Annotated in this window: 48 protein-coding genes; 23 read left to right on the plus strand and 25 right to left on the minus strand. The window is 73.5% G+C overall.

Annotation, left to right across the window (positions count from 1 at the left end; all coding sequences use genetic code 11):
• Nucleotides 1-506: 506 nt before the first annotated feature.
• The gene (locus tag ACWC94_RS40030; RefSeq protein ID WP_450802440.1) at nt 507-1,664 is read right to left on the minus strand and encodes an FAD-dependent monooxygenase; all 1,158 of its coding nucleotides are present in this window, start codon (nt 1,662-1,664) and stop codon (nt 507-509) included.
• 130 nt (nt 1,665-1,794) lie between these two features.
• On the opposite strand from ACWC94_RS40030, the gene ACWC94_RS40035 reads away from it, so the two are divergent.
• Nucleotides 1,795-2,352: a TetR/AcrR family transcriptional regulator gene (locus tag ACWC94_RS40035; protein WP_450802442.1), complete on the plus strand. Its 558-nt coding sequence runs from the start codon at nt 1,795-1,797 to the stop codon at nt 2,350-2,352.
• Between the two features lie 30 nt (nt 2,353-2,382).
• On the opposite strand, the gene ACWC94_RS40040 is transcribed toward ACWC94_RS40035, so the two are convergent.
• On the minus strand, nt 2,383-3,552 hold the full coding sequence (locus tag ACWC94_RS40040; RefSeq protein WP_450802444.1) for an AI-2E family transporter: 1,170 nt from the start codon (nt 3,550-3,552) through the stop codon (nt 2,383-2,385).
• A gap of 223 nt (nt 3,553-3,775) precedes the next feature.
• Entirely contained in the window at nt 3,776-4,480 is a 705-nt protein-coding gene (locus tag ACWC94_RS40045; RefSeq protein WP_450802445.1) for a nitroreductase, read from the minus strand.
• A gap of 222 nt (nt 4,481-4,702) precedes the next feature.
• Here ACWC94_RS40045 and ACWC94_RS40050 point away from each other — a divergent pair, with 222 nt between their 5' ends.
• On the plus strand, nt 4,703-4,852 hold the full coding sequence (locus ACWC94_RS40050; RefSeq protein ID WP_450802447.1) for a hypothetical protein: 150 nt from the start codon (nt 4,703-4,705) through the stop codon (nt 4,850-4,852).
• Between the two features lie 9 nt (nt 4,853-4,861).
• Here the strand turns inward: ACWC94_RS40050 and ACWC94_RS40055 are convergent, their stop codons facing one another.
• Nucleotides 4,862-5,245: an ANTAR domain-containing protein gene (locus ACWC94_RS40055; protein WP_450802449.1), complete on the minus strand. Its 384-nt coding sequence runs from the start codon at nt 5,243-5,245 to the stop codon at nt 4,862-4,864.
• 238 nt (nt 5,246-5,483) lie between these two features.
• The gene (locus ACWC94_RS40060; protein ID WP_450802450.1) at nt 5,484-5,927 is read right to left on the minus strand and encodes a DUF2267 domain-containing protein; all 444 of its coding nucleotides are present in this window, start codon (nt 5,925-5,927) and stop codon (nt 5,484-5,486) included.
• A 233-nt stretch (nt 5,928-6,160) separates the two neighbouring features.
• Here ACWC94_RS40060 and ACWC94_RS40065 point away from each other — a divergent pair, with 233 nt between their 5' ends.
• Nucleotides 6,161-6,895: an MgtC/SapB family protein gene (locus ACWC94_RS40065; RefSeq protein ID WP_450802452.1), complete on the plus strand. Its 735-nt coding sequence runs from the start codon at nt 6,161-6,163 to the stop codon at nt 6,893-6,895.
• Between the two features lie 52 nt (nt 6,896-6,947).
• Here ACWC94_RS40065 and ACWC94_RS40070 read toward each other — a convergent pair whose 3' ends face one another.
• A complete protein-coding gene (locus tag ACWC94_RS40070) occupies nt 6,948-7,439 on the minus strand; it encodes a DUF1360 domain-containing protein (protein ID WP_450802453.1) in 492 nt (163 codons plus the stop codon).
• Between the two features lie 318 nt (nt 7,440-7,757).
• Here ACWC94_RS40070 and ACWC94_RS40075 point away from each other — a divergent pair, with 318 nt between their 5' ends.
• The 10 genes from ACWC94_RS40075 (at nt 7,758) to hypE (ending at nt 17,795) form a co-directional block, all read left to right on the plus strand.
• Nucleotides 7,758-8,288: a hypothetical protein gene (locus tag ACWC94_RS40075; protein WP_450802454.1), complete on the plus strand. Its 531-nt coding sequence runs from the start codon at nt 7,758-7,760 to the stop codon at nt 8,286-8,288.
• A 747-nt stretch (nt 8,289-9,035) separates the two neighbouring features.
• Nucleotides 9,036-9,386 carry a hypothetical protein gene (locus ACWC94_RS40080; RefSeq protein ID WP_450802456.1) on the plus strand — a complete coding sequence of 117 codons (351 nt, stop codon included), beginning with the start codon at nt 9,036-9,038 and terminating at the stop codon, nt 9,384-9,386.
• 52 nt (nt 9,387-9,438) lie between these two features.
• Nucleotides 9,439-9,807: a hypothetical protein gene (locus tag ACWC94_RS40085; RefSeq protein ID WP_450802457.1), complete on the plus strand. Its 369-nt coding sequence runs from the start codon at nt 9,439-9,441 to the stop codon at nt 9,805-9,807.
• A gap of 66 nt (nt 9,808-9,873) precedes the next feature.
• On the plus strand, nt 9,874-11,583 hold the full coding sequence (locus ACWC94_RS40090) for a hydrogenase maturation protein (protein WP_450802458.1): 1,710 nt from the start codon (nt 9,874-9,876) through the stop codon (nt 11,581-11,583).
• Entirely contained in the window at nt 11,580-12,146 is a 567-nt protein-coding gene (locus tag ACWC94_RS40095; RefSeq protein WP_450802460.1) for a hydrogenase maturation protease, read from the plus strand. Before ACWC94_RS40090 ends, ACWC94_RS40095 begins: the two co-directional genes overlap by 4 nt.
• A gap of 73 nt (nt 12,147-12,219) precedes the next feature.
• The gene (gene hypB, locus ACWC94_RS40100; RefSeq protein WP_450802461.1) at nt 12,220-12,942 is read left to right on the plus strand and encodes a hydrogenase nickel incorporation protein HypB; all 723 of its coding nucleotides are present in this window, start codon (nt 12,220-12,222) and stop codon (nt 12,940-12,942) included.
• Entirely contained in the window at nt 12,939-15,287 is a 2,349-nt protein-coding gene (hypF, locus tag ACWC94_RS40105; RefSeq protein WP_450802462.1) for a carbamoyltransferase HypF, read from the plus strand. Before hypB ends, hypF begins: the two co-directional genes overlap by 4 nt.
• A 3-nt stretch (nt 15,288-15,290) precedes the next feature.
• Nucleotides 15,291-15,581: a HypC/HybG/HupF family hydrogenase formation chaperone gene (locus ACWC94_RS40110; RefSeq protein WP_450802464.1), complete on the plus strand. Its 291-nt coding sequence runs from the start codon at nt 15,291-15,293 to the stop codon at nt 15,579-15,581.
• Nucleotides 15,578-16,729, plus strand: a complete 1,152-nt coding sequence (gene hypD / locus ACWC94_RS40115; protein WP_450802465.1) for a hydrogenase formation protein HypD — start codon at nt 15,578-15,580, stop codon at nt 16,727-16,729. Before ACWC94_RS40110 ends, hypD begins: the two co-directional genes overlap by 4 nt.
• Nucleotides 16,722-17,795: a hydrogenase expression/formation protein HypE gene (gene hypE / locus ACWC94_RS40120; protein ID WP_450802466.1), complete on the plus strand. Its 1,074-nt coding sequence runs from the start codon at nt 16,722-16,724 to the stop codon at nt 17,793-17,795. Before hypD ends, hypE begins: the two co-directional genes overlap by 8 nt.
• Nucleotides 17,796-17,832: 37 nt before the next feature.
• Here hypE and hypA read toward each other — a convergent pair whose 3' ends face one another.
• The 8 genes from hypA to ACWC94_RS40160 form a co-directional block, all read right to left on the minus strand.
• Nucleotides 17,833-18,174 carry a hydrogenase maturation nickel metallochaperone HypA gene (hypA, locus tag ACWC94_RS40125; protein ID WP_450802468.1) on the minus strand — a complete coding sequence of 114 codons (342 nt, stop codon included), beginning with the start codon at nt 18,172-18,174 and terminating at the stop codon, nt 17,833-17,835.
• Nucleotides 18,175-18,181: 7 nt separating this feature from the next.
• Nucleotides 18,182-18,370 carry a hypothetical protein gene (locus ACWC94_RS40130; RefSeq protein ID WP_450802469.1) on the minus strand — a complete coding sequence of 63 codons (189 nt, stop codon included), beginning with the start codon at nt 18,368-18,370 and terminating at the stop codon, nt 18,182-18,184.
• A 20-nt stretch (nt 18,371-18,390) separates the two neighbouring features.
• Entirely contained in the window at nt 18,391-18,597 is a 207-nt protein-coding gene (locus ACWC94_RS40135) for a hypothetical protein (protein WP_450802471.1), read from the minus strand.
• A 20-nt stretch (nt 18,598-18,617) separates the two neighbouring features.
• The gene (locus ACWC94_RS40140; protein ID WP_450802472.1) at nt 18,618-19,208 is read right to left on the minus strand and encodes a DUF5947 family protein; all 591 of its coding nucleotides are present in this window, start codon (nt 19,206-19,208) and stop codon (nt 18,618-18,620) included.
• Nucleotides 19,205-19,759, minus strand: coding sequence for a NifU family protein (locus tag ACWC94_RS40145; protein WP_450802473.1), 555 nt, complete (start codon nt 19,757-19,759; stop codon nt 19,205-19,207). Before ACWC94_RS40145 ends, ACWC94_RS40140 begins: the two co-directional genes overlap by 4 nt.
• Complete coding sequence (locus ACWC94_RS40150) at nt 19,752-21,545, minus strand: nickel-dependent hydrogenase large subunit (RefSeq protein WP_450802474.1); 1,794 nt, start codon at nt 21,543-21,545, stop codon at nt 19,752-19,754. The genes ACWC94_RS40145 and ACWC94_RS40150 overlap by 8 nt, the downstream gene beginning before the upstream one ends.
• 64 nt (nt 21,546-21,609) lie before the next feature.
• Nucleotides 21,610-22,698, minus strand: a complete 1,089-nt coding sequence (locus ACWC94_RS40155; RefSeq protein ID WP_450802476.1) for an NADH-quinone oxidoreductase subunit B family protein — start codon at nt 22,696-22,698, stop codon at nt 21,610-21,612.
• A gap of 102 nt (nt 22,699-22,800) precedes the next feature.
• A complete protein-coding gene (locus ACWC94_RS40160) occupies nt 22,801-24,345 on the minus strand; it encodes a hypothetical protein (RefSeq protein WP_450802478.1) in 1,545 nt (514 codons plus the stop codon).
• A 245-nt stretch (nt 24,346-24,590) separates the two neighbouring features.
• Here ACWC94_RS40160 and ACWC94_RS40165 point away from each other — a divergent pair, with 245 nt between their 5' ends.
• Nucleotides 24,591-24,794, plus strand: coding sequence for an antitoxin (locus ACWC94_RS40165; RefSeq protein ID WP_450802479.1), 204 nt, complete (start codon nt 24,591-24,593; stop codon nt 24,792-24,794).
• A gap of 34 nt (nt 24,795-24,828) precedes the next feature.
• On the opposite strand, the gene ACWC94_RS40170 is transcribed toward ACWC94_RS40165, so the two are convergent.
• Nucleotides 24,829-25,725 (minus strand): LysR family transcriptional regulator, encoded by an 897-nt coding sequence (locus tag ACWC94_RS40170; RefSeq protein ID WP_450802481.1) that lies wholly within the window; start codon nt 25,723-25,725, stop codon nt 24,829-24,831.
• A 123-nt stretch (nt 25,726-25,848) separates the two neighbouring features.
• On the opposite strand from ACWC94_RS40170, the gene ACWC94_RS40175 reads away from it, so the two are divergent.
• The gene (locus ACWC94_RS40175; RefSeq protein ID WP_450802482.1) at nt 25,849-26,199 is read left to right on the plus strand and encodes a DoxX family protein; all 351 of its coding nucleotides are present in this window, start codon (nt 25,849-25,851) and stop codon (nt 26,197-26,199) included.
• 37 nt (nt 26,200-26,236) lie between these two features.
• Here the strand turns inward: ACWC94_RS40175 and ACWC94_RS40180 are convergent, their stop codons facing one another.
• The 3 genes from ACWC94_RS40180 to ACWC94_RS40190 all read right to left on the minus strand — a co-directional run bounded on the left by ACWC94_RS40180 (nt 26,237) and on the right by ACWC94_RS40190 (nt 29,594).
• On the minus strand, nt 26,237-27,442 hold the full coding sequence (locus tag ACWC94_RS40180) for a PP2C family protein-serine/threonine phosphatase (protein WP_450802483.1): 1,206 nt from the start codon (nt 27,440-27,442) through the stop codon (nt 26,237-26,239).
• The gene (locus ACWC94_RS40185) at nt 27,439-28,536 is read right to left on the minus strand and encodes an FUSC family protein (protein ID WP_450802484.1); all 1,098 of its coding nucleotides are present in this window, start codon (nt 28,534-28,536) and stop codon (nt 27,439-27,441) included. Before ACWC94_RS40185 ends, ACWC94_RS40180 begins: the two co-directional genes overlap by 4 nt.
• Before the next feature lie 644 nt (nt 28,537-29,180).
• A complete protein-coding gene (locus ACWC94_RS40190; RefSeq protein ID WP_450802485.1) occupies nt 29,181-29,594 on the minus strand; it encodes an SRPBCC family protein in 414 nt (137 codons plus the stop codon).
• 248 nt (nt 29,595-29,842) lie between these two features.
• Here ACWC94_RS40190 and ACWC94_RS40195 point away from each other — a divergent pair, with 248 nt between their 5' ends.
• Nucleotides 29,843-31,648: an alkaline phosphatase family protein gene (locus ACWC94_RS40195; RefSeq protein WP_450802486.1), complete on the plus strand. Its 1,806-nt coding sequence runs from the start codon at nt 29,843-29,845 to the stop codon at nt 31,646-31,648.
• Nucleotides 31,649-31,933: 285 nt separating this feature from the next.
• Here ACWC94_RS40195 and ACWC94_RS40200 read toward each other — a convergent pair whose 3' ends face one another.
• Together ACWC94_RS40200 and ACWC94_RS40205 are read right to left on the minus strand one after the other, a co-directional pair.
• Nucleotides 31,934-32,650 (minus strand): response regulator, encoded by a 717-nt coding sequence (locus tag ACWC94_RS40200; protein WP_450802487.1) that lies wholly within the window; start codon nt 32,648-32,650, stop codon nt 31,934-31,936.
• Complete coding sequence (locus tag ACWC94_RS40205; protein ID WP_450802488.1) at nt 32,647-33,873, minus strand: sensor histidine kinase; 1,227 nt, start codon at nt 33,871-33,873, stop codon at nt 32,647-32,649. The genes ACWC94_RS40200 and ACWC94_RS40205 overlap by 4 nt, the downstream gene beginning before the upstream one ends.
• Nucleotides 33,874-34,010: 137 nt before the next feature.
• Between ACWC94_RS40205 and ACWC94_RS40210 the strand changes: the two genes are divergently transcribed.
• On the plus strand, nt 34,011-35,567 hold the full coding sequence (locus ACWC94_RS40210) for a nitrilase-related carbon-nitrogen hydrolase (RefSeq protein ID WP_450802490.1): 1,557 nt from the start codon (nt 34,011-34,013) through the stop codon (nt 35,565-35,567).
• Nucleotides 35,568-35,580: 13 nt separating this feature from the next.
• Here ACWC94_RS40210 and ACWC94_RS40215 read toward each other — a convergent pair whose 3' ends face one another.
• Nucleotides 35,581-36,393 (minus strand): serine hydrolase, encoded by an 813-nt coding sequence (locus tag ACWC94_RS40215; protein ID WP_450802491.1) that lies wholly within the window; start codon nt 36,391-36,393, stop codon nt 35,581-35,583.
• Nucleotides 36,394-36,614: 221 nt separating this feature from the next.
• Here ACWC94_RS40215 and ACWC94_RS40220 point away from each other — a divergent pair, with 221 nt between their 5' ends.
• On the plus strand, nt 36,615-37,655 hold the full coding sequence (locus ACWC94_RS40220) for a permease (RefSeq protein ID WP_450802492.1): 1,041 nt from the start codon (nt 36,615-36,617) through the stop codon (nt 37,653-37,655).
• A complete protein-coding gene (locus ACWC94_RS40225; protein WP_450802493.1) occupies nt 37,652-38,386 on the plus strand; it encodes a TIGR03943 family putative permease subunit in 735 nt (244 codons plus the stop codon). Before ACWC94_RS40220 ends, ACWC94_RS40225 begins: the two co-directional genes overlap by 4 nt.
• A gap of 45 nt (nt 38,387-38,431) precedes the next feature.
• Here ACWC94_RS40225 and ACWC94_RS40230 read toward each other — a convergent pair whose 3' ends face one another.
• Nucleotides 38,432-38,902: a pyridoxamine 5'-phosphate oxidase family protein gene (locus tag ACWC94_RS40230; RefSeq protein WP_450802495.1), complete on the minus strand. Its 471-nt coding sequence runs from the start codon at nt 38,900-38,902 to the stop codon at nt 38,432-38,434.
• 370 nt (nt 38,903-39,272) lie between these two features.
• Here ACWC94_RS40230 and ACWC94_RS40235 point away from each other — a divergent pair, with 370 nt between their 5' ends.
• Nucleotides 39,273-39,875 (plus strand): Rv1733c family protein, encoded by a 603-nt coding sequence (locus ACWC94_RS40235; protein ID WP_450802497.1) that lies wholly within the window; start codon nt 39,273-39,275, stop codon nt 39,873-39,875.
• Between the two features lie 347 nt (nt 39,876-40,222).
• Here ACWC94_RS40235 and ACWC94_RS40240 read toward each other — a convergent pair whose 3' ends face one another.
• From ACWC94_RS40240 to ACWC94_RS40250, 3 genes are all read right to left on the minus strand, one after another.
• Nucleotides 40,223-40,591 carry an STAS domain-containing protein gene (locus ACWC94_RS40240; RefSeq protein ID WP_450802498.1) on the minus strand — a complete coding sequence of 123 codons (369 nt, stop codon included), beginning with the start codon at nt 40,589-40,591 and terminating at the stop codon, nt 40,223-40,225.
• Nucleotides 40,592-40,712: 121 nt separating this feature from the next.
• Nucleotides 40,713-41,123 carry a hypothetical protein gene (locus tag ACWC94_RS40245; protein ID WP_450802500.1) on the minus strand — a complete coding sequence of 137 codons (411 nt, stop codon included), beginning with the start codon at nt 41,121-41,123 and terminating at the stop codon, nt 40,713-40,715.
• Between the two features lie 541 nt (nt 41,124-41,664).
• The gene (locus ACWC94_RS40250) at nt 41,665-41,931 is read right to left on the minus strand and encodes a GlsB/YeaQ/YmgE family stress response membrane protein (RefSeq protein WP_450802506.1); all 267 of its coding nucleotides are present in this window, start codon (nt 41,929-41,931) and stop codon (nt 41,665-41,667) included.
• Between the two features lie 242 nt (nt 41,932-42,173).
• On the opposite strand from ACWC94_RS40250, the gene ACWC94_RS40255 reads away from it, so the two are divergent.
• From ACWC94_RS40255 to ACWC94_RS40265, 3 genes are all read left to right on the plus strand, one after another.
• Nucleotides 42,174-43,280, plus strand: a complete 1,107-nt coding sequence (locus tag ACWC94_RS40255) for a TerD family protein (RefSeq protein ID WP_450802502.1) — start codon at nt 42,174-42,176, stop codon at nt 43,278-43,280.
• Nucleotides 43,281-43,371: 91 nt separating this feature from the next.
• Entirely contained in the window at nt 43,372-43,734 is a 363-nt protein-coding gene (locus ACWC94_RS40260; protein ID WP_450802503.1) for an ArsR/SmtB family transcription factor, read from the plus strand.
• A 277-nt stretch (nt 43,735-44,011) separates the two neighbouring features.
• Nucleotides 44,012-44,158, plus strand: a complete 147-nt coding sequence (locus tag ACWC94_RS40265; protein ID WP_450802505.1) for a hypothetical protein — start codon at nt 44,012-44,014, stop codon at nt 44,156-44,158.
• The last annotated feature ends 24 nt before the right edge of the window (nt 44,159-44,182 follow it).

The raw sequence follows: 44,182 nt of genomic DNA on the forward strand, positions 1-44,182 counted from the left end.
GGCGAGACCGGCCTTGTTCAGGGCGTTGATGAACTTGCCCCTGGGCGCCCAGGGGTCCGAGGGCGGCGGGCCGGTGGGGAGGGGCATCACGGTGGCCGAGGGGGAGCGGACCTACGGCTCGCTCTGATGGGTGTGGTCGAGGCGTGTGGCCGTGGCGTCGTCGTCCCGGGTCCACGGGCTGGTCATGGCGTGTCCGTACGGTGCCCGGCCGGCCCCGCCGGCCGCGGCCCGCGCACCGTGGTTGGCAGCCAGGGGGCCGAGGGCCCGGGGCGGGTGCGGACGGGCATCACGGTGGGCGAGCGGGAGCGGGTCTCCGGCCCGTCCTGGTGGGTGTGGTCGTGGTGTCGACGTCGTTCCGGGTCCACGGCTGGTCGTGGCGTGTCCGTACGGTGCCCGGCCGGCCCGGATCAGCACCGGCAGTCGCCGGTCAGGCGATCACTCGTGCGGTGGCCGGGGCCGGGCGGCGGACGGCGACGGGGGCGAGTGCCGAGTACCCGGGCGGCAGGTCACCCCAGGCCGGGCGGCGTCCAGTCGGCGTGTCGCAGGATCGCCCGCGTCGTCACCCGGGACGGGGCCAGCCGCAGCGCGGTGTTGCGCAGGGTCACGGCGAGCGGATGGGACAGCTGCTGCCCCATCCGGCCCGCCTGCCGGGCGGCGCGGGCGACCGCCTGGGAGCGGGGGCGGCGCTCGGCGTCGTAGCGGGCCAGTGCCGAGCCGACCGACGGCTCACCGGCGAGCGCGGCGGCCAGCGTGACCGCGTCCTCCAGCGCCTGACAGGCGCCCTGGCCGAGGTTCGGCGTCATGGCGTGCGCCGCGTCCCCGAGGAGCGCCACCCGGCCCGCGACGAACGACCGCAGGGGCGTGGCCAGCTCGTGGATGTCGTGGTGGAGCACGTCCTCGGGCCGGGTCGCGTCCAGGAGCGCGGGGATCGGGTCGTGCCAGCCGCCGAAGCGGCGGCGCAGCATGCCGAGCGGGTCGGCGTGGCGGACCCCGGCGGGGGTGGTGAGCACCGCGTGCCACTCGGCCAGACCGTCGGCGAAGGCGATGTGCCCGAACTCCGCACCCCCGCCCCAGGTCAGCTCGAAGTCACCGCTCAGCTCCAGCGGCCGGCCGGTGACGGCCCGCAGCACCGTCGAGCCGCCGTAGACCGGGCCGGGATGGCCGGGGAACAGCAGTCCGCGCAACCGGCTGCCCACCCCGTCGGCCGCGACGACCAGGTCGGCGTCCACAACGCCGTCCCCGACCGGCACCCCCACCCGGTCCGGGGCCGACCGGTCCAGCGCGGGCACGGTGACCCCGACGTGCAGGCACTCGGCCGGCAGGGCGGCGCGCAGCAGGCGGTGCAGGACCGCGCGCCGGATACCGACGATCGGCGCGCCCAGCGCGCGTTCCAGGGCGGCACCGTCCATCCGGGCCAGCCAGCGGCCCTCAGGGGTGCGGGTGCCGCCGCTGTACTGCGGTCGGGCCGCCGCGCGCACGGCCGCTCCGACGCCGAGCGCGTCCAGGGCGCGCAGACCGTTGGCGTGCAGCGAGATGCCCGCGCCCGCGTCGGCCAGGGTGGCGGCCCGCTCCACCACCCGTACGTCCCAGCCGATCCGGCGCAGCCCGATCGCCGCCGCCAGCCCGCCTATTCCGCCGCCGACCACCACCGCCGTGCCGCCCATGCCGGTCCCCCTTCGATCCCGCTCCACCAGGTCTTCTACAGCTGTGCTTCTACAGCTGTGCTTCTACAGCTGTAGAAGACCGTACAGCGCATGCCCTACAGCTGTAGAAGCGGGGGTGTAGAAAGAGAGGGTGTCCACAGAACGACGTACCGTCCTCGCCGACGCGGCCATCGCCGTGCTCGCCGACGCCGGGATGCGGGGGCTGACACATCGCGCCGTGGACCGGGCGGCGCAGCTGCCTCCCGGTACCACGTCCGCCTACTACCGCACCCGCCAAGCCCTGCTCACCGCACTGGTGCAGCGCCTGGTGGCACTCGACCAGGGCGAGCTGCAGGAGATCGGAGCCCGGGTGCCGGTTCCGCGCACCGCAGCTGACATGGTCGCCGGACTGGTGCGGTTCGCCGCGGCGCGGCTCACCGGGGAAGGACGCAGGCGTTCCCTGGCGCGCTACGCGTGCGCGGTCGAGAGCGCGCGTCATCCCGAACTGCGCGAGATCCTGGTGCCGCGCGAGAACCGGGCGCGGCAGGCGGCGTGCGACTTTCTCGCCGCGCAGGGCGTGGCGGATCCGGAGGAACGCACCGTGACGCTGCTGACCTGTGTGGACGGCCTGATCTTCGACCGGCTGGTGAACGGCGGAACCGTGTCCGAGGAGGAGATCGGCGGCCTGGTGGCGGCGGCCCTGCGCTGAGCGGTGCGGCGACGGCGCCGCTCCTCTCCTTCACGGCGGCACCGCGCGCAGTGCGCGCAGCACCGCCCACACGACCGAGACCATCGGCACGGCCACCACCGCACCGATCACCCCCGCGATGATGCTGCCGGCGATCACCGAGACCGCGACGACGAGCGGATGCAGCCGTACGGCCCAGCTCATCACCAGCGGATGCAGGACGTGCCCCTCCAGCTGGCCGATGACGACGATCAGCGCCAGCACGGCCAGCGCCGTGATCGGCCCGCGTCCGGCCAGCGCGACGACCGTGGCGACGGCGAGCGCGACGGGCGAGCCCACCAGCGGTACGAACGCGGCGAAGAACTCCAGCAACGTCAGCGGCAGCGCGAGCGGCACCCGCAGCACGAGCAGCGAGATACCGACGAGGACGGCGTTGGTGGCGGCCACGATGATGATGCCGCGCGTGTACCCGGCGAAGGCCCGCCACGCCGCGTGCCCCGCCCGGTCCCACGCGGGACGGGCGCCGCTCGGCAGCAGCTGGTCGCGGATCCAGCCCCACAGGCGCTCACCGGAGTGGATGAAGAACACCGAGGCGAACAGCGCCAGCGCGACCCCGGTGACCAGCTCGACCACCCGGCTCAGCCCGCTGACGGCCCGGCTGAGCAGGCTGGACCGGTGCGTCGCGAAGTAGTGCGTCACCTGGTTCTCCAGCTCGGACAGCCGGCCGGGACTCATCCGGAACGGCGGCCGCCGTAACCACTCCTCGATGCGGTGCACCCCGCCCCGGAACTCACCCGCCAGCCGGGTCGACTCGCCCGCCACCGCGTTCCCCACCAGGGCCAGCAGGCCCAGCAGGAGCAGCACACTGCCCACCAGCGCCACGGCGACGGCCAGCGGCCGCGGCAGGATCCGGCTGAGCAGGTCCGTCAGCGGGCGCAGGACGGAGGTGACGACCAGGGCGAGGAAGAGGGCGACGGCGATGAGCTGGAAGCTGCCGAGGATGATGAAGACGCCGTAGACGACGATCCCGACGAGGATGAGCCGCCAGGCGTAGGCCGCCCCGACCCGCAGCCACGGCACCGTCCGCTCGGCCACCGGCACCGGTTCGGGTCGCTGGACGGCCAGGATCCGCACCGAGTACGCCGGCCGGCTGCCCAGCACCCGCCTCCCGCGGCGGTGGCCGCCCGCTCCGGCCGCCCGCCGACGCCCATCACCCTCCACCGATTCCGGCTCCTCTCCGCCACCCTGATGACGGTCGGTCACATGTACAGCACCGTAAGCGCACGTCGCGGACCGAGCGCGCGGAACGCGCCCGCGCGCGGTGTCCACCGGATGGCGCGTTTCGGTGCTGCTCACGCCGCTCGCCGGCGGGGAGACGGCCGGGAACCGCCCATGTCTACGACGGGACACGTCTACGACGGGACACGTCTACGACGCGACACGTCTACGACGGGACACCTCGATCCGGGGCCGGGCCGTCGGCACCGTCGTCCAGGAAGGTGAGCGTCTCGCCGAGCGGTGCCCGGTCGATGCGGGCGTACCGGGCCGACGGATCCGCGAAGCCGATCGACACGCCCGCGAACAGGACCAGTTCCTCCGGAGGCGACACGACGTCCGCGACCGTCCGGTGGTACACCGACCACGCCATCTGCGGACAACTGTGCAGCCCTTCGGCGCGCAGCAGGAGCATCACCGTCTGCAGATACATCCCGAGGTCGGCCCACTGCGCGGCGCCCATGTCGCGGTCGAGGTAGCACAGCAGCAGACAAGGGGCGCCGAAACAGCGCCAGTTCTCGTCCACGGCCGCCCGGCGGGCCTCCGTGTCCCCGCGCCGGATGCCCAGGGCGGTGAAACGCTGGGCGGCCGCCGCCGACCGCCGCTCCCGGTAGGGGGACTTCGGCCGCGGCGGATACATCCGGTACTGCCGCTCGTCCCCGGGATCGCCCGCCGCGGCGCGTGCGCCCGCGCGCTTCTTCAGCTCGGCCAACGGCGCACCGGTGAGCACATAGGTGTGCCACGGCTGGAGATTGCCGCCCGAGGGGGAGCGGGCGGCGGCGGTCAGAACCCGTTCCAGTGCCGCACGCGGGACCGGTTCCCCGGTGAAGGCCCGCACCGCCCTCCGGCTGTCCACCGCCTTGTACACATCCACCCGCGTGACCTCCCGGCTCCCGTCGACTCCGTCCTCCGCCGTACTGACGGAGGCCGGCCGGCGGATGTGACCGGAGTGTGCGGGAGGGGCGGCACCAGGCGACCGAGCACCGTCGGCGACCGGCGCGGACGGCGGGCGGTCACAGGACTTTCACAACCGCCCGGGGTGGGACGGACCGGGAGGGGGCACCCGGCAGACGTCGTCGGCAGAGAGGGATCCGCAGTGATCACCATCGCCGTACTGCTGCTTCCGGTCCTCAGCATCCTGCTGTACGGACTCGACCAGGTCGAGGACCGGTGGATCCTGCGGCCTCCGGCCGCCCGCCACAGCAGGCACCGCCGACTTCGCCGTACGAAGGCGGGCCGTCGCTGATCCGGGCCGTCACTGATCCGTCGCCGGGTTCTCCGCCGCCGGCGCCTCGTGCAGGTCGGCGCACCGCCGGTAGCGGGCGATCGCCCTGCCGAGTTCGAGCCGCTCCGGTTCGGTGAGCGTTCCGCCCTGGGCGTACCGCAGGATGTGCTCGGCGACCGTCCGCAGCTTGGTGTTGGTGCGCTGGGAGACGTCCCGCAGCGCCCGCCAGGCCTCTTCCGGGGCGATCCGTCCGAGGACGACCACGGCTCCGATGGCCTGGTCGATCACCGCGTGCGAGGACACGGCGCGCCGCAGCTGCCGGTTCTCTGTCATCAGCCGGTCGTACTCGGCTGCCAGGTCGGTGGAGGAGAGCAGGGCCAGCGGCTGGTGCCGGGAGAGAGCGAAGAAGACCATGGAGCGCCTTTGCGGGGGTGGTGGGGGGCGTCACTGCTACGCCTGCCCCCGGTGGGCGCCGGCACACGGATCGAACGAGCGACGGGGCACACCGTCACGCCGCACGGGCCGTGCCGTGCGGCGGGCACGTCCCTCCGCCGCTGCCGGCCCGACCGGGCTCTGCCGCGCGGATCCTCCCGGTGTCCGGCCTCCGGCCTCGCGCGCCCCGCGCCACACAGGCGTTCCGGCTGTTCCGGCGTCAACCCTCCTGCCCCGCCGGGCCCTCGCTCTCGGTCGCCCGGCCCACCGGCAGCAGGTCACGGATGTCCGCGGGCAGGGCGCCGGCCATCCGCTCGGTCAGCTCCGGGGCGAGCGCCGCGTCGAGCACCTCCAGCACGGCGGCGGCCTCCCGCAGGGCCGTGTCCTCGTCGGTGCACGCCCGGTCGGCGATGCGTCCGGCGAAGACGGCCAGCCCGAACCGCTCGCCCGCCGCGCCGGAGTCGGCGGCGGTCGAGGTGTCGGCCGCCTCCCGCATCGCCGCCGCCATGTCGGGCGGCAGCTGTGCCGCGACGTGCCGGGCCAGCCCGGACGGCAGCCGTTCCGACAGCGTGCTGACGACGGCGTGCGCGGCCCGTTCGGCCGAACCCCGGTCCGGCAGCTGGGCCAGTGCCTGCACCTTTCCGATCATCTCGTCGTGCTGCATGAGGCCGGTTCCTTCCTCACGAAGTCCTGACGGTGTGGTACGTCCCTCGCCGCGGGTGAGGCACGAGCCTCGGCCCGTCCCGGTGCCCGGTCATGTCGAGTACCCGGTTGCCACGCCCGAGTACCCGGTCGCGGCCGGTATCCGCCCCGGTGGAGTCACGGTCCCGTCGCCGGGTAGGCGTCGGCGGCGGACCATCGAACGACCGGAGATCGGGAACGGGATGTGAGGTGTGCATGATAGGAGCGGTGGCGGCGCCGTTGTGGGACGTGCACAACGGCCAGGGGCTGCGGCAGCTCGGCGAGCTGGGGCTGGCGCTGCTGCTGTCCAGCCTGATCGGCTGGGAGCGGGCAGCCCAGCAGAAGAGCGCCGGACTGCGCACCCACACGCTGGTCGGCATCGCGAGCGCGCTGATGATGGAGGTGTCCCAGCACGGGTTCACGGCGGTGCTGGGGCTGGAGAACGTCTCCTTCGACCCCTCCCGCGTCGCCGCGCAGATCGTGTCCGGCATCGGTTTCATCGGCGGCGGCCTGATCTTCGTCCGACGGGACGCCGTACGGGGCCTGACGACGGCCGCCACCATCTGGCTGACCTGCGCGGTCGGCATGGCCTGCGGCGGCGGACTGCCCATCCTCGCGCTGGCGGTGACCGCCCTGCACTTCCTGGTGGTGCGGGGCTATCCGCTCGTCACGTCCCGGCTGATCCCCGGCACGGCCGCCGGCACCTTCGAGGCGCGCCTGACCTACCGGACCGGGGTCGCGCTGCTGCCACGCCTGATGGAGACCTGCACCCGGCGCGGCTTTCGCATCGTGCAGGTCAAGGTGGAACGGCTGCCCGGCCGCACGGACGACGCGGCCCGGGTGCTGCTCGAACTGGAGGGCACCGGGGACTCCTCAGGGCTGGCGTCGGAGTTCTTCCAGGACGAGGGGGTGCTCGACGTCGAGGTGAGTGCGGCGGCCGACGACGAATAGCGGGCACGGCCGTCGCGGCGCGGGAGTCGCCGGTTGCCGGGTCCGGCTCCGCTCAGCCCTGCTCCGTCCGCTGTGTCCACGTCCAGGCGTACTGCAGCCCGTCCGCGACCGTCAGCGCGCCGAGGCCCCCGCAGACCAGGCGGGTGAGCCGGGGATTCGCGGCGTACGAGCACACCAGGGTGCCGACGGCCCAGGCCGAGGTGCAGAACGGGCAGGACAGCAGGTCGCCCACGGCGCGCCGGATGCCGTGGCCCCGCGGTTCGTCGATGACCTCGTTCGCCTCGCCCTCGTCCGCGCGGCGGGTGAAGGGCGCCCGCAGAAAGCTCGTGATCCTGTCCCGGGCCAGCAGCCTGGACGCCTTGTACGCCCCCGCACCCATCAGTAGGACGTCCCACGGCGGCACCTCGTCGGGCAGTCGGACACCCCGGCGCCGGGCCAGCACCGCGAAGGTGCCGGCGCCCGCCGTGAAGACGGAGGCGAGGGCGGCGTACCCGGCGAGAGGGACGTCGCCCTGGTCGTCGTACCGCACGGCGTCCGTCGCCATGAGACCTCCCGTACCTCCCCGCACGTGGGCCCGACCAGCATCGGGCCCGCCTCGAGTTCCCCGGGCCCGGTCGGCGACACGCACGCAAAGGGCCCAGGGTTCGGCGAGACAGCGGGGCGACATGCCGGGTGGGCGCAGGTTCGCCGGGGCGATGGGTGTACGGGGTGGACCAGGGCGGGCGATGTCGCGATGCCCTGTGACGTGGGCAATGCCACATATGACCTGGTTCGCAACCCCCTCCCTGTCCCGACCGGTGCCGGGCTACCGTTGCGTCGAGCCCTTGTTTCCCCTTCCCCTCGCATCTCGGACGGCCCGGCTGTGCTCACTGACCTGTCCCCCCTCATCGCCGCGACGGCACGCTGGCTGACGGTCGCCTATCCGCCCAGCGGCGGCGCGCTCGCCTCCGCCCTGTGCGAGGCGCAGGCCCGGCAGGCCGTGACCGTCGCCGCGTGGCTGCGCTACCCGACGGAGATCGACGCGGGCCTGGTCACGATGGCAGGTCCCGGTGGAGCCGCGCGCCTCGACTGGATCACCGGTACCGAGCGGGTGGATGAGGACGGCCAGGCGGACGACTGGGCCTGGCGCACGTGGGTGGACGAGGTCGTCGCCAGCTGGGCGGCCGGCCTGCTCACCGATCCCGAGCTGGCCGGGCTGGCCGTCGCCGCGCTCGCCGACGGCGAGCACGCCTCGGGCGCACCGGTGGAGTTCCGGCGCCTGGTCGCGCCGGACGACGGTGACCGGCGCGCCGCCGCGCTGCTGCGCCACCCCGACCTCGTCGCTCCCGTGGCCGAGCTGCACCTCGACCAGCTCCTGGACCGGCTGGGTACGGGCGGCGCCCTCGCCGCCTGAGCCCCTGCTCCGCCGGACGGTTCCGGCGTCCTGCGCGCTCATGACTGCACTGCGCCTCGCCAGGTAGACCCTCGTTCGAACACCCCGCCAGGCCGAGCCGCAGCCGTGCCCGTACACCCAGCCCGCTGGTACGCCCAGCCCGCTGGTACGCCCGGCTGCGCCAGTCCGCCCCGTTCGGCCCCTGCCCCCCGTCCGGCCCCTGCCCCTGCCTCCCCCGCCTGGCCCTTTCCCTCGGCCCGGCCCGAAGGTCCAGCCAGCCCCGCCGGCCCAGCCCGGTTCGCAGGCTTCAGCGTGTCCTGCAGGCACAGCCCGTTCCGTGTGGCGAGTCCGCCCCGCAGGCCCAGGTCCCGCCCGCAGGCTCTGCCCCGTCCGCTCGCCCAGCTCGACCCGCCGTACCAGCCTGATCCGCTGGCCCAGCCCGGCCCGACCTGCAGGAGGGCTCAGGTCCCGCCCCACTGGCTCAGCCCCGTCCGCGTGCCCAGCTCGACCCGCCGTACCAGCCTGATCCGCTGGCCCAGCCCGGCCCGACCTGCAGGAGCAGCCTGATCCGCCGGCCCAGCCCGACCCGCCGTACCAGTGACCTGGTCCGCCCAGTCAACCCTGCCCACCCAGCTCACCCGCCCCGACCAGCCCGAACCGGCGCGTCGGCCCCCCGTGTCGTACGCCCCCGCAGGGGTACTGCGGAGCTGATCCGTGGGCCGTTCGTCGCGGCGGCCGGTTTCGAGTGACTGCAGGCGGGAGAGGGCGATGGGCGCGCGAGGCGACGAGACATCGGTGGCCGGTGGCGTCGGGGACGCGGTGGCCCGGCCGGCCGAGGACGCCGGTGAACCGGCCCGCAAGGAGACCGGCGCCGTCCGGGACGAGATCATGACCGCGCTGAAACGGCCGGGCGCGTGCGGGCTGCTGCTCGCCGGGGCCGGCACCTGCGGTGTCCTCGTGCTGCCGGCCGCCCGCACGACCCTGCTGCGAGTCCTCGCCCCGGCCCTGCCGGAGCGCCCGGCCTCGGGTGTACTCAACTGCGCGTACGCCGCCGGGGCCGTGGGCCCGGACCCGGGAGCGCCGCATCGGATACGGGCCGCGGCCGGGGCCGCCGCGTGACCGCGCGGCGGCCGGCGGGCCGGTTGCTCCGGCCGAGTGGGAAGGCCCGGTCATGACCTTCAAGAACCCCGTGCACCGCGGCGGGGCGGGCCGCGGCCGGTTCGAGCAGTTCGCGGAGTACGCCTCCAACTTCACCAGCTCGCCGGTGTTCTTCCTCTTCTGCCTGCTCCTCGTCGGCTTCTTCGTCGCCGCGCACGTCGCGCACCTGCGGCTCGAACTGCTCCTGCTGGCGGGCGAGTCGATGACCGCGGTCACCCTGCTGCTCCTGGCGCTGCTGAAGAACGCCGAGATGCGCGCCGAGCACGCGATCCAGCGCAAGCTCGACGCGATCGCCGGGGCCCTGCTGGAGGCCCACTCCGGCGACCGGAGCCAGGCCTTCGAGGATCTGCGCAATGCGATCCGTATGGAGGAAGAGACCTGACCGGGGGGGCCAAAACCGCGCGGCGGTTCTTCACGGCACCCCGGTCGGCGACGACGATGCGATGTCATGGACATTTTGCTCGTCGCCAGCGCGTTCAACAGCCTCTCCCAGCGTGTGTACGCCGAACTGTCGGACCTCGGGCACCACGTCGACGTCGTCCTCGCCGCACAGGGCGCCGACCCCGTCCGCACCGCCGTCCGCGAGCTGCGGCCGGAGCTGGTCATCGCGCCGATGCTCAGGACGGCCCTGCCCGAGGACGTGTGGCGGGAACACACCTGCCTGATCGTCCATCCCGGCCCGCCCGGCGACCGTGGCCCGTCCTCGCTGGACTGGGCCATCGCCGAGGGCGCGGCCCACTGGGGTGTGACGGTCCTGCAGGCCGAGGCGGCGATGGACGCGGGGGCGATCTGGGCGTCGGAGCCGTTCCCGGTGGCGCCCGTCGGCAAGAGCGACCTGTACCGCAACGAGGCCTCCGACGCCGCCGTCACCGCCGTCCTCACCGCCGTACGGCGCTACGCCGAAGGCTCCTACAAGCCCCGGCCGCAGACAGACGACTCGATCAGCGTGGTCTGGCGCGACGCCTTCCGGCAGGAGCGGCGCCGCATCGACTGGGAACGGGACGACACCGAGACGGTCCTGCGCAAGCTCCGCGGTGCCGACTCGCAGCCGGGCGTCCTGGACGAACTCCGCGGCCGTGAGGTGTTCCTGCACGGCGGGCACCCGGAGGACCAGCTGCGCGGCCGCCCCGGCGAACTCCTGGCCCAGCGGGCGGGCGCCGTCTGCCGGGCCACCCGCGACGGCGCCGTCTGGATCCCGGAGCTGCGCCCCCGCAGGAACTCCGGTGACCCCGCGCCCTTCCGCCGCCCGGCCGCCTCCGTGCTCGCCGCGTGGGAACCCACCCTCGAGCTGCCGGAGGCCGCCGCCCCGCTGGAACTGCCGCCCGGCCGGCGCACCTGGACCGACATCCGCTACCGGCAGCGCGGCGACGTCGGATTCCTCGGCTTCTCCTGCCCGGGCGGCGCCATGAGCACCGACCAGTGCCGCCGCCTGCTGACCGCCTACGAGCACGCGCTCTCCCGCCCCACCCGCGTCCTGGTGCTCGGCGGGGCCCGCGACTTCTTCTCCAACGGCATCCACCTGAACGTCATCGAGGCGGCCCCCGACCCGGCCCAGGAGTCGTGGACCAACCTGAACGCCATGGACGACCTGGTCGAGGCGGTGCTGCGCACCACCGACCGGCTGGTCGTGGCCGCCCTCGCCGGAAACGCGGCGGCCGGCGGCGCCATGCTCGCCCTCGCCGCCGACCAGGTGTGGTGCCGCACCGGCGTCGTCCTCAACCCGCACTACCGGCGGATGGGCCTGTACGGCTCGGAGTTCTGGACGTACACCCTGCCGCGCCGCGCCGGGGCGGAGCAGGCCCGGCGGCTCACCACCGAGGCACTGCCCGTCAGCGCCGCGTCCGCCGAGCGGCTCGGGCTCGTGGACCGGCTCGTACCGGCCGGCACCGGCGCCTTCCCGGCCGAGGTCGAGCGGCTGGCGGCCGAACTCGCCGCCGCCCCCGGCCTGGCCGAGCGGATCGCCGCCAAGACCGCCGCCCGTGCCGCGGACGAACGCGAGCGTCCCCTCGCGCAGTACCGCGAGGCCGAACTGGCCCGCATGCACGCGATCTTCTTCGACCCCCAGGCCCCCTACCACACCCTGCGCTCGGCCTTCGTACGCAAAACACCCACCGGTTCCCCCCGGCCCCTGACCGCGCCCGCCGGAGACGTCCGGTGACGCCGCGCCTGCTGGTGGCGGGCGTCGGCAACATCTTCCTCGCCGACGACGCCTTCGGCCCCGAGGTGATCCGCGCCCTCGGCGGGTGCCCGCTGCCGTCCGAGGCGCGGGTGCACGACTACGGCATCCGCGGGCTGGACCTCGCCTACGCCCTGCTGGGCGGATACGACGCCGCCGTTCTCGTCGACGCCGCGCGGCGCGGCCACCGCCCCGGCACCCTCTCGCTGATCGAGGCCGAACCACCCGACGGCACCGTCGTGCCCGAGGCCCACGGCATGGACCCGGCGAAGGTGCTGGCCCTGGCCGCGCACCTGGGCGACGAGCCCCTGCCCCGCGTTCTCGTCCTGGCCTGCGAGCCGCAGGTGCTGCCGGCCGGTGACGAGGACATCCTGCCGGGGCTCAGCACACCGGTCCGGGAAGCCGTCCCCCGAGCCGTCGACGCGCTGCACACACTGGTCCCGGCCCTGCTCGCCGACCCCGCCGCACCCGCACCCCCGTTGGGCCGCCCGATGGAATCCGGGCCCCCACGCCCGGCTGCGCTGCCCGGTACGACGGCCGGCTGAGCGGAAGATCGGTGGAGCCCGGGCCACAGGGACGCGGCCCGGGCCCCACCGCCGCATCCGAGGAGCAGCGCCCATGTGCCGGTCCGACGTCAAGCAGGCAGTCCTGGCGAAGAACGACGACCTGGCCGCGGATCTGCGCGGCGACCTCGCCCGGCAGGGCGTGACCGTCGTCAACCTGCTGTCCAGCCCGGGCAGCGGCAAGACCGAACTCCTCGGCCGGGTCCTGGCCCGCGCGGTGGAGCAGGGGGTGCCGGTGGCCGCGCTGACCGCGGACCTGGCCACCGAGAACGACGCCGTCCGGCTGGCCCGTGCCGGCGCCCCCGTCCAGCAGCTGCTCACCGACGGACTGTGCCACCTGGAGGCCCGTCAGGTCCGCGCCCGGCTGGACGGCTGGCTGCCGGCCGACACCTCGGTGCTCTTCGTGGAGAACGTCGGCAACCTCGTCTGCCCGGCCGCCTACGACCTCGGCGAGACCCTGCGGGTCGTGCTGATGGCGGTCACCGAGGGCGAGGACAAACCACTGAAGTACCCCACCGCCTTCGGCTCCGCCCATCTGGTCGTGATCACCAAGACGGACCTCGCCGAGCTGGCCGGGTTCGACGAGACCGCCTTCCGGACGAACGTGCACCGGGTCAACCCGGGCGTGGAGATCGTACGGTCCTGCGCCCGCACCGGCGCCGGAGTCGGCACCCTCCTGGAGCGCGCCCTCGCCGCCCGGGACGGCGTACCGCACCGGCCGCCCCTCGCCCCGCGTCCGCACGGCCACCACCACGCCCCGTCCGCTCCCGTCGCATGACCGCCCCCGCCGCCGGACCGGTACGGCGTGTCCTCACCGTGCGGGGCACCGTGCAGGGCGTCGGCTTCCGGCCGTATGTGCACCGCCTCGCCGCCGGGCTCGGTCTGGCCGGGTTCGTCGGCAACACCGGGGACGGCGTGCACATCGAGATCGAGGGGCCGGCCCCGGAGGTGGACCGCTTCTGCGTCCTGCTCGCCGAACAGCCGCCGCCGCTCGCCACCGTCACCGCCGTCGAGGACGCGGTCCTGCCCGCGACCGGCGACACCGGCGCCTTCGCCATCCGCTCCACCGAGCGGGCCGCCGGCCGCACCCAGCTCCCGCCCGACACCGCCACCTGCGCGGACTGCCTGCGGGAACTGGCCGATCCGGGCGACCGCCGGCACCGGCACCCGTTCGTCACCTGCACCCACTGCGGCCCGCGCTTCACCATCGCCACCGGGATGCCGTACGACCGCGTGGCCACGACCATGGCCGGCTTCCCGATGTGCCCCTCCTGCGCCCGCGAGTACGGCGACCCCGCCGACCGGCGCTTCCACGCCCAGCCGGTCGCCTGCCCCGACTGCGGTCCGCGGCTCACCCTGGTCCCGGCCGACGGTCTCGGGGTCCGCCCGGCCCGGGACGCGGACGCCCTGGCGGCGGCACGGGCGCTGCTGGCCGCCGGGCGGATCGTCGCCGTCAAGGGCCTCGGCGGCTACCACCTGGCCTGCGACGCCACCGACGCCCGCGCCGTCACCGCACTGCGCGACCGCAAGGAACGCGGCGGCAAGGCCTTCGCGGTGATGTGCGCCGACCTCGGCACCGCCGAGCGGCTCGCGGTCCTCTCCGCCGCCGAACGAGCCGCGCTGACCAGCGCCCGGCGCCCCATCGTCCTGCTCCGCAGGCGCACCCCGGCAGACGGCCTCCGCCTCGCCGACCAGGTCTGCCCGGGCAGCCCGCACGTGGGCGTCATGCTGCCCTACACCCCCCTCCACACCCTGCTGTTCGGGCTGCCCGGCGATCCACCCGGCCCCCGGGCGCTGGTCATGACGAGCGGCAACCGCTCCGGCGAACCCATCGTCACCGACGACGCCGAGGCACTGACCCGGCTCGCCGGACTGGCCGACGCCTGGCTCGCCCACGACCGGCCCATCGCCTGTCCCTGCGACGACTCCCTGCTGCGGGTCCGCCCGGACGGCACCGAACAGGTCCTCCGGCGCTCCCGCGGTTACGTTCCCCGCCCCGTGCGGCTCCCGGTTCCGGTACGGCCCGTCCTCGCGGTCGGCGGCGACCTGAAGAACGTCCTGTGCCTGGGCGAGGGTGACCACGCCTGGTTCGGGCCGCACATCGGTGACATGGGCGAACTGGCCACGCTGGAGGCCGCCGAGCGCGCCGAGCGGCACCTGGCCGGCCTCTCCGGCGTCAGCCCGGCCCTCGTCGCCGCCGACCGGCACCCCGGCTACCACTCGACCCGCCGGGCCCGCCGGCGCGCCGCCCAACTGCCGGACGCCTCCCTTCGGTTGGTCCAGCACCACCACGCCCACATCGCCTCGGCGATGGCCGAGCACGGCCTGGACGGTACGGCCCCGGTGATCGGCGTCGCCTTCGACGGCACCGGGTACGGCGACGACGGCACCGTATGGGGCGGCGAGATCCTGCTCGCCGACTACACCGGCTACCGGCGCTTCGCCCACCTCACCCCCGCACCGCTGCCCGGCGGGGACGCGGGCGTGGCCAACCCCTGCCGGCTGGCGCTCGCCCGGCTGTGGGCGGCAGGGCTGGCCTGGGAACCGGACCTGCCCAGTGTCCGGGCCTGCACGGACGTCGAACGCGCCGTACTGCGGCAGCAGTTGGACCGGCGGGTGGCGTGTGCGCCGACCTCCAGCATGGGCCGGCTGTTCGACGCGGTGTCGTCCCTGGTCGGAGTGTGTCACCGGGCGGGATACGAGGCGCAGGCCGCGATGGAGCTGGAGGCGGCGGCGACCGAGGCCCGGGACACGGACACGGTGGCCTACCCCTTCGGGCTCACCGGGCAGCGGGACATCGACCCGGCGCCCGTGCTGCGCGCACTCCTGGGGGACCGGCGGCGCGGCACCCCCGCACCCGTCCTCGCCGCCCGCTTCCACCGGGGTGTCGCGGCGGCCGTCGCCGGGATCTGTCACCGCGCCCGCGCCGAGACCGGCCTGGCCACGGTCGCCCTCACCGGAGGCGTCTTCGCCAACGGCCTGCTGGAACAGGAGTGCACCGCACGGCTGGCCGCGGCCGGCTTCACGGTCCTGCGGCACGGCGAAGTACCCGCGAACGACGGAGGGTTGGCGCTCGGTCAGCTCATGGTCGCGGGAACAGTGAACAACCACGAGACGGAGTGACCCATGTGTCTGGCAGTGCCCGGCAAGGTCGTGTCCATCGACCACAGCGCCGACCCCCTGACCGGGCTGATCGACTTCGGCGGGGTGCGCAAGCAGGCGTGCCTCGAGTACCTGCCCGACGTCCGGGTGGGGGAGTACGTCATCGTCCACGTCGGCTTCGCCCTGCAGCGGCTGGACGAGGAGTCGGCCCGGGCGTCCCTCGAGCTGTTCGAGCAACTGGGGCTGCTGGAGGAGGAGTTCGGGGACGCCTGGGAGCAGGCGGCCCGGCAGGAGAGCGGGAGTGAGGCCCGGTGAAGTACATCGACGAGTTCAACGACCCGGACCTGGCGCGCCGGCTGCTGGACGAGATCCACGCCACGGTCACCCGGCCCTGGGCGCTGATGGAGGTCTGCGGCGGCCAGACCCACTCCATCATCCGCCACGGCATCGACCAACTCCTGCCGGACAAGGTCGAGTTGATCCACGGACCCGGCTGCCCGGTGTGCGTGACGCCCCTCGACGTCATCGACAAGGCCCTGGAGATCGCCGCCCGCCCCGGGGTGATCTTCTGTTCCTTCGGGGACATGCTGCGCGTGCCCGGCACCGACCGCGACCTGTTCCAGGTCAAGGGCCAGGGCGGTGACGTCCGCGTGGTGTACTCCCCGCTGGACGCGCTCGACCTCGCCCGCAAGCACCCGGACCGCCAGGTCGTGTTCTTCGCCATCGGCTTCGAGACGACCGCGCCCGCCAACGCCATGGCCGTCCACCAGGCCCGCCGCCTCGGCCTGGACAACTTCAGCCTGCTGGTCTCCCACGTCCGGGTCCCACCCGCGATCGAGGCCATCATGGCGGCCCCGGAATGCCGGGTGCAGGGCTTCCTCGCCGCGGGGCACGTGTGCAGCGTGATGGGGACGGCCGAGTACCCGGAGCTGGCCGACCGGCACCGGGTGCCGATCGTCGTGACCGGCTTCGAGCCGCTGGACATCCTCGAGGGCGTCCGCCGCGCCGTCCACCAGCTGGAGCGCGGCGAACACCGGGTGGAGAACGCCTACCCGCGCGCCGTACGGGAACGGGGCAACCCGGCCGCCCTGCGCATGCTGGAGGAGGTCTTCGAGGTCGTCGACCGCAACTGGCGCGGCATCGGCCGCATCCCCGAAAGCGGCTGGCGGCTGTCCGACGCCTACCGGGCCTACGACGCCGAGCACCGCTTCGACGTCGCCGGCATCCGCACCGAGGAACCCGCCGTGTGCCGCGCCGGCGAGGTGCTGCAGGGCCTGATCAAGCCCACCGAGTGCGAGGCGTTCGGCACGAGCTGCACCCCGCGCACGCCGCTCGGCGCCACCATGGTCTCCAGCGAGGGCGCCTGCGCCGCCTACTACCTGTACCGCCGCATGAACGCCCCGGCACCGCAGGGATCCCGCATGCCGCAGTCCCAGCAGGAGGAGATGAACCCCGTTGGCTGACCTTGCCACCGAACCTGCCGTCGACCCCGCGAACTGGACCTGTCCAGCGCCCCTGCGCGACCAGCCGGTCGTCGTCATGGGCCACGGCGGAGGCGGCGCCCTGTCCGCCGAACTGATCGAGCAGGTCTTCGCCCCCGCCTACGGCAACCCCACCCTGGCCGCCCTCACCGACTCGGCCGTCCTCGACCTGGGCGGGGCCCGGCTGGCCTTCTCCACGGACTCCTATGTCGTACGGCCGCTGTTCTTCCCCGGCGGCAGCCTCGGCGACCTCGCCGTCAACGGCACGGTGAACGACCTGGCGATGAGCGGCGCCCGGCCCGCCTACCTGTCCACCGCCTTCGTCCTGGAGGAGGGCGTGGAACTGGACGTCGTCCGCCGCGTCGCGCGGGCCATCGGCGCCGCGGCCGAGACGGCGGGGGTCACCGTCGCCACCGGCGACACCAAGGTGGTCGAGTCCGGACACGGCGACGGCGTCTACGTCACCACCGCGGGCGTGGGCCTCGTACCGGACGGCGTCGACATCCGCCCGCAGCGGGCCCGGCCGGGCGACGCCGTCATCGTCAGCGGGCCCATCGGGCTGCACGGCGTGGCGGTCATGAGCGTGCGCGAGGGCCTGGAGTTCGGCGTCGAGATCGTCTCCGACACCGCCCCCCTGGCGGACCTCGTGGCGGCCATGCTGGCGGTCACGACGGACCTCCACGTGCTGCGCGATCCGACCCGGGGCGGACTCGGTGCGTCCCTGAACGAGATCGCCCGCGCCTCCGGCACCGGCGTGCGGCTGCACGAGCGGGCCATCCCGGTCCCGGAGGAGGTCGCGAACGCCTGCGGCTTCCTCGGCCTGGACCCGCTGTACGTCGCCAACGAGGGCCGGCTCGTCGCGTTCGTGCCGCCGCGGGACGCCGAGGCGGTCCTGGCGGCGATGCGGGCGCACCCGCAGGGCCACGGGGCCTGCCTCATCGGGGAGTGCGTCGCCGACCACCCGGGCATGGTCGTCGTCGCCACCGGCCTCGGCGGCACCCGCGTGGTGGACCTGCCGCTCGGGGAGCAGCTGCCCAGGATCTGCTGAACGGGTGATGCGGCCCCGCCCTCGGGGCGGGGCCGCATCACCCCTCGATTCCCGTGATCTCCAACTCCCGGCCACTGCGCAGCTCCTGCGAGGGCCGGTCGCAGGACGGGCACCAGAAGAACGGCGGCATGCCGACCGCGAACTCCTCGGCACACCCGCCGCACCAGGCCCGCGCGGCCACCTCCTCGACGACCAGGTCCGCCCCGGCGAGCGCCGTGCCGTCGCGGGCCACCTCGAAGGCGAAGTGCAGCGCGTCCGGCACGACACCGGCCAGCTCACCGACGCGGACGGTCACCGCGGTCACACGGCCCGCCCCGTCCGCGCGGGCGATCTCCTCGGCCTGTTCCACGATCGCGGTCGCGATCGACAGCTCGTGCACGAGCGGCTCACGGGTACCGGCGCTTGGCGCGCAGCCCACCGGTCATCCGGTAGATGCGCACCTCGCGCAGGATGCCCGGGAGTTCCTTGACGAGCAGGGCGGCCACGACGCTGCCGACGAGCGCGCCCTGGGCCATGAGCAGCTGCCGTCCCGACATCTCCGCCCGCTTGGGCCTTCTGCGCATGCCAATGGTCATTGCTGTCATGTTCCGCTCTCTCATCCGGGCGAGATGTTCGGCATGCCCTTCACCAGGGCGTCATGCCGTTTCCAGTGGATACCGGTGGAACGGCGCGCATCGGAGGTGCCGTCCTTGTGGTGTCCGGTCTGATGCTTGTACGGGCCCTTGTTGCCCTGGTGAAGTCCCCGCACGTGGCTGGGCGTGTCGGGCTTCGCCTGGGGGCGGCCCACGCGGATGCTGCCCATGTCGGTTCTCCTTCCGGGTCTCACGACCGCTCGGTCAGCTCCTTGAAGAACTGTTCTACGGCCGGCCAGACCCGGCCGCCACCGGACAGGCCCTGCCACTCGCGGCGGACCAGCGCGATCATCCGGTAGCAGTCGTCGACCGGCACGATCCAGTGCGCGTCGAAGCCGCGCACGGTGTTCACCAGCAGCGCCTCCACGTCCGGTGCCAGCGACGCGAGCTGCGGGACCGTTTCGGCCAGCCGCCGCCAGGCGGCCGCGTCCACCTCCCAGCGCATGGCCCCGGCCGGGCTCGGGCCCTGCGCGGTGACCGTGCCGTCGGAGCGCGGGACGAAGAACACCAGGCCCACCGGGACGCCCAGCACCGCCGTGTCGACCGGCGGCAGCCGCAGCCGCCGCCGGGGCACCAGCCGGTAACGGCCCGCCGTGTCGTCGGCGAACAGCACCGAGCAGGGGCCGCACACACACCGCGGCTCGGCCGCCCCGGTGTCGTACAGGTGGGCGTGGTCCCCGGCCACGCGGGCCGCGCACAGCTCGCAGACCTCGGACCGGGCCGTCACCGCGCGGTCGGCCGCGGAGCGGATGACGCGGGCGAGCGCTCCGTCCACGGTCACCGCGCCTCCTGCGACGCGGCCCGGCGCTTGATCGTGGTCAGCGGTACGAACGCCGGTGCCGCCCGGCGCTCGCCCTGCACCGTCTCCACCCCGGTCAGCTCGGGGGCGACACCCAGCACGGCCGCCCGGACCGCCTCGGTGACGTCCGAGGAGCCCCCGCCGCACCCGGAGCCGCACCCGCCACCGGAGCTCAGCCGCACCCGCGCCACCTGCCCGTCGACCCCGGCCCACGCCAGGTCGCCGCCGCGCTCGCGGACCGCCGGCCGCAGCTTCTCCACCGCACGGGCGGCCCGGCGCTCCGGGGGTTCGGGGTGGATCCCGTGCAGGACCAGGAGATGCCCGGCCAGCTCGTCGTCGGCGAGCCGCTCGCGCAGTCGCTCGTCCGCGTGGTCCAGCACCCGGGCGAGCGCCTCGCCGTAGACCTCGGTCAGCAGCCGTACCGCCTCCAGGGCGGGGCCGGGCGTGGCCTCCAGCGCGGCCAGCACCTCGTCGAGACGGGCGAGCCGCGCCTCCACCGCCCGGTCCGCGAGCCGCACGGCGGGCTCAGCCATGGTTGGCCCCGTACGTCGGCGAGTGCACGGTGGTCAGGGTCCTGCCCTTGCCCATGTACATGTGGACGCCACAGGGCAGACAGGGGTCGAAGCTGCGGACGGTACGCATGATGTCGACGCCCTTGAAGTCGTCCGGGCCGTTCTCCTCGAAGATCGGCTGGCCCTGCACGGCGTCCTCGTAGGGGCCGGGCGTGCCGTAGATGTCACGCGGGCTGGCGTTCCACGGGGTCGGCGGGTACGGGTGGTAGTTGGCGATCTTGTGGTCCCTGATCACCAGGTGGTGGGAGAGGACACCGCGCACCGCCTCGTGGAAACCGCAGCCGATCGACTCGTCCGGCACCTCGAAGTTCTCGAACACCTTCGTGTCGCCGTTCTTGAGCATCCCCATCGCCTCCTCCAGGAACTGCAGGGCCATGGCGGCGGCGTAGGCGATGAAGTACGGCCGGGCACGGTCGCGTTCGAGGGTGTTGCTCCACTTCGGCGGGCGCCACTCCAGGGTCGTCTCGGGCAGCTTCTCACCCTTGGGCAGGGTGATGCGGACGCCGCCGCCGGTCGCCTTGACGTACGGCGTGTCGACCAGGCCGCTCAGCGCGGTCGACCACAGCCGGGCGAGCGGTCCGCCGCCGGTGTCCAGGGCGAGGTGGTCGCCGGTGTCCGGGTGGTACCAGCGCGGGCTCATCACCCAGCTGTAGTTGCCGTCGAAGTCCCGCTTCTGCGGCACCGGCACCGTGGTCTGGTTCCACGGGTGGCGCATGTCGACGGGGTTGCCGAGCGGGTCGTGCGTGACGAACGGGTCCTCGTTCACCCAGTCCTCGTAGAAGGAGCTGCCCAGCATGATGCGCAGCCCGAGGTTGATGTCGATCAGGTTGTTGGTGACCAGCTTGCCGTCCACGACGACACCCGGGGTGACGTACATGGCCCGGCCCCACTCGTTCATCGACGCGTAGCGGTAGTCGACGACGTCCGGGTTCTGGAAGGCGCCCCAGCAGCCCAGCAGGATGCGGCGCTTGCCGACCTCCTCGTAGCCCGGCAGGGCCTCGTAGAAGAAGTCGAACACGTCGTCGTTCATGGCCACCGCCTTCTTGATGAAGTCGATGACACGCATCAGGCGGCTGAGGTAGTCGGTGAAGGTGCTCGGCTGCGGCATCGTGCCGACGCCGCCCGGGTACAGCGTGGAGGGGTGCACATGCCGCCCCTCCATCAGGCAGAACATCTCCCGGGTGATCCGGCTGACCTTCAGCGCCTCCTTGTAGACCTCGCCCTCGAAGGGGTTGAAGGCCTTCATGATGTCGGCGATGGTGCGGTAGCCGTGCACGTCCCCGCGGGGCGCGTCGGTGCGCTCGGCGCGGGCCAGCAACCCGGGGTTGGTGGCCTTGACCATCGCCTCGCAGAAGTCCACGAAGACCAGGTTGTCCTGGAAGAGCGTGTGGTCGAAGATGTACTCCGCCGCCTCGCCGAGGTTGGTGATGTGCTCGGCCAGTTTCGGTGGTTTCACCCCGTAGGCCATCTGCTGGGCGTAGTTGGAGCAGGTGGTGTGGTTGTCGCCGCAGATGCCGCAGATCCGCGAGGTGATGAACCCGGCGTCACGGGGGTCCTTGCCCTTCATGAACACCGAATAGCCGCGGAACAGCGACGAGGTGCTGTGGCACTCCACGACTTCCTGGTTGGCGAAGTCGATCTTCGTGTAGATACCGAGGTTGCCGATGATCCGGGTGATCGGATCCCAGGACATGTCCACGATCTGGGCGGGTTTGCGTTCTGTCGGCCGCGATTCGGTGGTGGTCATCTGCGGTACTGCCCCTCGCTGTTCGGGTCGGGCGGTTCGTTGGCGGTTGGGTGGGAGGGCGGCGTCAGGCACGCCAGTGCGGGTCGTAACCGCTGGTGAGTTTGCGCTTGTTGTGGCGCCACTTGGGCTCGTGGTTCACCACGTCGTTGGTCAGCCCGCGCAGCCGCCGGACGACCGCGCCGTACGGCTTGACCAGCAGGGTCGACAGGGTGCCGCCGGGCGGCTCGTCCATGAACGGCATGAACGCGTCGGGGAAGCTGGGCATCGTGCAGCCGATGCAGATGCCGCCGACGTTCGGGCAGCCGCCGATCCCGGCCATCCAGCCGCGCTTGGGCACGTTGCAGTTGACGACCGGACCCCAGCAGCCCACCTTCACCTGGCACTTGGGGGAGTTGTAGTCCCTCGCGAAGTCGGCCTGCTCGTAGTACGCGGCCCGGTCGCAGCCCTCGTGCACGGTCTTCCCGAACAGCCACTGCGGACGCAGCATGTGGTCCAGCGGCGGCGGGGGAGCGGCACCGGCCGCGTGCTGGAGCACCCAGACGAGGGTCTCCATGAAGTTCTCCGGCTGGATGGGGCAGCCGGGCACGTTGACGACCGGCAGCCCCGAGCGTGCCTTGAACTCCCAGCCCAGGTAGTCGGCGAGGCCCATGCAGCCGGTCGGATTGCCCGCCATCGCGTGGATCCCGCCGAAGGTGGCGCACGTCCCGGCGGCCACCACCGCCCAGGCCTTGGGGGCGAGCTGGTCGATCCACCAGTTCAGGGTCTGGGGCTCACCGGTGTCCGGATCGTTGCCGAACGACGTCCAGTAGCCCTCCCCCTCGATGATGTTCTGGTTGGGGACCGAACCCTCGATCACGAGGATGAACGGCTCCAGTTCGCCGCGGGCCGCCGCCCGGTACGGGGCCAGGAAGTCCTCGCCGCCCAGGCTGGGCGAGAGGACCTTGTTGACGAGGTTCACCTTCGGCAGGCCCGGGATGAGGCCGAGCACCACGTCCTCGATGGACGGCTGGCCCGCGGCGGTCAGCGACACCGTGTCGCCGTCGCAGCTCATGCCCTCCGAGATCCAGAGGATGGTGATCTCGTCGAAGCCCTCCCGCGCCTCTGCCCGGCTGGGCTCGCCGCCAACTTCGGTGGTACCGCTCTGTGTGGTCATGTCTGCAACCTCCGTCGCAGCCGGTCTCGGAGTGGGTCGTGGGTTGTCGCGTGGCAGGCGCGGTGGCGCCGTTCGGGCATGTGCCGGTCGTGGGCCGGTGTCTCAGGGGCGCCCACCGGACCGTCGTTCCTCCGGCCGGTCGGCCGGCCCTGGTGGCCGCGGGGACCGCGGCCCGGGTGAGCCCGCCGGGCCCGAGGGCTCCAGCACGCCCGAGTGGCCGATCGGTTCCAGTTCGTCGGGCCGGAAGTAGTGGAAACGGCCGTACCAGCCGTGCAGTTCGGCGGCCGGGTCGTCGTCGACCGTGACCGCCAGTTGGACACTGCCGTCCACGTCGTGGAAGACCGCGGCGACCCGCGCCGTCCGCCCGTCCAGGAACATGTCCTGCGCGTCGGCGCCCCGGCCGCGCGGGCGCAGCCGCACCCGGCTGCCGCCGCCGACGGACACCCCGTCGACGAGCACCGTGTCGGTCGCCGGGGACAGCCCGTCGTCGCCGCCCTCCTGCCACCAGGCGGGCCGTTCGGCGGGCGGCGGCACCGGCGTCAGGGAGCGGATCGCGCCGTGCAGGCGCTCGAAGACCTCCCGGGGCATGGTGTCGACCCGGTCGAGGATCCGTGCGGCGCGCGGATCGGTGGCCCGTGCCTCGGCCTTCTCCTCGTCGGTCAGCAGCATGGTCCGCAGCGTGAGGATCTCGTCGATCTCCGCGGCGTCGTGCAGATCGCCGGGACTCTCCGGCGCCACCTGGGGATGGTCGGGGAGGATGATCGGGGCGGAGAGCACGACGCCGGCGGTTCCCGGCCGCGCGGGAGGGCCGCCGAGAACCGGAAACGTGAAGGCGTTGCGGCACTGCCGCGCCTGCTCCGCGAGGTCCTCGGGCGGATCGATCAGGGACACGAACTCCACACCGTCCCCGCCCAGGAGGGTGTGCGTGGCGATCATCGCCTGCCCCAGTGCCTCATGGCGAGGGGCCCGGAGATCCGGTGCCTCGCCGGTGTTCTCGGTGCGTACGCGCAGCCGGTACAGCTCCGGCGCGAGCGGTTCGGCCACCACCGTCGTCGCGGCCCGCACCTCCCGGCGCCGCCGTACCGTCCGCCCCGCACCGCCCGGCAGCGGCTCGGACTGCGCGCCGCCGGGCGCGCCCACCAGGGCGGTACGACCGCCGCGCAGCAGCTCCGCGAGCGGCAGCACCAGCTCCGATTCGTGCGGTACGGCCTCCTCGAACGACAGATGCGCGGCGCCGTCGGCCGTCCGCAACGACTCCACCGGGCGGTGCCGTCCGTCCGCGCCGGCCTCCTCGACGCGTTTGTCCTGCATCTGCAGATACCGCACCCGGATCCGGACGACCGCGTCGGCACTCGGTGCCCGCAACAGGCACTCGGTCTGCTGGTACCACGAGTCCGCGGAGCCGGAGATCCCCGGCGCGACCGGCCCGTCCCGCTCCACCCAGGTGCGCGGCAGCAGCACCCCGAACTGCCAGCGGACCCGGTTCTTCGGCGAGGACCGGCGGTAGGGGTAGAGCAGGTACCCCTCGTACAGCACGGCGTCGGCGACGGCCCCGACCTGCTCGAAGGCACCGCACGACACGCCGCCGTCCTCGCCGTCCACCAGGGCGGCGAGCGCCGCGCCGTCCTCGCCGGTTCCGACCGACATGCCGCCTCCTCATCACGGGTCCGTTCGCCCATGCCTTCCACCACGGTCACACCCGTCACCGCCGCTCGCCCCTCCGGCGCACTGCCGTTGCGCCGAGCAGGGGACAGCGGCACGCTCCGGAGGGTTTCGCGCGCCGCGGCGGCTCCCGATGCCTCGCACGCCGCCCGGAGCCGCCTTCCCCGCCGCCCCGCGCGCCGGGAGCATGGGCCGGGTCGGCCCACGCGACCGAGGGAGAGGAACCCGACATGTTCGACGCCCTGAAGAACCTCAAGGACAAGGCCGAGGACATCGCCGAGGCACACGGTGACAAGATCGCCGAAGGTCTGGAGAAGGCCGGCGACCTCATCGACGACAAGACCGGCGGCAAGCACAGCGACACCATCGACACCGCCGTCGACAAGGCGCAGGACCTCGTCGAGAAGCTGGGCGAGAACGGCGCCGAGCACTGATCGCCGGGCCCGGGCCGGCCGTCCGGGCCGTCCCTCAGGCAGGTCGTGCGAGATCCAGGCAGCAGCGGACGAAGTCCCGTACGACCGGATCGCGGTCGTCGGACGGCGCCCAGGCCACGCCCACCCGCGTCGGGCTCACTCCCGTGACCGGGATGTAGACCACGCCGGGGCGGGAGTAGAACCGCGCCGCGGACTCGGGGGCGAGGGCGATGCCGTACCCGTTGGCGATGGCGCTCAGCCAGTCGTCGGGCTGTTCGGTGACCGCGCCGACGCGTACCGGGCGGCCCTCGCGCTCGTCGGCGGCCAGCCAGTGGTCGCGCCACGCGCCGGTCTCCTCGGGCGCGGCGACGAACGGCTCGTCCCACAGCTCGCGGAAGGCGATCCCGGCGCGCCCGGCGAGCGGATGCCCGCTCGGCAGCGCCACCCACCGTGCCTCGCTGAACAGCACCTCGACCCGCAGCGCGGCCTGACCCGGGAAGGGCAGGCGCAGCAGTGCCGCGTCCACCTCGCCGTCGGCCAGCCCCGCACTCGGGTTCGACCAGGCCGCCTGCCGCAGTTCGGCACGCCACCCGGGGCACCGCCGGGCGAACTCCGCGACGATCTCCCGGGTCGCCTCGTTGGCCGCGCTCGCGAGGAACCCCACCCGCAGGACCCGCGCGGCCCGCCGGCCGGTGGCCTTGGTGGCGTGCAGGGCGTCGTCCCAGGCGGCGAGCACTCCCGGGGCCCGGCGGGCGAGTTCCCGGCCGGCGTCCGTGAGCGCCATGCCGGTGCGTGAGCGGTCGAAGAGCCGTACCCCGAGCCGGGTCTCCAGCTGCCGGATCTGCTTGGTCAGGGCGGGCTGGGACACGAACACACGCTCGGCGGCGCGGGTGAGGCTGCCGTCCTCGGCGACGGCGAGGAAGGACCGCAGCAGCCGGGTGTCGACATCCATTCCGACAGGTTATAGGCGCTGGTATTGGACGTCACGCCGACCTTCCGAGGAGGGTGGAGACACCCCCTGGGACCAGTTCGGGCGCGCCCGCCGGGCCGCCCTCCTCTCGGAAGGTCTGCTGTCGTGGAACTCGCCTATGTGACCGTCACCTGCGCCGCCGTCCTGGCCAACGCCGGCATCGCGGCGGCCGACCTCGCGAAGGCGCCGTTCGTGCGCGCCAACTCCGCCGAGGTCGGGGTGGCCCCCGTCTGGCTTCCCTCGCTGGCCCTGCTGAAGGCCGCCGGAGCGGCCGGGCTGCTCCTGGGGCTGCTGGGCGTACGCCCCCTGGGGATCGCGGCTGGCGCAGGCCTGGTGCTGTTCTACCTCGGGGCGATGACCGCCCATGTGCGCGCGCGGGTGTTCCACAACATCGCGTTCCCGGGCTTCTTCCTCGCGCTGGCGGCCGGCGCCCTCGCCCTGGCGGCGACGCGCTGACCAGCGCGGGACGCGGTTCACCTGACCCGGGCACCTCTCACGGCAGGCGCTCCAGGGCGACCAGGGCCGCGTCGTCGTCGAGGTCGCCGTGCACGTGGTGCAGGAGCTCGCGGCGCAGGGCGGCCACCATCACTTCCAGTGGCCGGTCGGCGTGCGCCCGCACACGGGCGGCCAGGTCGTGGAAGCGGCCCCGGCGGTCGCGGCCCTCGATGAACCCGTCGGTGTACAGCACCAGGCGGTCGCCCGGCACGAACGGCACGGTCCGGGCGGCCGGTTCCGCCTCCAGCAGATCGCCCAGGCCGAGCGGCGCGCCGGGCCGGTCGGGCTCGTACGGTCTCACCGCGCCCGCGTGGACGACGTACGGCTCGGGGTGACCGCAGTGCACGATGCGGGCCACGTGCTCGTCGGGCGGGAACTCCACCAGGAGAGCCGTCGCGAACCGTTCCGTGAACAGCGCGCCCGTGTCACCTCCGCCGGGGCCGTCCGTGTCCGACGCGCCGTCCAGCGCGGCGATGTGCCGGCGGGCCCGTTCGTCCAGTTGCTCCGCCACCCGGGTCAACGACGGTTCACCGTAGGCCAGTTCCCGGAACGCCCCGAGCAGGGTCGCCGAGGCGCCGACGGCCTCCAGCCCCTTGCCCCGTACGTCGCCGATCACGATCCGCGTGCCGTACGGAGTGTGTAGCGCCTCGTAGAAGTCGCCGCCGATCCGCGCCTCCGACTCGGCCGGCAGATACACACCGCTCAGGGTGAGCGAGTCGAGCCGGTGGGGGAGGGGGTGCATCAGGGCGCGCTGCGCGGTCTCGGCGACGGAACGGATCTGACGGAGCTGCCGTTCCCGGCGCTGCCGCAGGGAGCACGCCGTCAGCGAGGCGAGTCCGACCACGAACAGGCTGCCGAGGGTGACGTCGGAGTCCGGGTGTCCGCAGCTGCCGGCGTCCCACTGGAGCAGCCCGGTGATCACGAGCACGGCGCACGCGAGCACCGCCGTCACACGCCAGGGAAGCAGGGCGGCGGCCAGCACCGGGACGGCGGCCATCACCGGGGAGACGTGCAGCCAGTCCGGGGTGACCAGGTCGGTGAGCGCGACGACCACCATGAGCAGGACGGGGGCCGGGGCCAGGAGCGCGCGGGAGCCGGGGCGGCGGCACCAGCGCGCCGGAGACCGTCGCGCGGGTCTGCGGCGCGCGGGTGCGGCCGCCTGCTCGGTGGTCGGGTCCTGGAGGTCGGTGGTGGGAGAGGTCATCGTCGCGGTGAGGGCCGTAGCGGGTCGAGGAGCCGGTGGGCTCGTGCGGGAGGGGCGGGCGCGGGCGCCGACAGACAGGTCAGGGCCGACTCCAGGGGGTGCAGGAGACGCTGGTCCGCGGCTGCCGTGTCCGGGGGTTCACAGCCGGGGGCGCCGAGCCGGGCGAGTGCCTGGCGGGCGGCGGGCAGGGCGGGGTGCGGCCGGCCGCCGCGGCAGGAGTAGGCGCACAGGGCGGTCGTCCGCAGCAGGCGGGCGTACGGCTGTGCGAACGCGGAGGCGGGGCGGCTGTCCTCGGGCGCGCCGGGGTGGGCGTCGAGCAGCCGGCCCGTCGCGGTCACCTGCCCGGCGACGTCGGTCAGTGTGCGCAGGACCCGGTGGTCCAGGTGCCAGCGGCGGCGCCGGGCGGTCGGCCGGACGTTCCAGCGCAGGCTTTCGTGCGCCTCGTCCACGGCGGTCCGCGCCCGGTTCAGTGCCGTGCCGAGGTCGTCCTCCCAGGCCGCCCCGAGTCTGTTGCGCGGCCGCTCGTGCCGTACGACCGCGTCGGCCAGGCCGTCCAGGTGCCGGGCGATCAGCAGCCGCAGATCCTCCAGCGCCCGTTCGGCGGACCGCACGCGCACGGCGGGGAACAGCAGCACGCTGCACGCCAGCCCGAAGCCGATGCCGAGCACGATCTCCGCCAGGTGGGCTCCCAGTTCACCGGGGTGGCGTCCTCGGACCAGGGCGAAGGTGATGAGGGCGGTCGTCGGGACGTGCAGGCCGTGGTGACCGAGGAAGCCGTGCCGGGCCAGCAGCACGGAGGTGAAGACCACGAGGGCCAGGCCCGCCATGCCCGGCTCGGCGTACAGGGCGCCGGGTACGGCGACCAGGACACCGAGCAGGCATCCGGCGGCGTAGCGGGCGGCGGCGGAGACCGTGGCCACGACCGTCGTCTCGACGATGAGCAGCGCGGCGACGGCGCCCGCGTAAGGGTCGGAGAGGTGCAGCAGCATCGCGCAGGTCTGCCAGGTCAGACCGGCCGCCACCGTGGCGCGCGCGGCCTCGGCGCCGCCGGCCTGTCCGATCCGTGCCATGAGAGTGGGCAACCGTGCGCGCATGCCTCGTGCCTCCCCTTCCCGTGTCCGGTCCGACAAGGCCGCCCAGGATAATCGGACAAATAGGGCATGAGGCAAATAAGGAACATGTAAGGATGGTCGTGGCCCGCCTTGTGCATGGCCCGTTCAAGTCTCAACAACCGGGCCTGTGTTCGCGTGCGCTCACCTCCGCCGGGAGGCGGGCTGCCGCCCCGGGTACGTCGCCGAAGGCGAAGCCCGCGGCACGGCCGTAGCCCGCGGCCGCCAAGGGCCGCTCACCAGCGTGCCCGTCCCGGAGCCGTGCAGGCCGGCGGGGGTGTGGACGGTCTGCGTGCGGATGCACGGGCAGGGCCCGGGTGGCGTCGATGAGCTCGGTGAGCAGCGGAAAGCGCGGCCCGTGCGCGCGGGCGCCCAGCGGGCCGTTCGCTGCTTCGCCGTCCGCCGGCGCGGGCTCCGCCCGGTGAGCGGCCCCCCGGTGACCGCGGCGCCCTCGCCGCCGACATCGCTCAGCTCCCACGTCTCGGCGACCGGACCCGCCCGGCAGACCCGTGCGCGGCCCAGTCGCTCGGCCAGGTCCCAGCCGCTCGGCCAGGGCCCGCCCGCCGAAGACGTGCTGCTCGACCGGAGCGGTGGGACCCGGCGGATACCGGGTCACCGGCTCCGGCCTCTCAGCCGGCCGGGTTGTCGACGCGTATGCGCACCTGCTCCTCCAGGCGCCTGAGGCTGCCGTCGAGCGCGTCGTACACCGCCTGCTCGCCGGGGTCGTGACCGTCGTCGAAGAACGACAGGTGCACCGTCACCTCGCTGGCCCCGCTGCCGATCCCGGCCACCTGCAGCCATCCGGCGTAGCTGCCCTGTTCCCGGGTGCCCCACTCCAGCCGCATCTGGTCGGGCTCGGCTCGCAGCAGCGCGGGCATGTCCTCGCCGGAGGTGTCCTCGTGCACGGTCACGGCGGGCGGGTCCTCGGCGTCCACGTGCAGGGCGTCCGGGAGCCACGCGTCGAGCTGGCCGAGGTTGGCCGCCTGGTCGAAGACCTGCTCGGGCTGTGCGGGCATCGTGCGGGACCGTTCGTACTCGCCCATGGTGTCACCGCCCCTCCAGTCGGAAGTCGTACCCCCACCGCGTGCCCTTTCCGGCGCGACCGAAAAGCCCGGCACGGCCGTCCCCGCGGCCCGAGCCGCCTGCGCCTCCAACTTGTCTGGTCAAGTTTGGCCGTGGTTCTTCCACTCGACAGCGGCGTCCCGTACTTATGTCCCGTTCGTTGCGCACAGTCAGGCCGTGCGGACATCACCCCTCACGGCATCCTCACCCACAGGACGAGGTACCACGTATGCGACTGCGCTGGAGATCCCTCGGCGGGCTCCTGGCCCTCCTCGGCGCTCTGGTCGTCACCGCTCCCGCCCCCGCCCGGGCGGCCGGGAGCAGCGGCAACCTGGTCGTCAACGGCGATGCGGAGAGCGGCGGTTACTGCACCCAGGACTGGGCGGCGGCCACCACGGTCCCGGGCTGGACCACCCAGGCCGGCGGACCCGACGTCATGTGTCACAGCGTCGCCTCCTTCGGGCTGCCGAGCGACGGCGGGACACCGGGCAAGGCGTTCTTCGGACCCGGCAACTTCGGCGACGGTTCCATGAGCCAGACCGTCGACGTCTCCTCGGCCGCCGCCGCCATCGACGGCGGCGGTGTGCACTACGACCTGTCCGGCTGGCTCGGCGGCTGGACCACCCACAGCGGATACGCCGCCGTGAGCCTGCACTTCCACGACGCCGGTGGCCGCCCGGTCGGCGCCACCGCCAAGCTGCCCACCGTGTCCGCGAGCGACCGGGGCCTGGCCACCAAGTTCCTCTCGCGCAGCACCACCGGCGCGGTTCCGGCCGGCACCCGGTCCATCCAGGTCGAGGTGCAGTTCCTGTCGACGAGCAGCGAGACCGGCTACCTCGACAACCTCTCCCTCACCCTGGACACCCCGGTCACCGCGCCGGCCCCGCTCGCGCCGCCCGTCTCCAAGGTCCCCGGCTACGATCACGTGTTCATGGTCATGATGGAGAACACGGACTACTCCGAGGTCATGAACGACCCGGCGGACACGCCGTACATGCACAGCCTCATGACCCAGGGCGCCACGCTCACCGACTTCCACGGCGTCTACCACCCCAGCGACGAGAACTACCTCGCCGTCGCCGGCGGCGACACCTACGCCAAGGGCGCCACCTACTTCCCCGACATCAACTCCCCGCAGCGCAACCTCGGCGACACCATCGAGGCGGCCGGCAAGACCTGGAAGGCCTACGAGCAGGGCATGGGGACCCCCTGCAACACCAAGAACAACAACGACAGTTACTACGAGCCCGACGACGCGCCGTTCATCAACTACACCGACATCAGCGGTGACGCCACGCGCTGCGCGGCCCACCTGTTCGACACCACCCAGCTGACCACCGACCTGAAGTCCGCCGCCACCACACCCGCCTTCTCCTGGATCGCCGCCGACGACTACTACGACGGCGAGGCCTCCGGCAACGGCAACGCCACCAGCCTGAAGACCCAGGACGGCTGGCTGAAGCAGACCCTCGCCCCGGTCCTCGCCTCCCCGGCCTGGACCCAGCAGCGCTCGCTCCTCGTGCTCACCTGGGACGAGAGCGCGAACGAGGGCTACAACCACATCGTCACCACCCTGGTCGGCTCCCAGGGCACCGTCCCGGCCGGCACCAGCAGCCCGCTGCACTACGACCACTACGGCATCGGCCGCACCATCGAGGCCGCCCTCGGGCTGCCCGGCCTCACGGCCAACGACACCTACGCCACACCGCTCAACGCAGCGTTCGCACCGTCCGGCGCGAACACACCGACCCTCACCGGCGACCTGAACGCGGTCGCGGGCGGCGGCAACGTCACCTTCCGCTACTCGGTTCCGTCGGCGGCCCAGGTGAGCGCCAAGAACTGGATCGGTATCTACCCGGCGGGCGCCACACCGGGCAAGCAGTCCTCGCTCACCTGGTCCTACGCCCCGAACGCCAGCGGTGCCCTGACCTTCCCGACCGGCAAACTGAGCGGAGCGGGCACGTACGACGTGTACTACCTCGCCAACGACGGCTACTCGGTCCTGGCCGGACCGTTCTCCCTGACCGTCGGCTGACCGGCCACGACGGAAGCGGGCCCACGCGCAGCCCCGCGACGGAGCGGCCCACGGGGTGAGCCTCACCCCGGCACGGCCGCTCCCCACCGGCTGTCGCCACGCGGCGAGCGCGCGGGCCCGGTGGCCGTACGCGAAGGCCTCGCCGAGCGGTCCACCCCGTCCGACGGCCGCACCGGCGAGGGTGCCGCAGGCGTGTCGCGGGAACCGGCAAGGGGTTCGGACCACCGGGATCGGCCCCCTGTGAGGGGCCGGTCCCGGCCGGTCCCGGCCCCGGTCCCGGCCCCGTCAGTCGTCGGCGCCGGCCCGTGGCCGGGGTGGCCTCACGTCCGCCGTGTCCGCGGCGAGCCCGGCACGATGGGCGAACAGGGCGGCCTGCACCCGGTTCTCGAGGCCCAGCCGGGTCAGGATGCGGTTGACCCGGCTCTTGACGGTCGCCTCGCTGAGCCCGAGGTCCGCGGCGATCCGGGCGTTGGACAGTCCCCGCGCGACCAGCACGAGGACCTGGGTCTCGCGCTCGGTGAGCATGCCGGCCTCCGGTGCCGGTGCTGGGGCGAGGAGGGCGGGCGGCAGCGCGGTGACGGTGTCGATCAGTCGCCGGGTGACGCTCGGGGCGAGCACGGACTCGCCGTCGGCCGCGGCACGGAGCGCCTCGGCCAGCTGGTCGGGCCGGCTGTTCTTCAGCAGGAAGCCGACCGCCCCGGCGCGCAGCGCGGCGTGGACGTACTCGTCCAGGTCGAAGGTGGTCAGCACCAGCACCCGCGGCACCGGCCCCGGGCCGGACCAGTCCTGGACGATCCGCCGGGTCGCCTCGACGCCGGTCGTACCCGGCATCCGTACGTCCATCAGCACCACGTCCGGCCGCAGTGCCTCGGCCCGGGCGACGGCCTGGTCGCCGTCGGCCGCCTCCCCGACCACCGACAGGCCCTCCCGGCGGTCGATGACGAGACGCAGCGCGGTCCGCACGATCTCCTGGTCGTCCACGACGAGCACGCGCACGGTCATCCGTCCCCCCGAGCCGATTCCGGTCCCTGCGCGGTCAGGACGGCGTGCAGCCGCCAGCCGCCGTCCGGGCCCGGCCCGGCGTGCAGTTCGCCGTCGAAGGCCGCCACCCGCTCCCGCATCCCGACGAGCCCCCGTCCGGCTCCGGGCACCGGCCGGTGGCCCGGGGCCGGAGCGTCGTTGTCCACCTCGATCGTCAGGCGCGCCGCGTCGCCGCGTACGGCGATCCGCACGCCGACCGGACCGGCGTGCTTGACCGCGTTGGTCAGTGCCTCCTGGACGACGCGGTAGGCCGAGACCTGCATCCCGGCCGGCAGCGCGTTCCCGACGGGTGTCTCGGCGACGCAGGTGACCCGGCAGCCCGCGGAGGTCGCGACACCGACGAGCAGGTCGAGGTGGTCCAGGGACGGCTCGGGTACGAGGTCGCGTTCGTCGAAGGACAGCAGCCCGAGCAGCCGCCGCATCTCGGTGAGCGCCGTGTCCGCGGTCCGCGCGATGAGGGCGACACCGTGCGCGGCCTCGCCCGGATCGGGCGGACGGGAGGTCAGCACGCCCTCGGCGGCGCGTGCCTGGAGGGCGATCGCGCTGACGTGGTGGGCGACGACATCGTGCAGGTCGCGGGCGATGCGGGCCCGCTCGGTGAGCACGGCCTGCCGGGCGTTGAGCTCCCGTTCGGCCGCGAGCCGCCGGTTGAGCGCGCGCAGGCGTCGTGCGTCGGTGTCGATCCTGCGCCGTCCGTACCCCAGCAGCCAGGCCAGGGCGAAGAAGAACACGAACGTCGTGACGCTGATGGGCTCCAGGGAGCCGGGACGGGGCGGCTGCCAGTGTCCGGTCAGGGCATCCGTGACGGCGGCGGTGACGAGGACGGACAGGGTGAGCGGCACGCTCGCCGTGGCCGGTGCGTGCCGCGCCACGGCGTAGACGCCGATCATCACGAGGAACGGCCCGGGGATCTTCCCGGGGATCGGGCCGAGCGCCTGGAACAGGACGTACAGCACGGTCATCGCGAGGAGGGTGGTCCGTGGGCGTGTCCGCCGCCACAGCAGCGGCACGGTCTGCGCGCCCCACAGCGCCACCCCCCACCCAGGGGGGCGCGGTGTCCGGTCCAGCACCGTGCACATGTCGAGCACGGTGAGGCCGCCGGCCCACAGCGCGTCCGTCAGACGCGGCCGGTCGGCGAGCCGGCGCTGCGCGGCTCGGGGCAGGGTGTTCACCTGGGTGGTCATCTCGGTCCGTCAGGCTAGACGAGACGGAGTGCGGGCCGGATCCACCGTGGGGCGCGCATCGAAAGATGCGTCAGCGCGCCGAGGATCGGCGCCCGGACCGACGCGCGGCCGGGGCGGCCCGCCCTAGCGTCCCGACCATGACGAACACAGCCGCACCGGCACCGTCCCACCCGACGGACCCCAGGCTAGAGCCGCCCTCGCCTCCGGCCCGCACCCCCCGGCACACCTGGCCCCTCCTGCTGCTCGGCACCGCGGCGATGCTCTTCGCGGTCGGCGGCCGGTGGGACATCGCGGCCGCCGCCTGGATCTTCCCCGTCCTGCTCCTGCGCTTCACGCGGCTGAGCCGCGCCTGGTCCGGAGCGCTGTGGATCTGGCTGGCGCACCTCGGGGCCGTCGTCTTCTGGGTCCAGGAGTCGGCGATCGGCTTCAACGCCGTGGTGCTCGCCGGGGCCCTCGCCCTGGCCGCCCTGCAGACGCTGCCCTTCCTGGCCGACAGACTGCTGGCGGCCAGGCTGCGACCGGCGCCGGCCGCCCTGGTCTTCCCGGCCGCTGTCGCCGCCGCCGAGTTCCTGATCAGCCTGCTGTCCCCGTTCGGCATGGCCTACGGCTCCCTGGCCGTCACCCAGCACGCGGAGCTGCCCCTCCTCCAGGTCGTCTCGGTCACCGGCCCCTGGGGCGTCGGCTTTCTCATCGGTTGGGTCGCGAGCACGGTCAACCGCGTCTGGGACCGTGGGGGCCGTCCCTTCTGGCGCGGCGGCCTCGTCTGCACCGCCGTCCTGCTGAGTGTCCTGCTGGCCGGCGGCGCCCGGCTCGCCTTCTTCCCGTCCCAGGGCCCGACCGTACGGATCGCCGGGGTCAGCCCGTCCCGCACCGTGACCGAACGGCTGCAGGCCACCCTCGCCCGGTTCGCCGACGGCCGCGGTGGCGTCGCCGCGGCCCCCGCTGCGGCGGTGCGGCCGGCGATGACCGCGGTCGAGAACGACCTGCTGGCCGCGACCCGGCGCGAGGCCGCCGCGGGCGCGAAGATCGTGATCTGGCCCGAGGAAGCCGTCAGGACCCAGGAGTCGCAGGAGCCGGCCGCCATCGCCGCCGCTCGGGCCGAAGCCCGCCGCTCGCGCATCTACCTGGAGATCGGGGTGCGCGTCCACAGCACCACCGGCCCCGCCTACGGCCGCAACGAAGCGCTCCTCATCGACCCGCACGGCACGGTCCTCTGGACCTACCAGAAGGCCCACCCCATCTCCGGTTCGGAGCGGTACGCGCCCGGCGACGGCAAGGTGCCGGTCGTCCGCACCCCGTACGGCCGGCTCGCCAACGTCATCTGCCACGACGCCAACTTCCCGGACCTGATGCGTACCCGGGCCGACATCATGCTCGTGCCCTCGCACGACTGGAAGGAGTACGGCCGCGCCCACACCGACAAGACGGCCCTGGCCGCCGTCGAGGGCGGCTACTCGCTGATCCGCCAGGACGCGGAGGGCGTCTCGGCCGCCTACGACGACGAGGGCCACGTCCTCGCCACCACCGACTACTTCACGACCGGCCGCCAGACCACGGTCGCCTACGTGCCCGTGCGAGGCGTCACCACGGTCTACGACCGCGTCGGCGACACCTTCGCCTGGCTCTGTCTGGCCGCCCTGGCGGCGCTCACCGGAACCGCCCTCGTCCGCCCGCGCCGCCCGGTGGACCGGTGAGGACGGGGCGGGCTCACGCGACGGCCCGGCGGGCCGTCCGCTCCACCAGGGAGATCCCGTCACTCATCGAGGCACTGCCGTTCGACAGGACCGCGACGAGACAGCGGTGCCCCTTCACGGTGACCTGGCCGACGCTGTTGACGTCCCACAGCCCTGTGGTGTTCCGCTGCAGCCAGCCGTTCTTCAGTGCCCGGGGGAAGCCGGAGCCGCCGGCCGCGGAGACCCCCCAGGCCTGTTCGGGGGCGACGTGACCCATGAGGGTACGGATGTACGCCTGGGACTGCGTGGTCAGCCCGCCGGAACCGGACTTGGCCGGCGTACCGCCGTCGAACACGGCCCTGAGCAGCCGTATCTGGTCGCTCGCGGTCGTCCGTGTCAGCCCCCACTTGGCGCCGGGCCCGCCCGTGGTCGCGGTCAGCCCCAGCCGCTTGTTGGCGGCGGCCAGCCCGGGGGCCTGGCCGATCTGCCGCCAGAGCGCGTTGGCTGCGGTGTTGTCGCTGCGCTCGATCATCGGCTCGGCGCGTCCGCGTTCGTCGGCGGTGAGTCGCCGTCCCGCGTCCTGGGCCCGCAGGAGCAGTGCCGCGAGGATGTCGACCTTGACGATGCTGGCGGTGTCGTACGCGCTGTCCTGCCCGTGCACCACCGGGGTGCGGCCGGTGCCGTCCAGGTCGAGCACCGCGGCCGTGGCGTGCGGGGACGCGACCGGAGCGGAGGCGGCCGCGGCCGGTGCCGGGTGCAGGGCGCCGGCCGAGAGGAGGGCCCCGGCCGAGGCCAGGAGAACGCCGGTCCGTGCGCGTGCGGAGGTGGGGGAGGGGCGAGACGGCATGGCCCCGAACGTAAACAAAACGTGCACCGGGCGAAGTGGCAGCCGTCACCTTCCCACCCGTTGGCGGCGAATTGTGAGAAGCGCCACCGACGCCGCCCGCGCCACCGACGCCACCAATGGGACGCATTGCCGCGCACGAGCCGGTCATGCGGCGGCGTGTACGCGCGGCCGGACCGCGTCTCTCGCTTATCGTCGGCCAGACACCGACATCCGGAGTGATAATGGAAAAATCGGATGAATTGGTTGATGTGGTCGACGGCGTGGCGGTCGTCCCCGTCGGCTCGCCGCCCGTACGCCGCATCCGGCCGTGGCCACGCGGCGCCGTCCTCACGATCACGGCCGGCGCCGCGGCCGTGCTCCTCCTCGCCGGCACCCAATGGCTGAACCAGCCCGCCGTCCAGGCCTGGCGCACCGTCTGCCTGGCCATCACCGTCCAGGCCCTGCCCTTCCTCCTGCTCGGCACCGCCCTGTCCGGTGCCATCAACGCGTTCGTGCCGGCCGGCCTGTTCACCAAGGTCCTGCCGAAGCGGCCCGCTCTCGCCGTGCCGGTCGCCGGCGTCGCGGGCGCGGTGCTGCCGGGATGCGAATGTGCCTCCGTACCCGTCGCCCACAGCCTGATCCGGCGCGGTGTCACCCCGGCCGCCGCCTTCGCCTTCCTGCTCTCCGCGCCCGCTGTCAACCCCGTCGTGCTGACCGCCACCGCCGTCGCCTTCCCGGGCCACCCCGCGATGGTCGCCGCCCGGCTGTTCGCCTCCCTCGCCGCCGCGGCCGTGATGGGCTGGCTGTGGCTCTGGCTGGGCAAGGAGGAGTGGCTGCGGCCGGTCCTGCGGCACCGGCACACCGGCCACGAGCACGGCCGCAGCCGGTGGAACGAGTTCCGGCTCGGATTCCAGTACGACTTCCTGCACGCCGGCGGCTTCCTCGTCCTCGGTGCCATGGCCGCCGCCACCTTCAACGTCGCCGTGCCGCGTTCCGTCCTCGACGCCTTCTCCGGCTCGCCCTGGCTCTCGGTGCTCTTCCTGGCCGGGCTCGCCGTGCTGCTGGCGGTCTGCTCGGAGGCCGACGCGTTCGTCGCCGCCTCCCTCACCGGGTTCTCCCCGACCGCGCGGCTCGCGTTCATGGTGGTCGGCCCCATGGTCGACCTGAAGCTGATCGCCCTTCAGGCGGGCACCTTCGGGCGGGCCTTCGCCTGGCGGTTCTCGACGGCCACCACCGTCGTGGCGGTCGCCTCGAGCGCCCTGATCGGAGGCGCGCTGCTGTGAAACGCCCCGTCCAGTCCCTGCTCCTGACGCTGACCGGCACCGGCCTGCTGCACACCGCCCTCTTCACCGACATCTACCTGCGCTACGTCAAGGCCGGTCTGCGCCCGCTGCTGATCGTCTCCGGTGCCGTCCTCCTCCTGCTCGGCCTGGCCGCGGCGGCCGTACGGGACCAACCCCGGCACCCCGCCCACGACGGCCACGAGCACGGCCACGACCACGCCGGCACCCCGCGCATCGCCTGGCTGCTCTTCCTCCCGGCGGTCAGCCTGCTGTTCTACGCGCCGCCCGCCCTGGGCGCCTACACCGCGGCCCGCTCCAGCACCAAGCCCGTCGCGGTGCAGAAGGGGTTCGCCGCGCTGCCCGCGACCTCACCGCTGCCCCTGACCCTCACCGACTTCACCAAACGCGTCCAACAGGACCGCAGCCGCGCGATCCGGAGCCGGACCGTCCAGCTCACGGGCTTCGTCACCCCCGCCGAGGACGACGACGGCTTCTACCTGACCCGCATCATCTTCACCTGCTGCGCGGCGGACTCGCAGACCGTCAAGGTCCGCGTGTACGGCACCGATGCGCCGCCCGCGAACACCTGGCTGGCGGTGACCGGCACCTGGCACCCCCGGGGCACCCTCGGCACGAGGACCGCGCAGCCGGCCCTCGACGTCAGGGACACCCGCCCCATCGCCCAGCCGGTGAACGCCTTCACCGACGACCTGCCGCTCACGCCGTCCTAGCCGTCGTACCGGAACGCCCCCGGCGGCCGGGAGGCCGGAGGGTGTTCAGTGCCCGGGGCCCCGCGCCGAGCAGGCTGTGGCCGCCGCGTCGGTGAGCAGCACGCCCGTGACCAGGCAGGGGCGGATGCGCACGGCGTGGTCCACGCCCTCCTGCGGCGACCAGGGGGCGAGTCGCGTCCGGATCCGGGCCAGGTCCGCCGGGTCCGTGACGAGCCGGGCGTAGCCCGTGACCACCACGCTCCAGCCGAGGTGGGTGTCCGGGTCGAGCGCGTCGGCCTCGTAGGCGACCACCACGCCCTGGCCGCCGCCCTGCCCCGGGTGCGCGGTCAGCGCCGCACCCTCGTGGGTACGGATGACGATGTCGCCGTCGTCCAGGACGTGGTTGACCGGGCGGACGGTGGGCAGCGCCTGCCGGGTGAAGACGACCCTCCCCAGGGAGACACTGCCCAGCAGCCGCAGCGCCTCGACCGGGTCCAGGTCGACGCGCTGGTGCGCCGGGGCGTCGTTACGGATCATGGCTGGCTTCTTCGGGGTGCGTGACCGTCTCCTCGGGACGGAGCGGCACCGCGGGGGTCGGTGCCGCTCCTGAACCAACTGTCCGCCGGCCCCCGCCCGTCCGCCCAGTGCCCTTCGGTCCCCGGCCGCGGGGCCGGACGTCCCGGCCCCGCAGGCCGGGAGGGGTCCCGGCGCGAGGCCGATGTGCCCCGCTACGGCACTCACACCGCCTGCTGACCGATTGAGGTGCACGATGGTGTCGTGGCACTTCGCGAACGGCCCCGGGAGACCTCCCCGGAACCGCCCACCACCGCCCGGCGTGATCGCGCGCGGCGTCGCGGACGCGGAGTGCGCGGCGAGGCCGCCGGTGCGCGAGAAGGAGGCGGTGGCGATGAACCGGACACCTCCCACGACGGTCGCCCGGGTACGGCTGTGGCGCTGGCGACGCAATCCGCTCAGGCGCCACAGCGACGTCGTGGAGGCCTGGATAGTCCTTGTGACCTGGGTGGTCGCCGTGCTCGGCGGAGCCGTAGCCGGTCTCGCGGCGGCACAGACCGCCGACTCGGCGTTCTCCGCCCGGCAGGCCCAGGTGCACGCCGTGCCCGCCGTGCTCGTCGACGCCGGGGCGAGGACCCCGACCTCCGGGAGCGGCTACGACGACGGGCGGGTGTGGACCGCCGTGCGTTGGACGGACGAGCACGGCAGGGTCCACACCGACCAGGCGAAGGTCCGGCCCGGCGCCCCCGCCGGATCCCAGGTGACCGTGTGGATCAACCGCGCCGGCCGCGTGGTCTCCGCGCCCGTCACCGGCGCCGCGGCGGACCTGCAGGCGGCCCTCACCGGCGCCCTCGTCGCCCCGTCGGCCGGTGCGGTGGTCTGGGCCGGGGGCTGGCTGGTCCGCGGCCGGCTGATCCGGCGGCGCATGGCCGAGTGGGACGAGGAGTGGAAGCAGATCGGGCCGCGGTGGGGGAACCTCAGCGGCGGACGAGGCTGAGCGGCGGACCACCGGGCTGTGCGAGCTTCGGTGGCCACGGCACCGGTGACAGGCCGTCCGGGGAACGGCGGCGGGCAGGGGCACACGGCCAGGACCAGCGGTGGGCCGAGGCGTCGGCCAGGAGCGGAGGAATGCCCGGACGGAACGGCAGGGCGGGAAGGGCCACCCGCTTCTCGCGGATCCGGATTGCGCGGTGCACGGCTCCCAGCCGCTTCCCCGCGTCTGTTCTCGGTCCTTCCCGCCGTTACCAGCACACCACGGATTCCGCCGCCTCACCAGGCCCGGGTAGCCACCGGCCGGCGACTCCGTGCCCAGCGAGCCCGGCCGCTGCCCTCCCGCGGGCAGCCTCAGCCGGCCACGGCCGCGCTCACACTGGGGTAGCAGTCGACGAGGTCGGTGAGGCCGACGATCTCCAGGGTGCGCAGGACGGCCGTGCGCACGCCGGCGAGCCGCAGCCAGCCGGCCGGGCCGTGGGCCTGGTGGGCGGCGACAAGGACGTTGATGCCGCTGGAGTCCATGAACGCGACGCCCGTGAAGTCCGCGACGGTGTGAGCCGTCGTCGCGTGGGCCTCGGGCGTCAGCGCCTGACGGAGCAGACCGGAGGTGTGGTAGTCGATCTCGCCGGACACGGTGACGACCGTGACGCCGTCCACGGTGGCACGGCCGATGGTCAGCCGGTCGTGTGCCGCCGGCCCGTTGGTGTCTGCGGTGTCCACCACGCGTTCCTCGTCCTCGTTCGACGATCCCTGACCTGAGGTTGCCCCACTGTGACGGCTGCCCGGGATCCGGCCGGGGATGCGTGTGCTCCCCCGAACCTCGCGGTCTCGCCACGACCGCTCACACCTTGTCCAGTACGACGAGGAACACCAGCAGTACGGTGGCGCCGGCGGTCGTACCGTGGGCGACCACGGCCGTGAGCGGGAAATGCCGCTCGGCCGTGGCGCCCCCGTGCGAGTGGCGTCCGGGACTGGGCAGCCAGCGCACCAGCATCATGAAGCCGAACGCGGCCACGATCAGCACGACCGCGCAGGCGGCCCACGCCGAACCGCGCACCCCGCCCACCACATAGGCGGTCCAGGCGGCGAGTCCGGCCACGGCGAGGGCCACATGGCCGAGCACGAGCCACAGCGGCAGTCGTGTCACACCGGGCGTGCGCTGCCGCAGTCCACCGTGCCGGACCCACACCGTTGCGAGGTACCCGCCGAGAGCGGCGGTGAGCAGCCACGCGCACAGAACGAAGACACCCATACGGTCCCGCTCCCCCTGTCCTGGTACGGACGGCCCCTGTGACGGCGTCAGGGCTATGTGGCCCAGCACACCGCACAGAGCGGGAGGAGTCCGGACATTCATCCGCCGATTCATCCGTAGGGATGAAAAGTGCCGCGGCTGAGCCCACGACTGGTCGCCGGGGTGCATGGGCAAGTCGCAACAGCGGCTCCCCGGCACACCGTTGGCCGATGGGGGGATCACCACACCGGACCAGGGCGTGGTCGCACCGTTGGGCAGCGGGCGGCCGGCGGAACGGGCCGGCGGGGGCGGCGAGTCGGACGGGTGCCGGTGGTGCTGCGGGACCGGGAGCCCCCCGCAGGGTCACGGGGGCGCGCCGCAGGATCCGGCGGTGATGCCCGGGTCGACCGCCGGCAGCAGCGCCAGGAGGCCGGGCCGCACGGCGCCGTCACCGCGCAGGTGTTGCTCGGCCGACCGTGTGATCGGCCGGACCGGCAACGCGGCGAGACCGTCCCCTGCCGCACGACTCGTTACTTCTACAGTACTGTAGATTCAAGTCGGATCAGTCGCGGGAGTTTCCGAAGAGGATGCGGTAGCCGATGAGCAGCACCAGGGAGCCGCCGATCGCCGCACCCCAGGTGTAGAGGTCGAAGAAGTGCTTCTCCACCGGGCGGTCGAGGAAACGGGCGGAGAGCCAGCCGCCGACGAAGGCGCCCGCGACGCCGATGACGGTGGTGCCGATCAGGCCGCCCGGGTCACGGCCGGGCAGCAGCACCTTGGCGATGGCTCCGGCGAGCAGGCCCAGGATGATCCAGCCGATGATGCCCACGGTGTTGTCCTCCAGTCGGGTCGGGATCCGCGTGGAGTGCGCGGACGCCGACACGTGAATTGCTTGTTTGCGCAAGCCTAGGGGGCTGGTGAGATGACCGGGCGGGCGGAGTGGGCAGTTGGTGATGGTCCGTCGAGGTTCTGCTACATGATTAATACATTGCGCAATCGAGGAACTGAGAGGGGCTCAGGAGCGTTGATCGTGAGGGATGCGGGACGTGTGAGCGGCTGGGGAGGACGTGGATGAGTGTGTCCCTGACCAAGGGCGGCAATGTGTCGCTCGGCAAGCAGGCACCCGGGCTGACCGCTGTGACGGTCGGCCTGGGATGGCAGGCGGACACCGGGTACGAACTGGACGCCAGCGCCCTGCTGTGCGACGCGTCCGGCAGGGTGCTGTCCGACGAGCACTTCGTCTTCTTCAACAACCTGACCAGTCCCGACGGTTCGGTCCGCCACGGCGGCGGTGGCAGCCCGGCCGACGGTGACGACCAGCGGATCCAGGTCGACCTGACCAGGGTCACGGACCGGGTCGAGAAGATCGTCTTCCTGGTGTCCCTCTACGAGGGCGCGAGCCGGGGCCAGGCTTTCGGGCAGGTCCGCCGGGCGCACATCCGCGTCCTCGACCGGGACGGCGGCACCGAACTGGCCCGCTACGACCTGGCGTCGGGCGGCCTGTCGGCCGAGACCGCGCTGGTCTTCGGCGAGTTGTACCGGCACGGTGCGGACTGGAAGTTCCGTGCGGTCGGCCAGGGCTACGCCTCGGGGCTCGCCGGCATCGCCACCGACTACGGCGTCACCGTGCTGCGGGACACGCCCTCGCATCCGGCGCCGAGTCCCGCACCGGGCCCGTCCCCGGCCACCCCACCGCAGACGGGGGCCGCCGCGCAGGTGCCGCCCGCCCCACTGAATCCACCGGTCGCCGCCCCGTCGGCCCCGGTTTGCATCCCAGCCCCGCAACCCACCGGGAGTTCCACCATGACCTGCTTCTTCGACCCCCAGCACGGCCCCGGCGCCCTGACCGTGACCTGGTCGCCGCAGTGGGGCGTGCCCCGGCCCGTCCAGGCCTGCGGCGCCTGCGCGCAGCGCGTCCAGACCACGGCACCGCCGTTCTACACCCCGCCCCAGCAGGGTTATCCCCAGCAGGGGTACCAACAGGGCTATCCCCAGCAGGGGTACGCACAGCCGTACGCGGACCATGACCACGACCACCAGCAGGGTGGCGGCCGGCGCTTCGGCGCGGGCGCGCTCATCGGAGCCGGTGCGGCGGGCCTGATCGGTGGCGCGCTGCTCAACGAGGCGTTCGACGACGACGAGCCGGAGGTCGTGGTCAACAACTACTACGAGGACTGACCGGCGGCGCCCGCTCCTGGACCCCCGCCGCCTACACTGGGTGGGCGCGTGTGCGTCGGCTGTGACGAGGGCGGGGGGGCGGGAGAGGACCGTGACGGAGAACGCCGCTGGTTTCCAGGACCCGCCCGCCGAGGTGCTGGCGGAGGCCGCCGCGGCGTTCGGCCTGCTCGCCTCGCCCGCCCGGCTGCATCTGATGTGGGCCCTGTCGCAGCGGGAGAGCGATGTCACCCGTCTCGCGGACCGGGTGGGCGGTGCGCTGCCCGCGGTCAGCCAGCACCTGGCGAAGCTGAAGCTCGCCGGACTCGTCCGCTCCCGCCGGGAGGGCCGGCGGCAGGTCTACTACATCGACGATCCAGACGTCGTCACCCTGGTCCGCGTGATGGTCGGACAGCTGACCGCCCGCTCCCGGCACGCCTCCCTGCCCGTCCAGGGCCTGCGCGGGATCGGCCGCTGACGGCATCGGCGTTCTCACTCACATCCGGGTCCTTTCTTATACAAGGCGCGTAGACTCCCGCTCCCGTACCGTCCCGGGTCCGTATGACGTCACATGAGATGCCTCACCTGTAAATCGTGTGTGGATCTGTGCTGCTCGGGCCACGGGTTTGTTAGATTGCGCAACTACGCAAGCAAGGTGGAGCCGCGTGCTCCGCCCGCCCGTACATCGCCGTGCGGGCCGGGCCGTACACCCCACGGCCCGGCCTGACGGGCCCGACCGTGCAGGGGAGTGGAAGATGAGCGACCCGTGGGACGGGCCCGCCGGCCAGGCCACCCGCAGCCGTAGCGCGCGGGTGCCCGGACAGCGAGCGGCCGAGCCCGACGGGCTGATCTCCGCGACGAGTGTCAACCGCTCGGCGAGACTCTCCAGCGCGCTCGTATGAGCCGCTCGTTCCGCCTGTTCCACC

Source organism: Streptomyces sp. NPDC001135 (assembly GCF_053598395.1).

Excerpts from the sequence above, each read along its gene's own strand:
- ACWC94_RS40235 (WP_450802497.1), top strand. The coding sequence starts at position 39,273 with ATGAACCGGACACCTCCCACGACGGTCGCCCGGGTACGGCTGTGGCGC.
- ACWC94_RS40155 (WP_450802476.1), bottom strand. The coding sequence starts at position 22,698 with ATGACCACACAGAGCGGTACCACCGAAGTTGGCGGCGAGCCCAGCCGG.
- ACWC94_RS40205 (WP_450802488.1), bottom strand. The coding sequence starts at position 33,873 with ATGACCACCCAGGTGAACACCCTGCCCCGAGCCGCGCAGCGCCGGCTC.
- ACWC94_RS40090 (WP_450802458.1), top strand. The coding sequence starts at position 9,874 with ATGGACATTTTGCTCGTCGCCAGCGCGTTCAACAGCCTCTCCCAGCGT.
- ACWC94_RS40055 (WP_450802449.1), bottom strand. The coding sequence starts at position 5,245 with ATGGTCTTCTTCGCTCTCTCCCGGCACCAGCCGCTGGCCCTGCTCTCC.
- hypB (WP_450802461.1), top strand. The coding sequence starts at position 12,220 with ATGTGCCGGTCCGACGTCAAGCAGGCAGTCCTGGCGAAGAACGACGAC.
- ACWC94_RS40160 (WP_450802478.1), bottom strand. The coding sequence starts at position 24,345 with ATGTCGGTCGGAACCGGCGAGGACGGCGCGGCGCTCGCCGCCCTGGTG.
- ACWC94_RS40185 (WP_450802484.1), bottom strand. The coding sequence starts at position 28,536 with ATGCGCGCACGGTTGCCCACTCTCATGGCACGGATCGGACAGGCCGGC.
- ACWC94_RS40200 (WP_450802487.1), bottom strand. The coding sequence starts at position 32,650 with ATGACCGTGCGCGTGCTCGTCGTGGACGACCAGGAGATCGTGCGGACC.
- ACWC94_RS40030 (WP_450802440.1), bottom strand. The coding sequence starts at position 1,664 with ATGGGCGGCACGGCGGTGGTGGTCGGCGGCGGAATAGGCGGGCTGGCG.
- ACWC94_RS40150 (WP_450802474.1), bottom strand. The coding sequence starts at position 21,545 with ATGACCACCACCGAATCGCGGCCGACAGAACGCAAACCCGCCCAGATC.
- ACWC94_RS40130 (WP_450802469.1), bottom strand. The coding sequence starts at position 18,370 with ATGACCATTGGCATGCGCAGAAGGCCCAAGCGGGCGGAGATGTCGGGA.
- ACWC94_RS40265 (WP_450802505.1), top strand. The coding sequence starts at position 44,012 with ATGAGCGACCCGTGGGACGGGCCCGCCGGCCAGGCCACCCGCAGCCGT.
- ACWC94_RS40060 (WP_450802450.1), bottom strand. The coding sequence starts at position 5,927 with ATGCAGCACGACGAGATGATCGGAAAGGTGCAGGCACTGGCCCAGCTG.
- ACWC94_RS40220 (WP_450802492.1), top strand. The coding sequence starts at position 36,615 with ATGGAAAAATCGGATGAATTGGTTGATGTGGTCGACGGCGTGGCGGTC.
- ACWC94_RS40070 (WP_450802453.1), bottom strand. The coding sequence starts at position 7,439 with ATGGCGACGGACGCCGTGCGGTACGACGACCAGGGCGACGTCCCTCTC.
- ACWC94_RS40195 (WP_450802486.1), top strand. The coding sequence starts at position 29,843 with ATGCGACTGCGCTGGAGATCCCTCGGCGGGCTCCTGGCCCTCCTCGGC.
- ACWC94_RS40255 (WP_450802502.1), top strand. The coding sequence starts at position 42,174 with ATGAGTGTGTCCCTGACCAAGGGCGGCAATGTGTCGCTCGGCAAGCAG.
- ACWC94_RS40110 (WP_450802464.1), top strand. The coding sequence starts at position 15,291 with ATGTGTCTGGCAGTGCCCGGCAAGGTCGTGTCCATCGACCACAGCGCC.
- ACWC94_RS40190 (WP_450802485.1), bottom strand. The coding sequence starts at position 29,594 with ATGGGCGAGTACGAACGGTCCCGCACGATGCCCGCACAGCCCGAGCAG.
- ACWC94_RS40165 (WP_450802479.1), top strand. The coding sequence starts at position 24,591 with ATGTTCGACGCCCTGAAGAACCTCAAGGACAAGGCCGAGGACATCGCC.
- ACWC94_RS40170 (WP_450802481.1), bottom strand. The coding sequence starts at position 25,725 with ATGGATGTCGACACCCGGCTGCTGCGGTCCTTCCTCGCCGTCGCCGAG.
- hypF (WP_450802462.1), top strand. The coding sequence starts at position 12,939 with ATGACCGCCCCCGCCGCCGGACCGGTACGGCGTGTCCTCACCGTGCGG.
- ACWC94_RS40230 (WP_450802495.1), bottom strand. The coding sequence starts at position 38,902 with ATGATCCGTAACGACGCCCCGGCGCACCAGCGCGTCGACCTGGACCCG.
- ACWC94_RS40180 (WP_450802483.1), bottom strand. The coding sequence starts at position 27,442 with ATGACCTCTCCCACCACCGACCTCCAGGACCCGACCACCGAGCAGGCG.
- ACWC94_RS40215 (WP_450802491.1), bottom strand. The coding sequence starts at position 36,393 with ATGCCGTCTCGCCCCTCCCCCACCTCCGCACGCGCACGGACCGGCGTT.
- ACWC94_RS40210 (WP_450802490.1), top strand. The coding sequence starts at position 34,011 with ATGACGAACACAGCCGCACCGGCACCGTCCCACCCGACGGACCCCAGG.
- ACWC94_RS40065 (WP_450802452.1), top strand. The coding sequence starts at position 6,161 with ATGATAGGAGCGGTGGCGGCGCCGTTGTGGGACGTGCACAACGGCCAG.
- ACWC94_RS40085 (WP_450802457.1), top strand. The coding sequence starts at position 9,439 with ATGACCTTCAAGAACCCCGTGCACCGCGGCGGGGCGGGCCGCGGCCGG.
- ACWC94_RS40135 (WP_450802471.1), bottom strand. The coding sequence starts at position 18,597 with ATGGGCAGCATCCGCGTGGGCCGCCCCCAGGCGAAGCCCGACACGCCC.
- ACWC94_RS40145 (WP_450802473.1), bottom strand. The coding sequence starts at position 19,759 with ATGGCTGAGCCCGCCGTGCGGCTCGCGGACCGGGCGGTGGAGGCGCGG.
- ACWC94_RS40245 (WP_450802500.1), bottom strand. The coding sequence starts at position 41,123 with ATGGGTGTCTTCGTTCTGTGCGCGTGGCTGCTCACCGCCGCTCTCGGC.
- ACWC94_RS40080 (WP_450802456.1), top strand. The coding sequence starts at position 9,036 with ATGGGCGCGCGAGGCGACGAGACATCGGTGGCCGGTGGCGTCGGGGAC.